This is a genomic window from Bacteroides sp. 11BF (assembly GCF_019633765.1).
In the GTDB taxonomy this organism is placed as follows: domain Bacteria; phylum Bacteroidota; class Bacteroidia; order Bacteroidales; family Bacteroidaceae; genus Bacteroides; species Bacteroides hominis.
Genome location: NZ_JAFKPJ010000006.1, coordinates 1 through 57,671, shown reverse-complemented (window position 1 = coordinate 57,671; position 57,671 = coordinate 1). Strand labels below are relative to the sequence as shown.

35 protein-coding genes, 4 tRNA genes and 1 pseudogene (1 of these 40 running past the window's edge) are annotated in these 57,671 nt (G+C 46.4%); 14 read left to right on the top strand and 26 right to left on the bottom strand.

Annotated features, from left to right (window positions below):
• Positions 1–455, top strand: partial view of a 4-hydroxy-3-methylbut-2-en-1-yl diphosphate synthase gene (locus JZY04_RS07910; RefSeq protein WP_122142252.1) — the 3' portion only. The gene continues 1,396 nt to the left of window position 1, outside the view; the window shows 455 of its 1,851 coding nt (coding positions 1,397–1,851); the start codon falls outside the window, past its left edge; it ends in the stop codon at positions 453–455.
• 196 nt (positions 456–651) lie between these two features.
• Here JZY04_RS07910 and JZY04_RS07905 read toward each other — a convergent pair whose 3' ends face one another.
• From JZY04_RS07905 to JZY04_RS07865, 9 genes are all read right to left on the bottom strand, one after another.
• The gene (locus tag JZY04_RS07905; RefSeq protein WP_122142253.1) at positions 652–1,425 is read right to left on the bottom strand and encodes a prolyl oligopeptidase family serine peptidase; all 774 of its coding nucleotides are present in this window, start codon (positions 1,423–1,425) and stop codon (positions 652–654) included.
• 12 nt (positions 1,426–1,437) lie between these two features.
• Positions 1,438–3,159: a family 43 glycosylhydrolase gene (locus JZY04_RS07900; protein WP_122142254.1), complete on the bottom strand. Its 1,722-nt coding sequence runs from the start codon at positions 3,157–3,159 to the stop codon at positions 1,438–1,440.
• Positions 3,160–3,294: 135 nt separating this feature from the next.
• Positions 3,295–4,590 carry a glucoamylase family protein gene (locus JZY04_RS07895; protein WP_122142256.1) on the bottom strand — a complete coding sequence of 432 codons (1,296 nt, stop codon included), beginning with the start codon at positions 4,588–4,590 and terminating at the stop codon, positions 3,295–3,297.
• A 554-nt stretch (positions 4,591–5,144) separates the two neighbouring features.
• Entirely contained in the window at positions 5,145–6,695 is a 1,551-nt protein-coding gene (locus JZY04_RS07890; protein WP_022012880.1) for a RagB/SusD family nutrient uptake outer membrane protein, read from the bottom strand.
• Between the two features lie 95 nt (positions 6,696–6,790).
• A complete protein-coding gene (locus JZY04_RS07885; protein ID WP_005781954.1) occupies positions 6,791–9,787 on the bottom strand; it encodes a TonB-dependent receptor in 2,997 nt (998 codons plus the stop codon).
• A gap of 1,124 nt (positions 9,788–10,911) precedes the next feature.
• Positions 10,912–13,203 (bottom strand): beta-glucosidase BglX, encoded by a 2,292-nt coding sequence (gene bglX / locus JZY04_RS07880; protein WP_122142257.1) that lies wholly within the window; start codon positions 13,201–13,203, stop codon positions 10,912–10,914.
• A 177-nt stretch (positions 13,204–13,380) separates the two neighbouring features.
• Entirely contained in the window at positions 13,381–16,218 is a 2,838-nt protein-coding gene (locus JZY04_RS07875) for a hypothetical protein (protein WP_032539161.1), read from the bottom strand.
• 193 nt (positions 16,219–16,411) lie between these two features.
• Positions 16,412–18,097: a S41 family peptidase gene (locus JZY04_RS07870; RefSeq protein ID WP_122142258.1), complete on the bottom strand. Its 1,686-nt coding sequence runs from the start codon at positions 18,095–18,097 to the stop codon at positions 16,412–16,414.
• A gap of 44 nt (positions 18,098–18,141) precedes the next feature.
• Positions 18,142–19,131: an adenosine kinase gene (locus tag JZY04_RS07865; RefSeq protein ID WP_005781950.1), complete on the bottom strand. Its 990-nt coding sequence runs from the start codon at positions 19,129–19,131 to the stop codon at positions 18,142–18,144.
• A gap of 82 nt (positions 19,132–19,213) precedes the next feature.
• Between JZY04_RS07865 and JZY04_RS07860 the strand changes: the two genes are divergently transcribed.
• The 4 genes from JZY04_RS07860 to JZY04_RS07845 all read left to right on the top strand — a co-directional run bounded on the left by JZY04_RS07860 (position 19,214) and on the right by JZY04_RS07845 (position 19,590).
• Positions 19,214–19,287 (top strand) — tRNA-Asn (locus JZY04_RS07860).
• Positions 19,288–19,314: 27 nt separating this feature from the next.
• A tRNA-Asn gene (locus JZY04_RS07855) sits at positions 19,315–19,388 on the top strand.
• A 27-nt stretch (positions 19,389–19,415) separates the two neighbouring features.
• A tRNA-Asn gene (locus JZY04_RS07850) sits at positions 19,416–19,489 on the top strand.
• A 27-nt stretch (positions 19,490–19,516) separates the two neighbouring features.
• Positions 19,517–19,590 (top strand) — tRNA-Asn (locus tag JZY04_RS07845).
• A gap of 132 nt (positions 19,591–19,722) precedes the next feature.
• Here JZY04_RS07845 and JZY04_RS07840 read toward each other — a convergent pair.
• Both JZY04_RS07840 and JZY04_RS07835 read right to left on the bottom strand, forming a co-directional pair.
• Complete coding sequence (locus JZY04_RS07840) at positions 19,723–22,185, bottom strand: beta-L-arabinofuranosidase domain-containing protein (RefSeq protein ID WP_122142259.1); 2,463 nt, start codon at positions 22,183–22,185, stop codon at positions 19,723–19,725.
• A 1-nt stretch (position 22,186) separates the two neighbouring features.
• Complete coding sequence (locus JZY04_RS07835; protein ID WP_122142260.1) at positions 22,187–24,937, bottom strand: DUF5695 domain-containing protein; 2,751 nt, start codon at positions 24,935–24,937, stop codon at positions 22,187–22,189.
• A gap of 75 nt (positions 24,938–25,012) precedes the next feature.
• Here JZY04_RS07835 and JZY04_RS07830 point away from each other — a divergent pair, with 75 nt between their 5' ends.
• Complete coding sequence (locus JZY04_RS07830) at positions 25,013–25,219, top strand: hypothetical protein (protein ID WP_147347876.1); 207 nt, start codon at positions 25,013–25,015, stop codon at positions 25,217–25,219.
• Here JZY04_RS07830 and JZY04_RS07825 read toward each other — a convergent pair.
• Genes JZY04_RS07825 through JZY04_RS07815 form a run of 3 tightly spaced genes read right to left on the bottom strand, consistent with a single transcriptional unit; the run spans position 25,205 to position 31,692 of the window.
• The gene (locus JZY04_RS07825) at positions 25,205–26,512 is read right to left on the bottom strand and encodes a hypothetical protein (RefSeq protein ID WP_122142348.1); all 1,308 of its coding nucleotides are present in this window, start codon (positions 26,510–26,512) and stop codon (positions 25,205–25,207) included. The genes JZY04_RS07830 and JZY04_RS07825 overlap by 15 nt on opposite strands.
• Positions 26,513–26,530: 18 nt before the next feature.
• Positions 26,531–28,510: a RagB/SusD family nutrient uptake outer membrane protein gene (locus tag JZY04_RS07820; RefSeq protein ID WP_005811641.1), complete on the bottom strand. Its 1,980-nt coding sequence runs from the start codon at positions 28,508–28,510 to the stop codon at positions 26,531–26,533.
• A gap of 11 nt (positions 28,511–28,521) precedes the next feature.
• A complete protein-coding gene (locus JZY04_RS07815; RefSeq protein ID WP_122142261.1) occupies positions 28,522–31,692 on the bottom strand; it encodes a TonB-dependent receptor in 3,171 nt (1,056 codons plus the stop codon).
• 320 nt (positions 31,693–32,012) lie between these two features.
• On the opposite strand from JZY04_RS07815, the gene JZY04_RS07810 reads away from it, so the two are divergent.
• From JZY04_RS07810 to JZY04_RS07780, 7 genes are all read left to right on the top strand, one after another.
• Positions 32,013–36,041, top strand: a complete 4,029-nt coding sequence (locus JZY04_RS07810) for a two-component regulator propeller domain-containing protein (protein WP_122142262.1) — start codon at positions 32,013–32,015, stop codon at positions 36,039–36,041.
• Between the two features lie 198 nt (positions 36,042–36,239).
• Positions 36,240–37,025 (top strand): glycyl-radical enzyme activating protein, encoded by a 786-nt coding sequence (locus JZY04_RS07805; protein ID WP_181996334.1) that lies wholly within the window; start codon positions 36,240–36,242, stop codon positions 37,023–37,025.
• Entirely contained in the window at positions 37,022–39,091 is a 2,070-nt protein-coding gene (locus JZY04_RS07800; protein WP_122142263.1) for a pyruvate formate lyase family protein, read from the top strand. Before JZY04_RS07805 ends, JZY04_RS07800 begins: the two co-directional genes overlap by 4 nt.
• Before the next feature lie 12 nt (positions 39,092–39,103).
• A complete protein-coding gene (locus JZY04_RS07795) occupies positions 39,104–40,423 on the top strand; it encodes a sugar porter family MFS transporter (protein WP_122142264.1) in 1,320 nt (439 codons plus the stop codon).
• Positions 40,424–40,458: 35 nt separating this feature from the next.
• Positions 40,459–41,589 carry an aldose epimerase family protein gene (locus JZY04_RS07790; RefSeq protein ID WP_181996336.1) on the top strand — a complete coding sequence of 377 codons (1,131 nt, stop codon included), beginning with the start codon at positions 40,459–40,461 and terminating at the stop codon, positions 41,587–41,589.
• Positions 41,586–43,661, top strand: a complete 2,076-nt coding sequence (locus JZY04_RS07785; protein ID WP_122142266.1) for a glycoside hydrolase family 127 protein — start codon at positions 41,586–41,588, stop codon at positions 43,659–43,661. The genes JZY04_RS07790 and JZY04_RS07785 overlap by 4 nt, the downstream gene beginning before the upstream one ends.
• Positions 43,662–43,764: 103 nt before the next feature.
• Positions 43,765–44,046: a putative quinol monooxygenase gene (locus JZY04_RS07780; RefSeq protein WP_005781928.1), complete on the top strand. Its 282-nt coding sequence runs from the start codon at positions 43,765–43,767 to the stop codon at positions 44,044–44,046.
• 49 nt (positions 44,047–44,095) lie between these two features.
• Here the strand turns inward: JZY04_RS07780 and JZY04_RS07775 are convergent, their stop codons facing one another.
• A complete protein-coding gene (locus tag JZY04_RS07775; protein WP_122142267.1) occupies positions 44,096–44,788 on the bottom strand; it encodes a ComF family protein in 693 nt (230 codons plus the stop codon).
• A gap of 32 nt (positions 44,789–44,820) precedes the next feature.
• Complete coding sequence (locus JZY04_RS07770; protein WP_032530295.1) at positions 44,821–45,627, bottom strand: inositol monophosphatase family protein; 807 nt, start codon at positions 45,625–45,627, stop codon at positions 44,821–44,823.
• A gap of 102 nt (positions 45,628–45,729) precedes the next feature.
• On the opposite strand from JZY04_RS07770, the gene JZY04_RS07765 reads away from it, so the two are divergent.
• Entirely contained in the window at positions 45,730–46,455 is a 726-nt protein-coding gene (locus tag JZY04_RS07765) for a hypothetical protein (protein ID WP_122142268.1), read from the top strand.
• Between the two features lie 77 nt (positions 46,456–46,532).
• Here the strand turns inward: JZY04_RS07765 and JZY04_RS07760 are convergent, their stop codons facing one another.
• The 10 genes and pseudogenes from JZY04_RS07760 to JZY04_RS07715 form a co-directional block, all read right to left on the bottom strand.
• Entirely contained in the window at positions 46,533–48,023 is a 1,491-nt protein-coding gene (locus tag JZY04_RS07760) for a putative Ig domain-containing protein (protein WP_220577424.1), read from the bottom strand.
• 25 nt (positions 48,024–48,048) lie between these two features.
• On the bottom strand, positions 48,049–49,179 hold the full coding sequence (locus JZY04_RS07755; RefSeq protein ID WP_122142270.1) for a 6-bladed beta-propeller: 1,131 nt from the start codon (positions 49,177–49,179) through the stop codon (positions 48,049–48,051).
• 8 nt (positions 49,180–49,187) lie between these two features.
• On the bottom strand, positions 49,188–50,381 hold the full coding sequence (locus JZY04_RS07750; protein ID WP_122142350.1) for a 6-bladed beta-propeller: 1,194 nt from the start codon (positions 50,379–50,381) through the stop codon (positions 49,188–49,190).
• 140 nt (positions 50,382–50,521) lie between these two features.
• Positions 50,522–51,283: a galactosyltransferase-related protein gene (locus tag JZY04_RS07745; RefSeq protein WP_122142271.1), complete on the bottom strand. Its 762-nt coding sequence runs from the start codon at positions 51,281–51,283 to the stop codon at positions 50,522–50,524.
• The gene (locus JZY04_RS07740) at positions 51,274–51,876 is read right to left on the bottom strand and encodes a hypothetical protein (protein ID WP_005811673.1); all 603 of its coding nucleotides are present in this window, start codon (positions 51,874–51,876) and stop codon (positions 51,274–51,276) included. The genes JZY04_RS07745 and JZY04_RS07740 overlap by 10 nt, the downstream gene beginning before the upstream one ends.
• Positions 51,877–51,907: 31 nt before the next feature.
• Positions 51,908–52,534, bottom strand: a complete 627-nt coding sequence (locus JZY04_RS07735) for a phosphorylcholine transferase LicD (RefSeq protein ID WP_122142272.1) — start codon at positions 52,532–52,534, stop codon at positions 51,908–51,910.
• A complete protein-coding gene (locus tag JZY04_RS07730) occupies positions 52,531–54,336 on the bottom strand; it encodes an aminotransferase class I/II-fold pyridoxal phosphate-dependent enzyme (protein WP_122142273.1) in 1,806 nt (601 codons plus the stop codon). Before JZY04_RS07730 ends, JZY04_RS07735 begins: the two co-directional genes overlap by 4 nt.
• A 107-nt stretch (positions 54,337–54,443) precedes the next feature.
• On the bottom strand, positions 54,444–55,679 hold the full coding sequence (locus JZY04_RS07725; protein WP_122142274.1) for a TIGR04150 pseudo-rSAM protein: 1,236 nt from the start codon (positions 55,677–55,679) through the stop codon (positions 54,444–54,446).
• Between the two features lie 15 nt (positions 55,680–55,694).
• A complete protein-coding gene (locus JZY04_RS07720; protein ID WP_032601441.1) occupies positions 55,695–57,140 on the bottom strand; it encodes a radical SAM peptide maturase in 1,446 nt (481 codons plus the stop codon).
• Positions 57,141–57,145: 5 nt separating this feature from the next.
• Positions 57,146–57,671: pseudogene (locus tag JZY04_RS07715) on the bottom strand (6-bladed beta-propeller); the annotation flags it as partial.

Genomic DNA, 57,671 nt, shown 5'->3' with positions numbered 1-57,671 from the left:
AAATCAAGGCCGGTGCGGACATGGGAGCACTGATATTCGACGGTCTGTGTGACGGCATTTATCTCTTTAACCAAGGGGAACTGAGCCATGCGGTGATCGACGCTACCGCCTTCGGCATCCTGCAAGCGGGACGCATCCGCACCAGCAAGACGGAGTATATCTCTTGCCCGGGATGCGGACGGACACTGTTCAACCTGCAAAGTACGATTGCCCGTGTCAAAGCAGCCACCTCACACCTGAAGGGACTGAAAATAGGCATCATGGGATGTATCGTCAACGGACCCGGCGAGATGGCGGATGCCGACTATGGCTACGTGGGTGCCGGCCGTGGCAAGGTAAGCCTTTACAAACGGAAGGAGTGCATCGAGAAGAATATTCCCGAAGAAGAAGCCGTAGAAAAACTGATCGAATTGATTAAGGCAAACGGTGACTACGAAGAGAAGGCTCAATCCTGATCTTCTCCCAAAGAAGACAGTTAGTCCCGCCGACGAATAAGTAATCAACAGAAAGAAAGCACCACGGATTAAGAAAGGGTGCCGGGAGTTCACCACAGATTACACAGATTCTCACAGATTAATAATCTATCTTGTTAATTAGCAAGACTGAATATTCTGTGAGAATCTGTGTAATCTGTGGTGAACTCCTGGCACCTTACTTCTTTCGGCTGGCAAAGAGCCACTCCATGAATCCGGGATAGTTGAAAGCCGGATTCCAGCTGCCGTGATTGCAACCGGGAAACTCGACGTATTCCACCTCTGCTCCAAGTTTCTTCAACGCTTTATAAGCCTCGCGAGAGCCTTCTACCGGCACTACGTTATCGGCATCCCCATGGAAAATGCGGAAACGGACACTCACGGCATCGGCCAGGCGTCCGGGATTCACCGTGCCGCAAATGGGGACGGCGGCGGCGAATGTATCCGGAAAGCGGATGGCAAGGTCGTACGTCGCCATGCCTCCCATAGAAAGACCCACTACGTAAACGCGGTCACGATCCACCGAAGGCAAATCGAGGTAAGTGTCCAGCAATTCCTTTACCGCACGTAAGACGGGAGTGATCTCCTGTCCCACCGGCATCTCCGAAGGAACGAACGAAGAAGGGCGGGAGGCGTATGCCCAGTAATCCTTCTCCGGACATTGAGGCACGAGGACAAATGCCGGATACTTCTCACGGTTCACGGGGTTGAGAAACATCTGTCCACCGTGTGTCAATTGTTTCTCGTTGTCGCTCCCCCGCTCGCCGGCACCGTGCAGAAAGAGCACCAAAGGATATTGCTGCCCCGGCTTTTCCGACTCCGGACGAAGCAAACGGTAGTTCAGCGAATCTCCCCGGGAGGAGATGAATACTTTTTTCTGATACGCCTCTTGCGAACGGGCACCCACGGTCAGCAGGAAGAGACTGAGGAAGAAAAGAACAAACTGTTTCATGGCTATTCGGGATTATTCTACATATTGGGGTTCGGAGGGTAAAGATACACCATTTTCATTAAAGGCCTCCACGGCGAAATAATAATCCTGGTCGGTAGTCAGAGATTTCATGAGCAACTCGGTGCCGTCGTATACCATCCACGAACTGTACAACTTATCGGGAGCGATGCCCCAGAGCACATTGTACCCCTGCGCACCTTTCACCGGTTCCCAACGGATGGTGATGTCCCGCCGGTCGGCATGCCGGTCAAGGGTCAGTTTGCCGGGACGGCGGGGAGCTTTGCCGAAGCCGAGGCCGAATACGCGCAACTCAGAGATAGCCAGATTCGGAGTGGGTACGTCGATGTTCCTATACCGGACGTAACGCACCGTGACCGGAGTCTCAAGCTCCACATAGTCATTCGGTGTGTCCTTATAACTGCTTTTGCGGTCGACCAGCGTATTCCAGGTCTCTCCGTCGGTAGAACCCTCGATGACGTAGCGATGGCGCAAGCCGGGAATCCGGCCGTACATATCGCTCCGATAGTCGTGATAGTTCACCTGCACGGCACAAACGCGGGCAGGGTTCTCCAGATCGATCATCACCCACTGACGTTCATCGTTCGCCTCAGCAAGCCAGAAGGTCTTGGTCAGCTCGTCCGTCAGCGCGGCAGGTCCGAATCCGCCTTTCACGGCAGACGCTGTCACCGGTTTGCGGTAAGACAGGAGCATCCATCCTCGGAACCGGCCCCTCTTGCCGGGCACAGCGGGGGCATAACGTGGATAATCTCCGAAACGGGTATCTACGTACATGATGCCGTCTTTATCGAATCCGGCAGGGAACATGCAGAGGCGGCGTTCCCAGTTGACATTGATGGAAAGGGCCATCGAAGCAAAATGCCAGTACGCTCCGCCGGGGCCCTGGACCGTGCTTCCGTGTCCGGCACCGTTCATGTATCCGCCCGGTTTATACGACACGGGGTTGTGTTTCTGATAGGTGTAAGGCCCCATCGGATGATCGGCTACATAAACGCCGTCGGCATAGACATTGAACTCAGTGCCGGGAGCACCGTACTGCATATAATATCTCCCGTTGTGCTTAGTCAGCCACGGGCCTTCGATATAACCTCCCAGAACCGTGTCGCTGTGGTTCTCGCCGAAACGTTCCCAACCGTGGCGGGGCATGTCGAGGCTGAAAAGCTCTTTCACCTCTCCTTTGGGAAGAAAGCGGTGATTCTTGTCCAACTCCACTCCCCGGATGGGATAGACATTGGACGATCCCCAGAACATATAGGCCCGGCCGTCATCGTCGATAAACAGGTCCGGGTCCTGCAGGTTATGCAAGATGGCGGGAGTGGCTTTCCATTCTCCCCGCTTCGGGTCGTCGGAGTAAAGGATACTCATCGAACCGGACGGATCGCCGGTGACGTAGAGCACAGAGTCTTTGTAGTTATGGGCGGCGGGGGCGTTGCTTCCCTGCGGATACCAGTTTTTGGGAGTGATAAAGTCCCAGTTCAGCAGATCCTTAGAATGCCAGTAGCCATTGGAGCGGGTGACGAACATATAGTATTCGCCACGGAACCTGACCACCGCCGGATCGGCACCGGAACGGTAAGAGATGTCCTTGTCGGAGTTATAGATCATATATGTATAATCTATGTTCAGCGGATTGCAGTAGGTATCCTGCCGCATGTCCTGTGCGGGAGCAAGAGCCGGGGACAGGAAGAGGAGTAAAAGAAGAAATAGCTGTTTCATGGTTGTAACGGTATGTTTTCACCACAGAGTAACACAGAGTCTCACAGAGAAGTTTTTTCTTTTTAGAAATCCCATTAATAAAAAATCAAAACTCTGTGAGACTCTGTGTTACTCTGTGGCGAACCTTTATCTTATTTATTTTGATTCTGAACTGAACCCCAGTCTTTTCAGCCCTCTCTGCACATCGGGATGGCTCATGAACAGTTTCCAGATCAGTCCCGTGCGGTAATTCTCAATCATCACCACAATAGGGCCCTGGTCGATGGCCAGATAAGAAGGTGCAAACCAGTTCTCGGTCAGGTTGAAGGCATCCTTGAAGCCGTATTCTCCCCAAAGGCGGTCGCCCAGCTCTTCGTAAAAGTAACGCATAGCTTCCAGAGAATGTTCCGGGGTATAAGGAATAGAAGAGATGGCCGCGGTCGGAGTGATCACTCCCAGATCGTTCTGCGGGCAATGCGCCGAGTAGCCCAGATGGTTGTCACTTGCCGTCAGTCCCCAGCATTTGCGGCTGTATCCTTTGTACTTCTTCGGGTTGTCGATGCAATAGGCACGGTTGATCAGGGTATGCGCCTTCATCTGCTCACCGTAGTCGGCATAGCGGTCTTTAAGCCCGCGCGGGTCGAGTCCGAGGTAAGAGTAATGGGTGAAGAAGAGCGGTCCGCCAAAGTCGGTGCCCAGCGGCAGACGGATGCCGTAGAACTCCTTCCCGTTCTTAAAGGTGATCGAGTTGGCCCATCCTTTATGATAGACCGATTCGCGGATGGGATAAGTAGGTGAAGAGGCAGCCAGCACATAGGCTATGTGGCACTCGTTCTGCCCTTTCAGCTGATGATTCATTGCCCAGCCGTTATTGGGTGACCAGTGCCAGTAGAGTACATCTTCACCTCCACGGGTGAACCAGTCCCACTCGGCCTGATGCCAGAGGGAGTTGATGAGTCCCCGCACCCGGTTTTCAGTGGGGGTATCCCGGTCGAAGTACTGATGGGCTGCCAGCAGTCCTTCGAACATGAAGGCGGATTCTACCAGGTCGGCACCATCATCCTTACGGCTGAAGGGGATTGTCTTTCCGGTTGCACCGTCCATCCAATGTGCCCAGATGCCGTGATAGCTATCGGCTTTGTTGAGGAACTCCACCATCTTGAGCAGACGTTCCGCTCCTTGCTCACGGGTGATGAAGCCGCGCTCCACTCCGACTATAATTGCCATCACGCCAAAGCCGGAACCGCCGATCGTCGCAACTTCCAGACGGTCGTTGCTGCGCTCACGCGCCAGGCCGGATTCGGGATGGGCAAAATCCCAGAAATAACGGAAGGTCTGTTTCTGGACAAGGGTCATCAACTCGTCGTCGGTCAGTTTCGGACGATTGCCTGCAACGGTGATCTGCAACGAGGAGGCACAGATCAGAAGAAGAAATAATAGGGTATGTTTCATAATGTTTCAAAATCTTATCCCCCGGCCCCTTCTCTTAACCTTTAAGAGAAGGGGAGGTGGCTGCGCGGTGGAGATACGGCGTTCCGCCGTCGAAAGGGAACTGTGTCCCCCTTGCCCTTGTGGGGATTCCGCAGTGCAGAGGGGATGGCGTCCTCCGCCGCCCCAAAGGACGGTGGGGAGGACGCCGGGTGTAATCATGGAATTGATAGTATTGGAATGATTCTATTTAAATGAACTGGTTATATATATACTTTTTAATTGAATGTGAACATAAAGTCAGGGTGAACATAAAGTTGAGATGGACGCAAACCCAAGAGTGGACGCAAAGCTAAACACAAGCACAAACTTAGAAGTAAGTACAAGACCGAAAGAAAAGAAAACCTACCTTTCCTCTCTCACCCAGCTCTGCCTGCTCCCCACTGCCCTTCGGGGCGGCGGAGGCCGCCATCTCTACCGCACTTCGGAATCCCCACAGGGGCAAGGGGGACGCAGTCCCCTTTCGACGGCGGAACGCCGTATTTCCATCGCGCAGCCTCCTCCCCTTCTCTTAAAGGTTAAGAGAAGGGGCCGGGGGATGAGATTTTGAGAACCCCTTGCGAAATATCCACCTGTTTCTGCGGAATGAAGAACGTAGCATGCTTTGCTATCGAGAAGTTTGTCTTCCCGTGTGCCTTCATCATCTTCTCCGCATAGCCCGGCACCACCTTATCCGCACGGATCAGGTCAAAGAAACGGTGTCCCTCCAAAGCCAGCTCGATGCGGCGCTCGTTCCAGATGATCTCGCGGAGCTTCTCTTTACCGGTTTCCGTAATCTCGGGCAGTCCCACTGTCATATCCGCCGGATGTACTGTTCTGCGGGCACGTGCGCGCACCATCTCCAGTTTGTCGAGGGCTTCCCGGGTTTCACCCAATTCGTTGCAGGCTTCGGCATACATCAGCAGCACATCAGCATAACGCAGAAAGATCAGGTGGCAATTCTGTTTGGCAAACGAATTCTCGTTCCAGTAACCGGTAGGCCAGATGGTCTTTTTGTTGGCACGGGGCGGCACTTCTTTCTTGAAATGGATCTCGCCCTTTCCCTCCAGTGTCTCTCCATCGTAGAAGATGGTTGCCGTACGTCGCGGATCTCCCGTTTCATAGGCTTGGTCGAGGGCTTCGGAAGGAGAAAACATCCCCCAGCCCATCACGCCGCGAATGCCCTGCCACTTCACATACTCCGATTCGAGGTTGCGTTCGGTCGATTCGCCCCAGAGGTACTGGTCGGCGAGCATCACTTCGTCCGAATAGTAAGAGTTAGGATTGAACAGGTCGCGATAATCCGGGTGCAGGCTGTACTCGCCGCGGGCAATCACCTGACCGGTGTATTTCTTCACGTTGGCATAGTCCCCGCGGAAGAGATATACTTTGGCCAGCAGTCCTTCGGCCGTTCCCTTGGTGGCACGTCCCGACTCTTTCGCACCCCACTCCTGACGGGTAGGCAGATGCTCGGCTGCATAGGTAAGGTCTTCGATGATCTGTTGATAGACGGCATCTTCGGTTGCCCGGGGCTGGTTGTATTCGCCGGGCTGCAACACCTTCGTCACCAAAGGCACCCCGCCGAAAGCACGTACGAGATTGAAGTAGAAGAATCCCCGGAAAAAGCGGGCCTGAGCAACGCACTTCACCCGGAGTTCTTCGTTCTTCACCGCGCCCAGATTGTCCAGAGCCACATTGCACGAAGCGATAGCTTTATAATTGCCTTCCCACCAGCCGTTGATCTCGGCGGTAGAGGCATCGTAAGTAAAATCGTTGAACAGGTTCAGCCGTGCCACACTGCCGTCGGCCAGCTCACTGCCCGTATCGGAGTTGTCGCCGGGCAGCTCGGTGATGGCAAACCATGAGAACCCGATGATGTCCCACGCCCGGAGTTGGGTATAGATGGCGTTAATACTCATCAACGCGCCTTCTTCTTCGCCGAAGAAGACGTCCTCGGTCAGTTTCCCCTGCGAATCCACATCGAGGAAATCGGCACAGGAAGAAAAGGTCAGTGCCGAAGCCAGTAATATTGAATATATCTTTTTCATTGTAATGGTTTTGGGTTCACCACAGATTACACAGATTTTCACCGATTAATAATTATTTCATTGGTAATAAGATTAAAGTATCCGTGTTAATCGGTGTAATCTGTGGTGAATCGTATTCATGTCTATATCATTTAATATTAGAAAGTAACGTTCAGCCCGAAGCGGCAGGTAGCTGTCACGGGATAGATCTGGCGGTCGATTCCGCCCAGTACTTCGGGTGTGAAGCCGTTATAGCCGGTGAAGTAGGCCAGGTTGTTGCCGGAGAAGTATACTCTCAGGTTCTGCACGGATACCTTCTGCATCCATGACTTCGGGAAGGTATATCCCAACTCGACTGTTTGCAGCTTCACGTACGAACCGCTCTCTACGTAGCGGCTCGACACCTGATAGTTGTTGCCTTCCAAGGTCATTCGCGGTGTCATGGTATTCGGGTTTTCGGGTGTCCAGCGGTCGAGGAAGGAGCGGTCCCAGTTGTCCGAACCGGAGAAGCGTTCTACCTGCTTGGCATTGAATATCTTGTTTCCGAAGTTGCCTTGGAAGTCGATAGAGAGGTCGAATCCTTTCCAGGAAGCACTGATGCCCAGACCGCCGATGAACTTGGGAGTGGGGCTGCCCAGATCCTTACGGTCGTTGGCGGTGATGTATCCGTCACCGTCCACGTCTTCGTATATCAGGTCGCCGGGACCTACGTTGTTCTGATACTGTTGTCCGGAATTTCCGGTGGCAGCGGCGGCACGCTCGTTGTACTCCTTGATCTGCCCTTCGTTCTGGAAGATGCCGATCACGTTGTAACCATAGAAATATTTAATCGGCTTTCCTTCTTCGGTCATCTGTACGGATTTTCCGGCACCAATGTCACCACTGGCAATGCGTTTACCTCCCAGGCTGATGACTTCGTTTTTGATCGTCGTTCCGGTCAGGCGTATGCCGTACTGGAAGTCCTTCAGCGAATCTTCCCATTTCACGGTAAAGTCCACACCGCTGTTGCGCACCGCCCCTACGTTTGTTTCTACCGGGGTGAGGCCTACGGAAGCCGGTACGTCTACCGTCACCAGCATGTCTTTCGTATCGCGGCGATAGTAGTCCAGTTCCAGTGAAAAGCGGTTGTTCAGCAGTCCGAGATCGAAACCGAGGTCCATCTGCTCTGAACGTTCCCAATGGATGCTCCGGTTGGAGAGTGACGTGATGGTTCCGCCGGGATAGAACACGCCACCAAACACGGCATCGTAAGACGGAGAGATATTGGCAAGCGCACGGTATTTGTCGTTACCTATTTTATCATTACCGATCTGTCCCCAGCTTCCTCTGAGCTTCAGGTTGCTCAGCCATTGCACGCGGTCTTTCAGGAATGCTTCTTCCGAGATCCTCCATCCGGCAGCCACTGAGGGGAAGTAGCCCCAACGGTTGTTGGGACCGAACTTAGACGAACCGTCGGCACGGACCGAAGCCGTCAGCAGATAACGGTCCATCAGCGCATAGTTGGCCCGGAAGAGGTAAGACATCATTGTTTCGTGGTATCCGTTGTTGGCTACTGACTTGGAGCTGGCCGAAGCCTGGTCGAGATACCAGTAGTTTTCGTTATCGGAGAAGAAGTCGCGTCCGGTGCCTTCCAGCAATTCATAAACACGCTTCTGCGCCGTGATACCTCCCAAGAGGTTGAGCCGGTTCTTGTCATTGATCTTCCAGTCATAAGTCAACAGGTTCTCCCACAGCCAAGTGAAGTCACGGTCCCAGGTTTTGGAGAGGCTGTTGGTTTCGTTCTTCTGTGTTTCCGAAACGTAGTATTTCGGCACGAAATTGCGGCGGCGTCCGTTGATGTAGTCGATGCCGAGGCTGGTTTTAAAGTCGAGCCCGTTCAGGATATTCCAGTTCAGGAAGGCGCTGCCCACGATGCGTTCTTTCCAGTCGTCATTGTTCGTATAATGGAGTGTAGCGACGGGATTGGCGGAAGAAGCGCTTTCGGAATCCATGAAACTTCCGTCCTCATTGTAGGGACGCTTCACGGGACTGATGGTGTAGGCGGCTTTCACCACCGCGCTGTTTTCGTTTTTCTTATGGCTGAAAGAGGCCGACAGGTTGTGCCCGATGGTCAGTCGTTTGCTGATCTTGTAGCTATTGTTGGCACGCAGGGTGAAGCGGTTGTAAGTGTTTCCGGTGATGATGCCGTCCTGCTGGTAATATCCCGCGCTGAGGTTGTAGCGCACCTTTTCCGACCCGCCACTGACGCTGAGCTGATAGTCGCGTACGGAAGCTACACGGAAGATTTCGTCGAACCAGTTGGTTCCTTTGCCCAGTGAAGCAGGGTCGTCAAACTTGGGTTTTCCGCCCGTGTTGACCAGTGCTTCGTTCAGCAGCGTAGCATATTCGGTGGCATTGGCCATCTCGAAGCTGCTGTTGTTGAACTGGAATCCTTCGCTGGCCGTAAAGTTCACCACCGCTTTTCCTTCCGTCCCCTGCTTGGTGGTAACGATGATTACACCGTTGGCACCGCGCGAACCGTACATGGCGGTTGCCGAAGCGTCTTTCAGCACCTCCATCGACTCGATGTCGTGTGTGCTCAGGAAAGAGATGTCATCCATAAACATTCCGTCCACTACATAAAGGGGGTTGCTGTTATTCGTTGTACCGATACCGCGGATACGCACTTCGGGCGAGCTTCCGGGAGCACCGTTGGCTGAGATATAAACACCGGAGACACGCCCCTGAAGGGCATTCGCCACATTAGGAGTGGCTACTTTCGTAAGGTCTTTACTCTTCACCGTGCCTACCGAACCGGTCAGATCGGATTTGCGTTGCACGCCGTAACCGACTACAACTACTTCGTCCAACAGCTGATTGTCCTCTTCAAGAGAGATATTCAGCTTTGAAGAGGCGGTTACCTTGACCTCCTGTGCTTTCATGCCGATGTAACTGAAAACAAGAGTGGCGCCCGACGGGACACCTGAAATAGAATAGTTGCCGTCAAAGTCCGTGATAGTTCCGGACGATTGCCCTTTCAGTAGGATACTGGCGCCAATGATAGGCTCTCCTGTTTTCTTCTCGGTGACAACACCCGAGATGGTCAGGCTGCCTTGCGCAAAAGAAAGCGTAGAAAGCAGCAACATCATACATAGGGTAAACAGATTTTTTTTCATCGTTTTGGTACTGATTTAAAATTCTACTGCAAACTTAGAAGGTAAATTGATGTAAGTCAAAAAAAGGGGTACTACAAGAGTACCATGAAGAAAAAAACGGGATTTCCGGAGTACTGCATCCCTACTACAAAGTGATATAATTAATTAATATTCAATAAAATAAAAAGAGGTTTCAGGAAAGGAAATGAAACGATTGGGAGGGGTCGAGGCTATTCAGTTTAGAATTCACCACAGAGTACACAGAGGACGCAGAGTTTTAATTTAGACAGAAGAACCAGAGGGCATATTATTCTGATCTGTTCTTTATCTGTTCTTATATCTGAAAACAGATAGAGCGCAGCTGATTAATCTCTGTGTCCTCTGTGTCCTCTGTGGTGAATCATATTTATTTCTATATCCGCTATGAAGTATTTACGCTATAGACTTTAATAGAAGAGAGAATCTTTCCGCTTACTATATTCTAAGATAAAAATAATAGACTTGTCTGGTTTAGGAACGGATTCTTTCCGGATGAAAGAGACGGGTAGTGAAAGAGAGGAAAGCAGCTCTTCATTTTGTATCAATTTAAGAGCAAATTTTTCCCTTATAGAATGTTATAACTAATTACCAATAGTCATTTGGAGTCATTTTATCCCTTAAAAATTGAGATCACGATCTCAATTTTTCGTCGTCGAGACGATGTCTTCGTGAGATCACGACGACGATATATAGGCATCTAAATGACATTTTTGCAATTTTCCTGTTTTGTACAAAAAAGAAACCGCTACTTGTAGCGGTTTCCTAAATAATAATGTAAATATGAATGAATTGATTTTAAGTCTTTTTTAAGTCTGGATTTTATTGTGACGGAGATTAAAGTTAGGTTTATCTTATAATTCTACAAAGATAAAACAATAAATTGAAAATGCAATCTTATTTTCTATATTATTCATGCGAATCAGTAATTGATAGCCAATTAACGTACTGGGAATATCTATAGAAGGAAAGAGTTGGATAGTCGCTTGATTCACCACAGAGTTGCACAGAGCCTCACCGAATTTTTATCTTTAGTTTATAGGATATTTGAAAGAAAAAGCTTTTCTATGAGACTCCGTGCCCTCTGCGGTAAACTCTTATTCACAGTTTCATTTCCTCAGCAAGAATCTTGCCTTTTTCACATCCCGGCTGTTTCCGCCGATCATTATATCGAAGTCGCCCGGTTCGCAAACAAATTGCAAATCATAATTATAGAACTTCAACAATTCCGGTGTGATGCTGAAACTGACTTTGCGGGACTCTCCGGCTTTAAGGAAAATCTTCTCGAAACCTTTCAGCTCCTTCACCGGACGGGTGACACTGCCCACCAGGTCACGGATGTAGAGCTGAACCACCTCTGCACCGTCGCGACTGCCGGTATTGGTGACGGTAACGGTTGCCGTCAGTTCTCCGTCGGCACTCATCTCTGTGCTGCTCAGGTGGATATCGCTGTAAGCAAACGTTGTGTAGGACAATCCGTAACCGAACGGGTAGAGCGGCTCGTTGCTCACATCGAGGTAATTGCTGCGGAACTTCTCGAACCAACGTCCTTCCTGCAACGGGCGGCCGGTATTCTTATGATTGTAGAACAATGGGATTTGCCCCACATTTTGCGGGAAAGTAGCGGTCAGCTTTCCACTGGGATTGACATCACCGAAAAGGACATCGCCGATGGCATAAGCGGCTTCACTCCCTCCGAACCACACGTTCAGGATGGCAGGCACGTGTTCCTCCTCCCAAGTAAGCACCAGCGGGCGGCCGGTGAAGAGTACGAGCACAACGGGTTTTCCTGTTTTGAGCAATTCCTGCAACAGCGCTCTCTGCACGTCCGGCATTTCCAGATTGGTGCGGGAGCTGCTCTCTCCACTCATCTCGGATGATTCGCCCAGCGCGGCGACAATGACATCGGCTTTGGCAGCCACTTTCAGTGCCTCGTCCAGGAGCTCGCGATCTGTACGGTTATCTCTGTGCAGTTCGCGTCCGAACATCGTGGCGCGCTTTTCATATTCGGCATCGCCTATCAGATTACTTCCTTTGGCGGTTACCACCTCCGCACGGTTACCGACTACTTCTTTGAGCCCTTCGACCAGTGAAGGAGCATTATCCAATACGGCAGCCACGCTCCAGGTGCCCGGCATGTTGGAACGGGTATCGGCAAGCGGACCGACTACGGCAATGGTACCCTTCTTGCTGAGTGGCAACACACCTTCGTTTTTCAGCAGTACAAAGCTCTCCGAAGCCGTCTTACGGGCAACGGCACGATGTTCCTTGGTGAAAATCTGTTTCTTGGGACGGCTTACGTCACAATACTTATAAGGATCGTCAAACAGTCCCAACTTATACTTTGCTTCCAGAATGCGGCGGCAGGCGGCGTCGATGGCAGCTGCCGATACTTTGCCTTCTTCCACCGATTTCTTCAGTGTACCGCTGAAGGCGTCGCTCACCATATCCATATCGACCCCAGCATTCAGAGCAAGGGCGGCAACTGTCTGCTGGTCACCCATACCGTGATCGATCATCTCGTTGATACCGGTATAGTCCGTCACCACAAATCCGCCGAAACCCCACTGCTTGCGCAGCACATCGGTCATCAGCCATTTGCTGCCGGTGGCGGGCACACCGTCCACTTCGTTGAACGAGGCCATCACGCTTCCGACACCTGCCTCGACCGCGGCTTGGTAGGGCAGCATGTATTCATTAAACATACGCTGGCGGCTCATGTCTACCGTATTATAATCACGTCCCGCCTCAGATGCGCCATAAAGGGCAAAGTGCTTCACACAAGCCATTATCTCGTCATTACGGCTCATGTCCTTTCCCTGATACCCGCGTATCATGGCACGGGCGATGGCAGCACCGAGGAACGGATCTTCGCCGTTCCCCTCGGACACACGTCCCCAGCGCGGGTCACGGCTGACGTCCACCATCGGACTGAATGTCCACGAGATACCGTCGGCACTGGCCTCAATGGCGGCTATACGGGCGGACTCCTCGATGGCTTTCATATCCCAGGTGCACGACAAGCCGAGAGGAATAGGGAAAATGGTTTCGTATCCGTGTATCACGTCCATACCGAACAACAGGGGAATACCGAGACGGCTCTCCTCCACCGCCTGCCGCTGGACCTCACGGATGCGTTCTACCCCTTTCAGGTTGAACAGTCCCCCTACTTCTCCGTTACGGATGCGTTTGGCCACATCACTGCTTTTTGCCTGTCCGGTAGTGATCTCTCCGGTCACGGGCAGGTTGAGCTGGCCGATCTTCTCCTCCAGCGTCATCTTTTTCATTAATTGGTCGATAAAGCGGTCCATATCCCGGGGAGCCTTTTGCGCCTGTACCCCGGCGGCCACTATGACCAAAGAAGCGGCGAACGCCTGCATTCTTCGTACAAAATGTTTCATGGTCTTTACAGTTTTAGTATCTATTTATGAATGTTCCGACTTTGCAGGTACAAATAAAGCGAATCTCCGGCAAATGCCTTCCATTTATCCATACGGCAAGAATACTACAAACCCGAAAAAACAAAAAAAGAAGTACTGCATTAGTACTTCTTTTCATATCAATCATTTAATTTCCAACTACTTGAAGGAGATCATAAAATCCGTCAGGCTGCTCTCCGGAGGAAGCCCCAACTTCTTGCGCAGACGATAGCGGGCAGCGTCGACACCCCTTACGGAAATGTTCATCAGCTTCGCAATCTCCTTCGTCGGCAGGTTGAGCCGGAGCAGCGCGCACAGGCGCAAATCGCCGGAAGTCAGGTCAGGGAACTTTTCTTTCAGGTTCCGGAAGAAATTCTCGTGTATCCGGTCGAAGTTGGACTGGAACATATTCCAGCTCTCTTCGTCGGAGACAATATTCTGATTGATCATCGAAAGCAGCTTATCCAGGTTCTTGCGGGTATATTGCCCGGAGAGTTTCTGCTGCTGCAATTCCTCTTTCAGCGAGCTCAGGAACTCCTGATGCGCGATGTTGGTCATCACCACGCCCGAAAGCTCTTTGCTCTTGAAGCGGAGGTCGGCCTCGAGTTGCTCCTTCTCCAGTGCCATGATCTTCTTTTCCTGCTGCTCTATCTCTGCTTTATGGTGCGCGCGCTGACGGTCGATGACGGCATCTTTCTTCTTCTTGGTATAGACGTAGACCCCGTAAAGGAGCCCCAACAGAAATGCCAGCCCGGAGAGAGCGTAAACGGCAATGGCTACGTACGAAAGATACCAGGGACGCAGGATACGGAAAGGCAGTTCGACAGCAGCAACCACCCCGCCGTCATCGTACACCTCGGCACGGAAGCGATAAGAACCGAATGGCAGCCGGGTAAAGTCTTTCTGCAAATCGGGAAGTCCCTCGATCCACTTGCCGGACAACCCCTCGAGGCGGTAACGCACATGAAACGCAAAATCATTGTAAACGGGATAGGCAAGAGAGATGCCTACATTGTTGAAAGCGGGGGCTATCTCATCATCTCCCGAAACCGGGAGTTGCAGCCGCTCGCCCGTCTGCTCGTTGAATGCCGAAAAGCCGGAGATCCATAAAGACGGTTGCTCACGGGACTTGTACAGCCCGGTGCTGTCGGCAGCGATACGGGCAAAGGAGTTATTGAGGCAGAGGTAAGAGCAATCATTCCGCTTGTCGTATACCATCCGGGCCAGCCCCTCGATGGGAAGGTTGCCAAACATGGAGAAGGGTATTCTCCGCTCCACCTTAAAGTCGTTCACGGTACATCTCACCAGACAGGCCTCGCGGTCGCTGAGAAACCAGTACAGATCGCCTTTCATGGCGGTGACAGTGTGGATATCCCGGAGTGCGGCCAACTGTTCGTTCATCGCTTTGTAGGGAATAATGGAATCCGCCATGTCGTCATAAGTGTAGAAGTTCCGCCCGTCCGAGAAGGCGACACGTCCGTTTACCTTGAAAAGGTAACAATGCCCGCCCGGATTCCCCGACAGAGAGTCGTACTGCTTCAGGTCCGTCACCTGCTTCAACGCTTCATCGAGACGCACCCGGTAAAGCCCCTTGCGCATGTGCTGCACCCAGATGTTGCCGTGAGGATCCACTTCGATGTTCTTTGCCATATGGCTGAAGTTGCGCACCGAATTGGAGAAGTACCACTCACCGGCAGCATTCTTCTTATAAATATTCAGATAAGTGTAGGTACCTTGTATCAGGAGCTCTTCCCCACCGATCTGCGCCTGCCGCATACACATGGCTCCCCGTACGTCGGAAAGAAGCCGGGCCTGCATGCCTTTAATCTGGAAAGTACCTTTATTGTGTCCGCAAAGCACCTGATCGCCCCATTCGCCGATGGTCCATGCCTGCTCTTCGAGTCCCGGAACCAGTTCCAGGAGGTTATCTTCAAGCCGGTACAACCCTTGGTTGGAAGCGATATAGGCATCCTTTTCGCGTACCAGCACGTCATACACCATTCCGACCTTGCGACGCACCGGCTCGAAATGATAAATCAGAGAATTGTTGCGCACGTAGGCAATGCCGTTGTCGAGGGCTGTCCAGATATTATTGTCTATATCGCAATACAGCCCCAGGACGGTGTTATTCTCCAACTGGTTGTCAGCGTTCTCTTTCCAGAGCAGGCGTCCTTCTTTACTGAAGGCATACAGCCCGTTGGAGATGGTTCCTATCACGTAGCAAGAGTCTTTCGTCATCACTGCCCGATTGACGGTATGGCGTTTCAACTCCTCATCACAATCTGTATGCCAGGGACGAATGCCGGAGGAGGTATAAAGATATCCACCGCTGTTACGGGTCAGCAACAACATTCCACCGGGATAGGGCAAACCTGCCAGTACGTCGCTGTTGCCCAACTCCTGTCGGGAGATCAACGGAGTAAACCTATCACCCGTAAAGACACAAACACCTGCATTGATCAGTTGGGAATAAACCGTATCCCCTACCCGGAACAGATTCAGGGGCAGTTCATGGCAGCGGACTCCTTTCGTCGTCGTGCCATCGTATATGAAGTATGAACCGAATGACTGAAAGACGATGTTCCCTCCCTGCTCCACGATAGTCCATATCTCGTCATTGTGAAAATTGAACCCTTTCACCTGATCTTTCAGGGAATGATATTCCAGTAAGTTCAGGTCGTTCTCTTCAAAATAACCGAACTCCTCGAACGATCCGACGTAGATACGCCCGTCGGAAGCCACGTAAACGGCACGCACAATGCCCGACGCCGGCAAAGGAAACAGCTTCCACCGGCTTCCGTCATACCGAAGCAGTCCGCTGTTGTTGCCAAAGTACATGACGCCCCGCCCGTCCTGCGCAACGGCCCAGTTTTCGTTACCGGCATTATAGTCGAGGACAGAATAATTGCGGACAATAGGTGAAAAAGGGACAGGGTTGCCCCAGCAAGGAAGAGAAAGAGTACAAACAAAAACAAGGAACAATAACAGATTCTTCATCAGTCAGTCGTCTTTAGAAAAATTCTTTGTGCGGAAAAAGCAGAGCTATCTTATCGGACGTTGATAGTTTGTTTTCACCACAGAGGACACAGAGTAACACAAAGTGAATTTTAAGTCATTGATTATCGATGTTGATAATCCGTGAAAGTCAGTGTAATCTGTGGTGAAAAGACTTTTGACACAGCCCCATTTATTATTTCTTTACCGGAGCACTCAAAGTTTCTTTGTATTTGACCGGATCGGCCAATATCTTGAGAGCGGCTTGCAGCCCATCGTCATCCTTCAATTGCTGGATGATCCCTCCACGTGTATAGTAGTAACGCTTGATGATCTCATCGGCAATCATCGACTTGATGTCTTTTGAGAAGTAATCGAGATCGCGGTCCAGATTATGAATCAGTTTCTTCTCCAGTGCCTTGATCTCCTCCGATGCTTCATCCAGATACCCTTCGAACTTGGCAGCCTCTTTCAGCGTCTTCATGATCTTCTCACTCTGCTGGTCATACTTGAAGTCGGCTTTCTTCACCATTGCCTTGAAGTCGTTATAGTCGGCATCGGTCACCTTGAACTCCTGCGGAGAAGGGATGGACGGATGCTTCAGGCAGTACTGCGTTACATAATCGAAGATCAGGTTATCGCGCACCAGATAGAAGAGGATATTAGGCAACTTTTCCTGTTTCACTTCGATATCCGGCATCACACCTCCACCATCGCGAACTTCACGTCCGGCTGCCGTATGGAATACGGTAGTCAGGCTGTCGGGGATGATACCTACACTGCCGTCCTCATTGCGGTGTTTATAGTCGATGGCCTGTACGCAACGTCCGCTGGGGATATAATACTTAGAAGTCGTGAGTTTCATCACACCTCCGTAAGGCAACGGACGGGTGGTCTGCACCAATCCCTTTCCAAACGTACGGCTTCCCACAATCACGGCGCGGTCGAAATCCTGGAAAGCTCCCGAAAGGATTTCGGACGCGGAAGCAGTGCCTCCGTTTACCAATACGGTAATAGGAATATCGAGATCCAGCGGTTCACGCAATGTCTTATACGTATTGCTGGCCTGTTTGGTCTTTCCCTTGGTAGTCACGATCACTTTGCCGCGGGGCAAAAAGAAATTGGCAATCTCTACCGCTTCTTCCAGACGTCCGCCACCGTTTCCGCGCAGGTCAATCACCAACGAGGTGATGCCCTCTTTCTTCAGTCTCAGGAATGTCTTCTTAAAATCTTTGGAAGGAGTACCGGAGAAGGTGCTCAGATTGATATAACCTACATTTTTATTAAAGATGGTATCGTAAGGAATCATCGGAGTCTGGATGGTTTGACGTACAATATTAAACTCCAACGGCCGGGTGCCACCCTTTTCGTCCGGACGCTCTACCTTCAGCTTAAAGCTCGTACCTACTGCACCCCGGAGCATCTGGCTCACCTCTTGGTTGTTTTTTCCCGCCAGATCTTTTCCGTCTATCTCCATCAGGATATCGCCTGCCTTCAGTCCGATTTTAGCAGCAGGGGTTCCTTCAAAAGGCTCGGCTATCATCGAACGTTTCAGTTTCTGGTTGTACGTGATCAAAGATCCGATACCCCCGAACGAAGCGTTCAACATCTGTTGCAGTTCAGCCTGGTCGTCCTCCGGATAATATTCCGTATACGGATCGAGTGACGAGAGCATATAGTCGATCCCCTCACGAACCGTCTTATTCGGATCGAGCGTATCTACGTAAAACATATCGAGTTCTTTGACGATAGAATTAAAGGTATCCAGATTCTTAGCAATCTGGAAATTGCGGTCGTCACCGCTCTTGAAACTAAAGAATGCTACGACAACCAATGCGGCTGCCAACAGGACACCATTTCGTCTATTCAGAAACTTTTTCATACACTTTTCGTTAAAATGAGACGTAAAAGTAACTCATTGCCTGCTTACTCTGACAGAACTTCGTTAATATTTAACTTTATTTCATCCCAACGCTCGCAAGGAATCGTGGTTCCAACTATCTGTATAACATTTCCGGAGAGAATTGAACCAATCTTTGCACATTTCTCTAAAGAATAGCCGCAAGTCAGCCCGTACAGAAATCCGGCAGCGAAATAATCACCTGCTCCCGTCGTATCGATCACTCTCTCTACAGGAATGGCCTCTACTTTGATCTCCTCCGTACCCTTACGGATGTAAGAACCATTTCCACCTACCTTTACAATGGCGATACTGCATTTCTTGCTGATCAGTTCAAGGGCTTCCTTCGGATCTTCTTTACCCGTAAACGCCTTTGCCTCTTCTTCATTGGCGAAAACAATATCTACATACTTATTTATTAATAAAGAGAAGAACTCAAGATCGCCTGCCACGATATTATAACTTGCCATATCGAGGCAAACCTGCAAACCGGCTTCCTTTGCCAACTCAATGGCATGAAGAATCATATCGTGATCCTGTACCAGATATCCCTCTATAAGCAGATAAGCATAACCTTTGAACATATCCAGTGTCAGATCTTCGGCTCTCAGCGTAGAAGCAGCACCGAGATAAGTACCAAAAGTACGTTCTCCGTCCGGAGAAATAAAAGTAGAAGCGACTCCCGACGGCAGATCAGACGTTAATAATTTATCTTCGATGCCATTTTTTTGCAGATTCTCCCGAAAAAAGTTTCCGTAAGCGTCATTTCCGACTTTTCCGATGAAACCGGTTCCGGCACCCAGACAGGCGAGTCCAAGTATGGAATTTGCCGCTGCTCCACCGGTCGCCAAGTGGGTTTTCATCTGACTGAATTGTTCGTTAATCTGCTGTAACTTAGCATCATCAATAAGTTGCATGCTTCCCTTGGGTAATCCCATTTCATCAAGGAGTGTATCATCTTTCAGGGTTGCAAGTACGTCTACCAGGGCGTTGCCCAATCCAATTATTTTATCCATTTCACTAATTTTTTTTGCAAAGATATTGCATATTTCAAAATATCCTATTACTTTTGCATCGCAATTGAGAAAAACAAATCATTCTTCCTTAGCTCAGTCGGTTAGAGCATCTGACTGTTAATCAGAGGGTCCTTGGTTCAAGTCCAAGAGGAAGAGCAAAGTTCAAATTCTCAGTTGCTAAATTCTTCCTTAGCTCAGTCGGTTAGAGCATCTGACTGTTAATCAGAGGGTCCTTGGTTCAAGTCCAAGAGGAAGAGCAAAGTTCAAATTCTCAGTTGCTAAATTCTTCCTTAGCTCAGTCGGTTAGAGCATCTGACTGTTAATCAGAGGGTCCTTGGTTCAAGTCCAAGAGGAAGAGCAAAGTTCAAATTCTCAGTTGCTAAATTCTTCCTTAGCTCAGTCGGTTAGAGCATCTGACTGTTAATCAGAGGGTCCTTGGTTCAAGTCCAAGAGGAAGAGCAAACAAAGGTTCGTCATTACGGCGGACCTTTTTTGTTTTTACATTGTGAGGATACGGCATATACATCCTGATAGAGAAAGAGGATGTTGCCTCTGCTGTACAACACCCTCTTTCCTGCTGAAAAAAAGAACCTACTCAAACCTTATCTCTGAAACACCTATTGATTTTCCTTTCTGAGGTTCTATAAGAATACGAACGGATTCCACTTCAACACTGCCTGAAGGATGTACTACGTTGAACCGATCGGTGCCCACCTGATATGAGTCCGTCACATAGAGTTCAAGGGGATTCCATCCGGCATCCGACTTATACTCTACCGACCAACCCGACGGAACGGCTATTTTTTCCTGATCGTCCAGCCAATACATGGAAAGGGAGTTCAGCAGGAAGGGTTCTTTGAAGTCTACCTGCACCCATTGTCTGCCCGAGCCGTCGGACATCCACCTTTCAGTCAGCTTGTCTGCGGAAGAATCGGATACTTTTCCGTCGCAAAGCGCATGTGTGGAAATATTCTTTCCGGCAGCCAGGGAGGATACGTTCACCGCTTTGATATTACGGAGATAAGCCATGGCTTGCTGGCCGATGCTGGCGGTGGAGGCCTCATCGTTCAACCAAACCAGCATCGTACGGTTGTCTCCCCGGTTGCACCAGGCGTAGTAAGGAACCATCGTGATCTCACGGGTGGTGATGCCTTCCACTTTTTTCTCCATACCCGGCAGGGTGATACTTTCCAATCCTTGCAGCACACCGGAGGATATATTGGCCACCTTTGCCTGTGATTCGTTAACATCGCCCAGATAGAGGCGTTGGACGGGGCCGGCATTATCCACTTCTTCGGCACAGTAGACTAATGGGCCGCGGGTTACGGCGGTCTTACCTATATTCTCACTGACTTCGGGGATGCAATCTACAAAACGCACCGGCATGGGGATGTTGAGTTCGACCACGTCACCCGGCTCCCAGTTACGCTTGACAACGGCAAATCCTTTCTCCATCCTGAAATCGGTTTTCTGTCCATTAACGCTTAGTTCAATTTCCGTGTGCCCCGGTTGTTTATAGGGGTAAAGTCCCCCCGGAACAAATTCTCCGGAGCGTGCCCACGTAGGGATACGCATACAAACCGAGAATTTACTTGCCTTTTCGGGCTGCACCGTCACGCGCACTTTTCCATCGAACGGATAGGCAGAGGACTGCTCCAGTTTCACACGGGTTTCTTCCAGGGGAATTTCCGTTTGGCTGCCGCCATACAAGGTCAGGTAAACCCTGTCTTTGCTATAAGCGTACATATAGCCCGGCACTTGCAGGATCAGACGTGAAATATTGGGAGGACAGCAGGCACACCCGAACCACTTGGCACGTCCGCCATTCCCATGATTAAAGCGTCTCACTCCGTCTGCCTCAAGAGGATTGACATAGAAAAAACGGTCGCCATGCAGGTTGATGCCCGCCAACGAGTTGTTAAAGAGTGAAAGCTCGGCTATATCGAGGAATTTAGCGTCTCCGCTGTCCAGGTACATACCATAATTGAAGAACACGTTGGCTACCGCCGCGCAGGTTTCATTATAGGCTGTCAGATTGGGGAGTTCATAAGGAGCCCCGAAGCCTTCCATCCCCTCTATGGCTCCAAGGCCGCCGGTGATATGCATACGGGTAGTGACCAGATTCGTCCAAATAGAATTGAGCGCACGGGTATAGTCATTCAGTCCGGTCAGGGCATCGACCTGTGCCATGGCTGTGTATAGATATGCCGCACGAACGGCATGCCCAACAGCTTCGGTCTGCTCTTTCACCGGCGCATGCTGCTGTGCGTAAGTCGGCGCCATTACTCCCTCACCTTCCGGACGGTAAGTGACTCCTCTGATCTCAAGGAACTTCTTTGCCATATTGAGGTACAACGTATCATTTGTCACCCGGTATAGCTTGCAGAGTGCCAGCTCGATCTCTTCGTGCCCCGGAGCCTGATTGACCGGTTTGCCGCCATTATAATTGGGATCACCTCCTTCAAAGAACACCTTATTCACATGCTTGGCACTCTTTATGGCGACATTCAGCAGTTTATCCTTACCCGTAGCCTGATAATAGGCTACCGCTGCTTCGTACAGATGCCCCACATTATAAAGCTCATGGCTATGAACGACCCACGAGTAAGGTTTCTCTCCCATCTCTCGGGGATCGGGATTACCACAAATATGCGAAATATATAAATATCCGTCCTCTTTCTGTGAAGCAGCAATCAGATCGGTCACTTCATCCATAAACTCTTCCAGCTCCTTGTCCGGGCGAATCATCAGTGAATAAGCCACTCCTTCCATCACTTTATAAAGATCGGAGCTTATAAAGCGGTGAGTCTCGGGAAGGGCTGTGGAGTCTCCTGCCAGAAAGGCGGCGCAACGCCGGAAACGCTCTACCGCCGGTGCGCTCTGCTCAACGGAGAAAGGTACCGTTACGTTGATTTCCGTCTGCATCCTTTCTTTCCAGAACCCATCGGTCAAAGTCACCTGATTAAAGGGAACGGGTGTTATTGTCTGCTGTCCCTCTTCCGAACAGGCTGTCGTAAGGAGAAGCAGAAATAGCCCTGTTAGTACATGTTTCATTCTAATTTGTTTTTAAAAGTTTCACTTGGGTATGTTTGTCCGTAACGGGCACCTCTATATAATAAGGATGATGTGTATTACCCGCCTCAATGTGGAATGTCGTTATCATTTTGTGATCGGTCATGACAGTATATTTACCTTCCGGCATTCCTTCGGTCCGGATGGTGGTGTTGTGACGTTTGCCGGAACGGTTTTCGATGAAGAAGCTCAGTTCTTCGGCTGCCCCTTTGAGGGTGACGGGATGATCTTTCCGGAATCCGTCCTGCATCAATTCGATGGAGAAACGGACAGGAGTCATGATACGTATCTGCCGGCGTACTCCGTCAAGGGGAGTGATACTCACGGTTCCGTTCTTATCCGTCCGGACATTCGCTCCGTAGCCGATCAGCCCGAAGTCGGGATCATCCACCAGATAGACTCCCGAACCGTGGATGCCTCCGGTAAGCCCGTGGTCTATTTCACCATCAAACCGCCAGGGAGAACGCCCCACTTTGATATAGTTCATGTAAGTGCGTGAGTTCTGGTAGGGTGAGAAGGCCCAGCCGACAGCACCATCGTTCCGCTCTCCCTTATACCAATAACCAAAGCCGGTCTCCTTCGTACCGGTATTCATCAGTGCCCATGAAGCCAGTAAAGAGTTATATCCGTAATTGATGTATCTGTCCGGCCGGTCGGAGAACCGATAGGCATAATCGAGCAATGCCACACCTCCCATTTGGGTCATATAGTCGAGGTTTACGTATTGTCCGCTCCACGCTGTGCCCAGATTGGCATATCCCGGCTCAAACAATCCGCGCAGCGCAAGGTTCCCATCCAGCTGGTTCTGCATGAAACGGTCGATCATCGCAGTATCGAACGAAGTATACGAATACCACTTCTTGAGGTTCTTGTCGTACCAGAACTGCTCTTCCGGCTCGATAGGATTCAACTTCGCATACTCTGCCACGTAATAGGAAGACTCAAAGGCTGTACGGTCGACAAACATCTCGGAGCCAAAAGGCCAGGGATCTTCGTAAACCATATAAGTCACTTTTTTCTCCCACTCACGACGCAGCTTGGCCGCATCCTTCTCTCTCCCTTTCTGCTCAAGGGCACGGATGATGTCGAGCAGATAGCGCTCGTGAAAGTTGCCTTGTTTATAAGCCCAGTCCGTCCAGCCATGAAATGTCCATTGCTTGCCCATCAAAATGTTATAGGGCACTTCAAAATAGGCCATTGCCGTCCGGTAGGCGCGTTCCAGATAACCATCGGCATCAAGGTAGGAAACCATCTCGGGATTATCCTCCGCTATCCGGTAAAGGTTATAATAAATGGCAAAGTGGGTGGTATAGTCGAAGGTCCGCCACATGCGTCCCTTGCCCGAACCGCCATCTTCGTATCCACCATATTTCCCGCTACGGTTCTGATACCAGTTTTCGCTGCCGTAAATGCCGTACGGATAAGGATATTCCCGGTCTGTGCGTTGCAGCTTGCCCCATACGAAGTTTTCTTCGTAGTATTCCAGAGAGGCGATTTCTTCCCGGTCGGGATAGATGACATTCTTTTCACTCACATAGACCGGCTTGCTGTTAGACGGGTCGTCCGAACCACCCACCATGAACTCTTCCCGCAAGTCTCCCAGGTGGTCGGGCGAAAGCAACTCGGCTTTCTCCATATCCCAAAGGCTATAAAGCCCATTGTACCACTTGGAAGGGTCGCGATGCTGCTGCCGTCCGACAATGAAACGTGCCCGCTTTTTAATCAGGATCTCCAGGGGTTCCGTCACAAAGAAGTCGAGGAAACAGACCCGATCTTCTCCGTAACGTACCGTTATCAGGTTCTCTCCCAAACGGGAGAAACGAAACTTATACAGATATGTATCTCCTGCCTTCTGTCCAAGGCTGGTGATCTGCATCTCCGCGGGATATTCCGCCGCCAATCCGGTAACGGGCAGCTTGGACCGCAAAGCGCAACAGACCTCCATCTCCGGAGTAACGACCATGCCGGGGGCAACCTTTACAACCACCCCTTGCTTATCATAAATTTTCGTCTGTATCTCCTCGTGATTTCCGGCAAGCGTGAAGTTGAAACCGGTAACGTAGTGTCCGTAAGGCTGTACAGTCTTTGAGGTAGACGGCAATCTCCAGGTATCATCTGTACGGTCCACAGCATGGGTGGAATGCAGATAATATTTGCCGTCCGCTGTGGCATATTCAATCGAAGTTCCCTTCCGCATGGTCATCAGCAGGATGTCACCCTGCCCTGTCAGCGAAGTCCAGTAGAAAAAAGAAGCATTCCCGTTCAGAGAGAAGTGCCGGTTCAGATTCTGATGTGCCTGGATCGATTCGTCCAAAGCACCGACAGGCAAAGAGAACCACAGGTCCGTCACCGTCGCCGGATGGTGGCTGCGGTTGAAAAACTCAATCTCCCAATCCACCTCTTCACCCTTGATGGTGAAAGTCTGATAGAGGCGTACATCCGAAGGAAGCTGCCAGAATATCTGTATCTTATCGGAAGTGGCGGACAGAATCTGTGGGGAAATATCGGCCAGAGAGACTGCATAGCTTTTCCCCCTGACTTCGTAAGCCAGATTCAAATCGCCCAGATACTTCCCGTGGTCTATATAGTTGCGGACATTGTCCGCCCCCTGAAAGACGAGCGAGCTTACTCCCCTTTCGTCCGGACTGACTTTCATTTGGGGAGTTATACCCCGGAGAGAAGAAATATTCAGACAGAGAAAGAGTAAGGATGAAATATAATACTTAAGTTTCATAGGCACCATTCTTTAATTAATAAAGTAATCTACAGTAGTTGAGCATTGCTGTGCCTCATCCGTCACAGGAGGGCTGTGTGGCACTTTTTACCCGCAGGTACTTCGTCCGAGTATACGGCAGTACTTCGTCCGGGTATACGGCGGTACTTCGTTCGAGTATACGGCGGTACTTCGTCCGGGTATACGGCGGTACTTCGTCCGGAGCCCTGGTGGATAAACGCTGCCATGCAGATACTCAACCACTGTTTTACATTCGGCAGAGAAGCATCACGGCTGCACTGAAATTTTCACACTGCTAAGTGCTCTCTTATGACTGTAGTCATCCAGCGAGTTACTCCGCTCTTCACTATAATCGATCCCCTTATAGTCTTTGTCACCCACATTGGTGGCAACGGCTGTAATGGTAAAATCGCCGGCTCCGGTGTAAATGTACTTATAAGTTTTCTGAATTCCTCCGGTAGTGTATACAGAACCCAGCGAAACACCCGTGTTCCAAGGTTCGTACTCGTCGGTCCCCATCTCTATGAAAGAGAGATAGACATCGCCCTGGAAACCCTTATACTTCGTATAGTCGGCTTCGTGAACCGGAAGTCCGGTAGCAGGATCGAGTTCACATTCATATGCTTCCAATACTCCATCCCCATCCAGATCGTACTTATAAGGCGAATCGTCGGCTGCCGCAAAGGTGGAACGGCCGTTGACGTACATGTCCACCTGGCGGAGAATGATCTTTTCACCATGATCCAGGAAGGGTTGCAGGTATGTATCCCGATTGTACATATCGCCCAGTTTATAAAATCCTTCGGTAGGACGACGTGAAAGCGGATCGTTGGTCTGGAATGCGCCGTACGAACGCTCATCCTGCATCGTATAGTACTTGTATCCGGCACTATATCCGCCAAAGTCCTCCAACTGCTCGGTGTGCAGGCCGAAGTAAGCAGCCACCCACGCATCATTAGAATACTTACGAATCGCACGGTCGGCATCACACGCCACAAAGCGGCTTTCGATAATCGTATTACCCGGCTGGTTGGCCAGTCCGCCAAAGATGTGGATATCCGGTTTCATCCGTATGCCCGAAGGGATACGCCGGTCGGTCACCGTAAACTTCAGCTGATTGGTTCCTATGTAGCTCATCTCCATCAAAGCCTCCGGAAAGTCCCCTTTCTTGTAGGGGACCAACTGGATATTGTCAATGGCACCGAAGAACTCAAAATCCTTCTTCACCTCTTCGATGGACTGATAGTCTTTAAAGTATTTATAAAACAGGGTCTTTTCCCCATTTTTGGCATAAGGAACCCGGTAACACTCTTCATAGAAGCTGTCCCAATCGTGCTCCATAATGGCTTTAACGCGCGAACGTTCGAACTTCTTGCCTTCATCACCTGTAAAAAGCGTCAGGTACTGGGCATCGGTATTGATGGTCACCGTCACCTCTTCGCCTACTTTCGGATTCTGGGGTGATACGGAGATGCTGACAGACGGTGTCTCTACGTCTGCACCAAATTTCTCGCAGGAAACCAGCGAAGTGGCTGCCACAGCAAGCAGCCCTATAATCAGTTTATTTGTTTTCATATCCATTCGTATTTAGTATTAGAAATATCCCGGATTCTGTTTCATCTCTGGGAAGAACGATAACTCGGTAAACGGTATCGGCATCAGCACCCGGTATACCTTCTCTTCGTTGAAAAGATGCCAGAGGTACTCTCCACGCGCCGGATCACCAAACGGATCAAAGAACTGCAGAGGATCACGATAACGGCAGATATCTGCCAAGTCGACCATCGACACATCCGGGAAACGGGCTACATCGAGCCACCCGCAATCATCCTCGGCTGCCAGTTCGCGCAGACGTTCATACATCAGCTCCTTCAATGCATTGGCCGGACTGATATTCGTAGGAATCATCATAACCGAACCCGGCTGGTAAGTATAAGGAGCATCTCCCTGAGAGACAAACATATCTTTGATGGAACCCTGATGGCAAGCACGGTCACGGATGATGTTCATCGTTTTCACTCCTTCCGAAGCATGACCCTGCATAATCTGGGCTTCTGCTTTCAGTAAGTAAACCTCAGCCAGACGTAAAACAGGATAGTCCACACCACCGTAATTGATATCAAAAGTAGAGCTCAGCTCACTCGGATTCAGGTTACGGAACTTACCCAACTGCCACCAGTTACAGTTCCAGAGGTTGGGCTTGTTCTGCCCGTTCGTCTCGTTCTTCCACCAAGCCCGTTCGTGACTCTCGAGAGCCACATCCATGACTTTAAGCTGCTCTTCGGTATAATCGTTTACTTTACCCGGTTCGATGTAGAACTCAGGGCCCAGTTCACGTCCGGCAGGTTCGAATACCCACAAGCCGACCGGAGCACCGCCACTGTTAGGACCGGTCACCCAGCCTTTCACCGAACTCCACATGCGACGGGTAACATCTCCCGTTATGGAGTATTTCCCGGTACGGTCATAAAGATTCTGCAAATCATAAGGAGTTGTTCCCGGTTTCGGACTCTCGGCATTGAAGCGGTCCACCTGTCCGTAATCCATACACACGTCCTTGAAACTGTAGTTATGTTCCCACATCGGTATGTCATATAGCAGCGTCAGCCACGAGGTCAGGTTTCTTCCGCCGGTAGCACCGTACTTGCCTTCACCGGCAAAGCCCATCGGTATCTTGTTTCCGGTGCCCACCCCTTCTTCTGCCAGCACGCTGAACATAATCTCATTGTTGCGTTTGGTAAATACAGCGGGGAAGTACTCTTCCAGCTCATAAGTTCCGTATATACCGGCAATAATATCGTCACACAACTTCACGGCATCGGCATATAACGTCGTTTTATCCACATCGCCAGCCGTCGTTTCATTGATCTTATCCCCATACATTTCCGCACGGCGGATATAAGAAGCATGGAATATCTTCATCTTTGCCAGCATACCTGCCACGGCTCCCTTCGTCACACGGCCGTAAGCAATGCCCGAACGGTTATCCAGACACTTATCCAATGCATAAGCCATCTCGTCATAAAGAAACTTGAACATCTCCTGCCGGGTTGCCCGTGGCACATAAGCCGGTTTCGGTCCGGTAGGCTCTGTGACCAGGGGTACACCACCGTAATAGCGGTACAAAGTAAAGTAAGCATAAGCCCGGAGGAAACGCACCTCGCCCATCAGCATCTCGGTTGCCGATCCGGTGATGGTGGCCTTGTCCAATGCAGAATGTCCGGCGTTCTCGTCAATCACTCCTTTGTTAGCTTCCAGTCTTTCAAGTATCAGGTTCGCCTGCGCGATATATGAATAATGCTTCGACCATAAGTTCAGCACACTACCCGAGGTAGATGTCAGGTCGAACGGACCTTCATTCATCAGCGAAGGCATCATAAACCGGTCACTGGTCATAATTCCATCGTTCACATGCCCGGCATTGGCATAGAGTATAGCAACATTACGCAAAGCAGCGTCATATGAGGTATAGAAAGTCTCAGACGGAAGTTCTGTTTTCGGTAACTGGTCGAAATACCCCTCACACGACACTAAGGCGCAAGAGGTTAAAAGGGCTAATAATATTTTCTTCATGGCAGTACCTGTTAATATTTGAAATTAAGTGAGAATATATGAGAGCGGGCGTACGGATAGGCCGAAATGTCGACTCCCGGAAGAATACGGTTGTTCACAGAGCTACCGCTACGTACCTCGGGGTCATATCCCGAATAGTTCGTAAGACAGAAAACGTTGTTAATCGTATACGTCAGAGCCAGGTCTTTAATCTTCCAAGCCTTCAATACGTTCTTCGGTAAACGGAAGGTGACAGCCAGGTTGTTCATCTTCAGGAACGAACCGTCTTCCACCATCTCCGAGTTGGAAGCAGCCCACATATATCCTGACCAGTCAATGGCACCGGGACCTGTAAAAGTACCGGTAGGATTGTTCGCGAACCAGGCATCTTTATAATACACAGCCGATTTATTGCGGATATCCCCGTTGTTCATCAGGTTGTATACATTACCATTGATAATATCATTTCCGTATGACCAACTGAAGTCCATAGCCAGTTCGATGAACTTCCAGCGCAGACGAGTGTTCAAACCACCGATAAACACCGGATTCACGTCTCCGATCACAACACGGTCACTCATATCCACTTTTCCGTCTCCATTGGTATCGGCAAAGGATGGGAAACCGTAAGGCATCTCTCTCTCGGTAGCATACCACCAAGGAGAATCGGCACTGCCTATACCGTTATAATCCGAATGCCAGTTGCTGCGGATGCCTTCCATCTGCAAACCATAGAAGAGTCCGAGAGGATATCCTTTTTTAATCAGAACATTCTCCGAACCGGAAGCCGAACCTACGGGGCGTCCTTCGAGCATCTGTGTTTCAGTACCTAAGCTAAGCACCTTGGACTGATTGGAGCTAAAGTTCACCGTAGCATTCCAGGTAAAGTCCTTTTTATCAATAAGCACACCGCCTACACTGATCTCAAATCCGCGGTTACGCACCGAACCAATGTTACGGGTCACCTTCCCGAAACCAGAAGTACGTGGCAGATTCTGTTCGAGCAGCATATCACGGGTAGTCTTTGTATAGAGGTCCAATGACACATTCAGGCGGTTATTGAACATATCCAGGTCGAGACCACCGTTAAACTCTTCCGTCACCTCCCAACTGATCTCCGGGTTCGCCATACGGCTGGTATACAAAGCCGGGATAGCTCCGTCGCCAAAGATGGCCTGACGCTGGCTGGAAGACAATGTCTGTGCATAAGCATAAGGAGCAATCTGGTCGTTACCCACCTGGCCATAGCTGAAACGTAGCTTCAGGTTGCTTACGTTCTTCTCCAGCCAAGGCACATTCTTGAAGAATTCTTCTTCTGAAACTCTCCAACCCAGCGCACCGGATGGAAAGAATCCCCAACGGTTATCGGGACTGAATTTAGAAGAACCGTCAGCACGCATGGAAGCTTTCAGCAAGTAACGGCCTTTATAAGAATAGTTGGCCATAAACACTCCCGAGAGCATGGCTATCTTTTCGTAAGATACACCGGGAGACTTCACATGATTACCACTTTTTGCATCATAAATACCTTCCCACCCCAAATCGGTATTGAACTGGGAATATTCCTGATTAAAGGTTTCATACTTATTGGTATTGGCCTCATACACGGCATTCACCGAAAGACTGTGTACCTTGTTGAATACTTTATTGAATCCGGCCTGTATCACTCCACGCATATTTAATCCGCTTTGTGTAGCATACGTAGCCAAGCCATTATTATCATAACCGCGCTGGATGGTCTTCGGAACAAATTCTTTGACTTCCCCTTTAGGGATACGAACGCCAATACCGCCTTTTACAAACCAGTTATCATTAATGTTGTATACCAATTCCGCCTGACCGAAGAAAGTATTATTTTTATTATTGTAATCAATGTCTTTCAGCTTCCGATAAGGATTATCCATTTTACCTGTATAGTACAGGTTGTCATCTATCTCCTGGAAAGTCCACTCTTTGGGAACAAGTGGAGAGAAAGTCTGTATTTCATTGAAAATATTTCCTTCTGTCCAGAAAGCACCGCTACGAATATTGTGCTCATATGAGATATTCGTGTTCAAAGTCAGTTGCGGAAGCAGTTTGATGCTGTTATTCGTCTGGAAATAGAATCGCTTAAACCCGGTATTGATTGCGATACCATCTTCGTTCATCAACGAGAAAATGGTAGAGTTCTGTATCCGTTCGGTTCCGCCTCTGTAAGACACTTCATAATTCTGCTTGGTACCATTCTGCAAACAGAGATCCGGATAGAACTGGAAACGGGAAGGATTGGTATTCCATACCTGATCTTTATACTCCTGGTAGAAATCGGCATTCTGCCAGCGTCCGCTCATAATCATATCACGCATATATGCACGCATGTAATCTTCGGCACCCAGCATCGGGATTGAATTTGCCAGTTTACTGATACCATAAGTAGCTTTTACGGAAATCTCACTCATACCGGCCGTACCTTTCTTGGTAGTAATCAGCACAACCCCATTGGCACCCTGCGCCCCATAAATGGCAGTAGACGATACGTCTTTCAAGATAGAGATACTCTCGATGGCATCGGGAGAGATAGTTGCTAAAGGACTTTCCAGCGGATCGTCCGAGATAGGAAGCGGGAAACCGTCGATGACATACAAAGGCGAGCTGCCTGCCGTAATAGAACTGGCTCCACGAATCTTAATCGTGATTCCGCCACCCGGCGCACCATCATTGTTCATTACCTGTACACCGGATATTTTGCCTTTCAAGGCTTGTTCCAGGCTTAACGGATTGGTTTGCATAAACTGGTCGGAGCTCAAACTGGATACAGATCCGGTTAAGTCTACTTTACGCTGAGTCTGATAACCGGTCACCACCACTTCATCAATCAGCACTCCCGAATCCATCAGTACATCTATCCGATTCTGACTGCCTACGGTTTTCTCAACCGTATTCATGCCGATCATCGAAAAAACAAGTACTTGTCCCGGAGATACGTTTTTAATCGTATACTCTCCGTTTTCATTAGTAATCACCCCGTTGTGTGTCCCTTTCACTTGTACAGTGGCTCCAATAACAGTTTCATTACTGCCTTTCTCTCTCACTGTACCCGAAATGCTCTTTGTGTTTTGAGCAAATCCACCTGCAGACACCAGCACAAACATGCATATTAAGAAGACGGCTTTTATCCTGCCTTCGGTATCTGCTCTAAGGTTGTTCAGATCTTTTAGATTCATAATATTAGTAATTTAGTCATTAAAAAGGATTCATACATTTTTAGTTTCTTTGTCAAGTCCCGAAACCGGATCAGGACGAGTCCATTTTGTGTGGTTCCATACTCAGTTGTTTTTGCATTCGTATTTTACTGTTTTGTTGTTTCAGCAAAAGTAGGCGAAAAGAGACCCGAACCATAGAACAATAAATTATTCACTGATACTCATATTCATATTTACACCAAACATCACCATAGTGAATATAAATATCAGTTTGTGACCATAAGTGCCTTTCTGATTCGTTTTTATTTCAGACTTTTGTGTTGTACGTAATTAAGAGACGAATGAAGAAGAGCTTTTTTACCCTGATTTTATTTATTTCTTCTGTTATACTAAATGCACAACAGAATGAACTTATGTTCCACTCTCTGGGCAGTCAACACGGACTTACATATAGTGCCGTACGCGATATTGTGCAGGATTCGAAAGGATATATTTGGATTGCAACCCTCAAAGGACTGAACAGGTATGACGGATACAACATTAAACAATACTACAAGTCGGATGACGGACTTTCTTCAAACTGCATCGAGAAACTGCTTCTGCTTGGGAAAGATACCCTATTGATGGGAACTAATGAAGGGTTGTGCTTATACGATATGATGAAAGAGAAGTTCACCACTATTGTTCCGCAAACCAAGACTCCACTATATGTACTGGACATGGTCTACGACGGACGTTCAGTCTTCATCGCATCAGATTCCGGACTCTATGCGTATAATAAAGTAGAGCAAAGCATGGCACTGCTCTACAAAGGATTGATTATAAAAGTAACACTGGATATTAACGGAAATGTATGGGCTGTCGGTCCGAATACGATTTATTGTTTCCGCCCCAACGGACAAATGACCCGGAAAATCACAGCGGCAGAAGTCTCTTCCGACTATCCTGTCGAATTCACTTCCATCTACAAAGATTCTCAGGGCACTCTATGGCTGGGAACTACCGAAAACGGGTTGTACCGATATAATAAGAATTATAATCAGTTCGTTTCAGTGGAGTTCTCTTCACAATACAGAAAAGACATGCGCTATATCCGCTGCATTCAGGAAGATATGCGGGGAAATCTATGGATCGGAACCGAAAACGGACTTTTCATCTACGACTACACGGACAACAGTTACGTACAATACCACCAGCATGCGAAAGATGTCCAGTCCGGACTGACCGATAATGCAATCTACACCATTTATAAAAGTCGTGGAGATATTATGTGGATCGGTACATTCTTTGGAGGTATCAACTATACCAGCCTGACTGAAAACAACTTCCACTACCTGATAGCAGATAATGGGAAACAATACCTGAAAGGAAAAGCGATCAGTAACATCATCAAAGATAAAAAGGGAGCGTTGTGGTTTGCTTCCGAAGATCACGGAATCTCCATTCTTTATCCGGACGGTCACATCAGGTACCTAAACAAATCGACCCACCCATCGCTAAATGGAGATAACGTACACGCATTAGCCGAAGATTACTCCGGCAATATATGGATTGGCAACTTTGTCGACGGCCTACAAAAGGTGGATTTGGAGAGGGGATATATCCGCTCATATAAGAATATGGCAGGAGGAGATACAGGGTTATCCAATAATTCAATCTATAAGCTCTATGTTCACAACCCCGATACTATGTTCATAGGCACAAGCCAGGGAGTCAATATCTATCATTTTCAGACAGATTCATTCACCCCCTTTCTTCCGGATGTATTCCGACTTATACGCATTGACGACATCATACGTGATAAAAAAGATAATATCTGGTTTTCTGCACACTTCAACGGCATCTTCCGGTATCATATTCCTACCCATAGCATCCACCGATACCAGAAAGGAGCGACAGGTTGTAAAACTATGACCAGCGATAACATCTATTGCAGCTTTATCGATTCGAAAGGAGATGTCTGGTTTGGCACCAGTAATGGAGGACTGATGAAATATGATGCAAATGCAGACAGTATACAGGTTTTCGGGAAAAAGAACGAACTCCGGCAGAGAGACATCTATTCCATACAGGAAGACAGTTTCGGCTATCTATGGATGAGTACGGACAACGGTATTTTCTCATTTAATCCGGAAAGTCAGAGTTTTGCCCACTACAAGGTATCCGACAATCTGATTTCGAATCAGTTTAATACCTGTCCGGGTTATAAAGATCCAAACGGTACTCTCTACTTCGGAAGTATCAATGGCGTATGCTTTTTCCGGCCGGAAGGATTGAACCATAACAACCCTACAAACGATATCCACCTGACTTTCTCAGACTTCAAGGTTTTCAATAAGCATGTACAGCCGTCACCGGATGGCATCCTGCAAAGCAATATCGACAGTACGTCCCTTATCCGCTTACCTCACGGTATGAATACCCTGACTTTTGACTTCCTGGTAATCAACTACAATGAAAACTGTCAGTCACAACTTTCTTGTGAGTATTATCTGGAGGGTATGGAGACCGAGTGGAACACAACACAGCAAATCCCACAATCAGTCACTTATACCAACCTCGATCCCGGAACTTATAAATTCCATGTACGGGTTATCGGGAAAAACGGAGTTGTATTCGACCGCCGTGAAATCACTGTAAACATCCTTCCTCACTTTCTATTGAGTGGCTTCATGATCACCATTTACTCTTTAATCGGGCTCCTGATCGGCTTTATAATTGTCCGCTTCTACCGCATTCGCATGCGTGATAAAATGGATATACGCATCGAACGCATGGAAAAGAACAACCTGCGCGAACTAAACAAGCATAAGCTAAATTTCTTCACTTATATCACCCACGAATTTAAGACTCCTTTATCTATACTGATGGCCGTATTCGAAGATATATCAATCAGCCGTAACAACACAATCACCGGAGAAGAAATGAAAATAATCAATCGCAACATCCAACGCCTTCAGTTTCTTATCAATCAGCTTCTGGAGTTTCGTTCCGTAGAAACCGATCACGCCCGTATAGAATATGTGAAAGGAGACATCATGACATACGGACGTAGTATCTTCGAATTGTTCATCCCTGTCTTCAGACAAAAACAGGTTGTCTTTCAATATACAACCTCAACAGATTCCTACTATACGGTCTTCGACAGAGACAAGATTGAAAAAATCATCAGCAATCTGCTCAGCAATGCCTTCAAACATTCTGATCCTCAGAGTGAAATAAACTTCAGGATCGATGTGGATAAGAATGCCGGACAACTGATTCTTTCTTGCCACAACAGCAGCTCTTATATTCATCCGGAACAACGGGAGGCTGTCATGCAGCCTTTTCACAAAACCGATTCGTCTGATCAGAAATATTCTAATACAGGTATCGGTCTGGCTTTGGTGAATGGATTAGTTCAACTACTTTCAGGCACGGTTGAGATAGAAAGCCATCAAAATAGTGGCACGACCTTCAAAGTAAGATTACCTCTGGTAGAAGACTCTAAAGATATGATCGTTCCCGATGAAACGCTGGATATCGTCAATTCCCCCGACGTAGTAGCAGACACTGTATACCTACTCAATAACTCCGGGTTAAAAGAAGATATGAATGCCGCAAATACAGAAAAGAAAATGACTGTACTACTGGTAGAAGATAATCCGGATATCAACAACATATTAAAAAGTAAATTACTACGTTTATATAAAGTGAAAACAGCTTATAACGGGCAGGAAGCAGTCGAATTGCTGAAAACACACATTATCGACATCATTATCAGTGACATCATGATGCCTTATATGGACGGATATGAATTGAGCAGGTATATTAAAACCTCTCGGGAGTATTCTCACATTCCGGTCATTCTTATCACTTCTCAACCTTCGAAAGAGAACGAGTTGCAGGGATTATCGGCAGGAGCAGATGCCTATATCGAAAAACCTTTCACTTTTGATGAACTGAACCTCAGAATCACCAATTTACTCAAAGCTAAAAGTAATATCCGCGAACATTATCACGATATGAAAATATTCGAACTCAACGAAGAACTTAACAACAAAGACGAAGAGTTTATCAAATCGTTGACCCAATTCGTCATCGAACATATCGAAGAACCGGAATTGAGTGTCGATCAACTGACTGCACACATGAACATCAGCCGAACCCAACTATACAATAAGCTGAAGAAACTGTTAAATCTGAGTGCCACCGAATTTATAAATAAAATCAAGATAGATGTTGCCAAAGTAAAGATTATAAAAACCAATCTGACTATCGCCGAAATCTCATGGCAGCTTGGATTCAATAATCCCAGCTACTTCAGCAAAACATTTAAGCGTTTCTGTGGAGTGACACCCAATGAATTCAAGAACGGCAAAGGTCAGTAAACAGACCGGTTCATCACCCATTCGGAAAAATACATTCTAAAAGTGGTCGGATACATTCGTTTTTTGTAAATGCCGGATAATAGCCTCTACTCCCATAAACATTACCCATATGAATAATAAGAGCTATTAATATTCTGTATTTTAACACGAATACATGCTCAACAACATACATACCAGTTCGTACCTGTTCAAAATATTATGTATATATTTGCCATTGTTAATCCAAACACAATGAAAACAGGAACAATATTCAGTATAGAGGAGTTTGCCATCCACGACGGACCGGGAATCCGAACAACGATATTCTTGAAAGGATGTCCTTTACACTGTGCATGGTGCCATAACCCCGAAGGCATCTCACCACAACCACAATACATGATTAAGAAAGGAGTCAAAAGCATTTGTGGATATCAGATAACTGTAGAAGAACTGATTGCCATAATTGAAAAGAACCAGGATATCTATAGGCTTAACCGGGGAGGAATAACACTAACAGGAGGAGAGCCTTTGTTTCAACCGGATTTCATCACCGAATTGCTCGAACAACTTCCGGATATACACACTGCTATTGAAACAAGCGGATATGCAAACACTCATACTTTCAGCAAAGTTATTTCCTTGGCAAATCTGATCCTGTTCGACATCAAACACACAGATCCGGAGATGCATCGAAAATATACAGGTGTAGATAATACGATCATACTAAAAAACCTTACCGTACTTTGCGATTCAGGGCAGGATTTCATCCTTCGGATACCACTGATTCCAGGAGTCAACGATACCCGGGAAAATATGACAGCCATTTTCGAAAGAATCAAAAATGCCCAAAACCTGATACGCGTCGAGATCCTCAGATATCACCGGACAGCAGGTGCCAAATACGCAATGATCGGAGAAAAGTATCACCCTCCGTTCGATACTGGAAAAACGCCACAAATCCATAATGTATTCGAAGAAAATAATATCAAAAATCTAATTGTATGAACGAAAGAATTAACTATCTAAAAACGTATATTTTAGATAAACAACACCACTCACAAAGAAGAACACTACAGAGCGTAGGACTTGATAAATTGAGTACGTCCTATGCTCTACAAGGTTTATCTCCTGTAGAACGCGCCACAGCTTGCTTTGCTGCCTCAATGGATGCCGAAACTCCGGTTATACTTCCGGGTGAAAGAATCGTTTTTACCCGCACCCTCACCCAAATACCGGATCCCTATACCCCGGAAGAATGGAATGAAATCAAAAGCAAACATTATATCCATGAAAAAGGTACGGTATGTAACATCTCTCCTAATTATGCTTACACAATCCGACATGGATTGGAAGCACGGAAACAAGAGATTCGGAAACGTCAGGAAACACCCTCATTAAATGAAAGAGAAAAAACATTCCTGCAAGCAATGTATCAAAGCATCATATCCATACAAAATTTAACTGAGAAATACGAGCAATATGCATTATCCATTAACGAGACAGAAACAGCATATACTTTGCACACCGTCAAAACAGAAGGAGCCCAAAACTTCAGACAGGCCCTACAACTTTTGAGGATTCTCCATTTCTCCATTTGGGAAGCAGGTAACTATCACAACACACTCGGTCGTTTCGACCAATATATGTATCCTTTCTATCAAAAAGACCTGGAAAATGGAACACTTACCAAAGAGGAAGCATTTGACTTACTTGAAGAATTTTTCCTGGTATGCAACAAAGACAGTGACCTGTATCCGGGTATGCAGCAAGGCGACAACGGTCAGAGCTTAGTATTGGGAGGACGCAACGCAAACGGTGAATACTTGTTCAACGACCTGTCACGCATGTGTTTGCAAGCAAGTTACGAATTGAAGCTGATTGATCCCAAAATCAACATTCGTGTAGACCAAGGTACTCCCAACGAGATATTCACTTTAGGTTCCCGCCTGACAAAAATAGGGCTGGGCTTTCCACAATACAGCAATGACGACGTCATCATTCCGGGACTTATCCGCAAAGGATATTCGAAAGAGGACGCATACAACTATGTCGTGGCTGCCTGCTGGGAGTTCATCATCCCCGGTAAAGCCATGGATATTCCCAATATAGACGCTGTTTCTTTAATAGGATGTGTAGACCGATGCATTGAAAAGCTCAACACTTGCCCGGATTATCCATCTTTTTATACACTGGTTGAACAGGAAATACAAAAAGAAGTTGATACAATCTGCGAAAAACACCGGAATCTCTACATTATCCCTTCTCCTATGATGTCTTTGCTTATGGATGGCACCATCGAAAGAGCCAAAGATATTTCAGAAGGATCTTACTATAATAACTATGGCATTCACGGAACCGGCATTGCAACTGCCACCGACGCCCTTGCTGCTCTGAAAAAATACTATTTTGAAGAACAGAACATAGATTATACCACTCTGCTTACTGCTATAAGAAACAACTTCCAAGGCTATGAAGAGTTACAGAAAAAGCTAAGAGAAGAAGCTCCCAAAATGGGACAGGATAATGATTATGCCGACCTGATAGCCGGAGCTCTACTCGACTCTTTCGATCAGTCATTAGCCGATAAACGAAATGAACGCGGAGGAGTTTATCGGGCAGGTACCGGAACAGCCATGTACTACATTTTTCATTCCAATCAATTGCGTGCTACTCCCGATGGGCGTAACGATGGTGAAATGATCCCGGCAAATTATTCCCCCAGCCTGTTTCTCAAGCAAAAAGGACCGATATCTGTTATTAAATCATTTACCAAGCAGCACCTGGATCGTGTTGTCAATGGCGGCCCCCTCACCCTGGAATTCGACCAGTCTGTATTCAGCAACGACGAAACCATTGAAAAATTGGGTATGCTTGTGAAAACCTATGTTGTCCTTGGTGGTCACCAGCTACAGTTAAATACAGTCAGCCGGGAGAAACTGCTACATGCCCGTAAACACCCCGAACAACACAAGAACCTGATTGTCCGGGTATGGGGATGGAGCGGATACTTTGTAGAGTTAGACGAATGTTACCAGAATCATGTTATTAACCGGATCGAATTCGGTCTATAAAACATCTGCATTATGAAAAATACAGTAAAGAATTTCATGTTTTACATTGCCTTCGTGGCATCCCTGGGAGGATTACTTTTTGGATTCGATACCGCAGTAATATCCGGAGCCGAAAAATCCATCCAAACAGTATATGACCTATCCGATTTCAGCCATGGTTTTACCATTGCCATCGCTTTAATCGGTACTATCATCGGAGCTTTCATCTGTAGTAAACCCGTAGAGAAATACGGACGCCTGAAAGCACTAAAAATAATTGCTTTCCTCTATTTTGTTTCTGCCGTAGGCAGTGCTGCCATCATCGACTGGTATTCCTTTTTATTCTTCCGCTTTGCCGGTGGACTGGCCGTAGGAGCCTCATCCGTAGTCGGTCCCATGTACATTGCCGAAATATCTCCTTCACGCTGGCGTGGACGTTTTGTCGCATTCTTCCAGTTCAATATTGTCCTGGGTATTGTACTTGCCTACTTCTCCAACTATTGGATACATGGCATTCCACACGACTGGCAATGGATGTTGGGAGTCGAGGCCATTCCCGCCATTGTGTTTGCACTCCTACTGTACACCGTACCGGAGAGCCCTCGTTGGCTGGTAAAGCAAAACAAGGAAACCGAAGCCCGTCGCATCATAAAAGAAGTCAGTAATGCGGATATTGAACAAGAAGTACATGAAATCAGAGAATCTCTGGTAGCGACAGGAAACTGTGGCGAAAAACTCTTCCAACGCAAATACCGTAAACCAATCCTCTATGCTTTCCTTATTGCCACCTTTAACCAGTTATCTGGAATCAACGCTATCCTTTACTACGCTCCCAGAATTTTTGAGATGTCAGGTGTCTTTACTAACTCTGCCATGATGCAATCTATAGTAATCGGGCTGACAAACCTCACATTTACCATGATCGGAATGATTCTGATAGATCAGGTAGGACGAAAAAAGTTACTCTACATCGGTTCTATCGGTATGGCTATTTCTTTGGCATTAGTAGCTAAAGGATTCTGTCAGGATACTTTCTCAGGTTACTATATGCTTGCCTGTCTGATGGGATTTATCGCGTTCTTTGCTATTTCACTGGGTGCGGTTATTTGGGTTTTAATCTCTGAAGTTTTCCCCAATAGTGTCCGGTCTAAGGGGCAAGTGCTGGGTAGCATGACACACTGGGTATGGTCCGCCCTGCTTTCTTGGATGTTTCCTGTCTTCATCCGTACAGGAGGTACTTTCATTTTCAGTTTCTTTGCCATTATGATGTTCTTAAGCTTTTTCTTTGCCCTCAGACTTCCGGAAACAAAGAACAAATCCCTGGAACAAATACAAAAAGAACTGACCAATTAACCATTTGCGAATAATAAACTAAAAACATGAATCGTATGAAAACTAAACTCATCATTTTATTAATACTCACTGCCATGATACACACAAACACAGTACAAGCTCAACATTCACAATTGAAAAGAGCCGACTTTCAGCAAGTAATCGACGGGAAACAAACCGATCTCTACTTTCTGAGAAACAAAAACGGAATCGAGATTGCCATTACCAATTTCGGAGGACGAGTCGTTGAGTTCTGGGCCCCGGATAAAAACGGTCATTTTGAGGATATTGTCCTCGGACACGACCATGTGGACAAATACCTCCACTACAGAGGTGAAAGGTTTCTGGGAGCCACTATCGGACGATATGGTAACCGAATCAGGAAAGGAAAATTCACTCTGAACGGAAAAGCCTACCAACTGCCAATCAATGATATTCCCAACAGTCTTCATGGTGGATTCAAAGGATTCGACATGGTAGTATGGGATGTTGAACAGCCGGATAGTCAAACTTTACAACTTACCTATCTGTCTAAAGACGGAGAAGAGGGATACCCGGGAAATTTACAAGTATCCATGAGTTACCAACTGACGGATAAGAACGAATTTATCATCACTCACCAAGCTCGCACAGACAAAGAAACGGTTATCAACCTCACCCACCACTCCTTTTTCAATCTACACGGAGCAGGCAACAAAGATATCAACGATCACATACTCATGATCAATGCAGATAAGTTTACTCCTGTCGACCATACACTAATCCCTACCGGTATTCTTCAGGAAGTAGGAGGAACTCCAATGGATTTTCGCCATCCTACAGCCATTGGAAAACGTGTCAACGACTTATTTGAGCAATTAAGCTTCGGTCATGGCTACGATCATAATTGGGTACTGAACCGCAAGACCTCCGATAAGCCCGAACTGGCAGCAACCGTTTATGAACCAACCTCAGGACGCTTTCTTGAGGTATGGACTACTGAACCCGGACTACAATTTTACGGTGGTAACTTTTTCGACGGCACAATGACCGGAAAGCATGGTAAAAGATACAACTACCGGGCTTCTTTGGCACTCGAAACGCAACACTATCCGGACAGTCCGAATCAACCTGCCTTCCCGTCAACAAACCTTCACCCCGGCGATACTTATAAACATATATGCATCTATAAAATCAATGTACAATGAAAACCACAACACATTTATCCGTTGCAGCGGTACTCACAGTACTGATGCAGATGGGGTGCCAGTCTCCTGCAACTGACACCCGGCAAATACTCCACCTACCGGAGTTAGACCAGGTCCGGATAGAAGATGCTTTCTGGAGTCCGAAACTTGAAACCTGGAGAAAAGTAACAGCTAATGATGTATTAGACAAATTCGAAGGAAAGTATACTCCTTTCCCCGGATGGGACGATACACGAGATGCCTTCCGGAATTTCGACCGTGTTGCCAAAGGACAGAGAGATATCAAACAACACGATGGTCCAGAATGGTATGACGGACTCGTTTACGAAAGTATCCGGGGCATTGCAGACTTCCTTGCCGGACATCCCAATAAAGAAATGGAAAAACGAATCGACGGATATATCGACCGTATTTATGCCGCTCAGCAAACAGAACCTACCGGCTATATCAACACCCATACCCAACTCATGGAAAATGACCATAGATGGGGAGATAATGGAGGGCTCCTGCGCGGACAACACGACGTATATAACGCCGGAATGCTGATCGAAGCCGGAGTACACTATTATCAGGCAACCGGAAAAACACGCTTACTTGAAATAGCAACCCGATTTGCCAACTATATGGCAGATTATATGGGGCCGGAACCACGTAAAAATGTCGTTCCTGCGCATTCCGGTCCCGAAGAAGCCGTAATGACCCTCTACTGGTTGTATAAAAATGAACCGGAATTGAAAGATAAACTCTCCATACCTGTCCGTGAGTCAGATTACTACGACCTGGCCACTTTCTGGATTGAGAACAGAGGACATCACTGCGGTTATCCGCTATGGGGAACATGGGGATATCGAAAATCTGAAAAATGGATTAAAGACGCTTGCTATCACCAAACGGAATTCGGTCCCCATTCCCGTCCCTGTTGGGGGGAATATTCACAAGATTCCATCCCGGTACTTGAACAAAAAACAATCGAAGGACATGCTGTACGAGCTACCTTGATGGCAACCGGTTTAGCCGCAGCCGCACTTGAAAACCAATCTCCTCAATACATTGAAACGGCTAAACGTCTTTGGGAAAACATGGCAGGCAAACGGATGTTCATCACAGGCGGAGTCGGTGCCATCCACGAAGATGAAAAGTTCGGTCCGGACTACTTCCTGCCTACCGACGCCTATTTGGAAACCTGTGCAGCCGTAGGAGCAGGTTTCTTTAGTCAACGCATGAATCAATTGACCTGTAATGCCCGCTACATGGACGAAGTGGAAAGAGTACTCTATAACAATGTACTGACAGGCGTTTCTTTGTCTGGTGATAAATACACTTATCAGAATCCCCTGAATACCGACAAACCTGACAGATGGGAATGGCATGTATGCCCCTGTTGCCCACCGATGTTTCTGAAAATCATGTCCGCCATGCCCAGTTACATCTATGCATATCAGGGAGATAATATCTATGTCAACTTATTCATAGGAAGTGAAGTACGCATACCGATCGATAAAAATAACAGTGTCCGCCTGAAACAGTTAACCTCTTATCCGTGGCACGGTGCCGTTTCCATTCAAGTCAATCCCGATAAAGCCAGTACCTTTTCTATAAAAGTGCGTATTCCCGGATGGGCACAAGGTACAGAAAACCCATATGGGCTTTACCAGTCGAACCTGAAAGCCCCCGTTAAATTGAAAGTCAACCAAAAGGATATTCTCCTGAGAATTGTCGATGGATATGCGGAAATCAGCCGGGAATGGAAAAAAGGCGATCACATCGAACTTGAATTACCGATGCAACCTCGCCTGATCACTGCGAACGAAGCAGTCAAAGACTTACGTGGACAAGTTGCGCTGGCATCAGGCCCCGTTATTTACTGCTTTGAGGATGCGGATAATCCGGAATTGCCTACACTGACACTTCAACCACAAACGCCACTGGAGCTTTCTCACGACAACGATCTGCTTCATGGAGTCAATATCATCAAATGCCAGAGTAAAATTCCGGCAAAAGCCATCCCATATTATGCTGTAGCCAACAGAAAAGAGAGTCATAGTTACAAAGTATGGATTCCCCAAGAGTAAAGAAACAGATGATTACTACAAATTTATCTCAAATGAAAAATAATGTATCGCCATTTATACGTAAATTTGCGGAGCAAGAATCATCTTAATTATAAAATATCATATGGAAAAGAAAACAATCGTGGCACGCGTAGAAGTGCTACCCGGCAAAGAACAAGCATTTTTACAGGCAGCCGATGCTTTGATTAAAGGTACAAGGGCAGAAGAAGGCAACATTAGCTATAACCTGTATCAAAACCCCTCTCAACCTGTAGCTTTCATCTTTTACGAAGAGTACAAAGACCAGCATGCTATGGATGTACATGCAGCATCACCCCATTTCCAGACTTTTGGAGAAGCGATCAAAGGAATGTTGGCATCCGACCTGATAATTGAAACTTTCTAAATGAATATGAGGGTGCTTTAATGCACCCTCTATTAACTCATCACTCCATTTACTCAGCTACTGCCAACGTCAACACACTGATACATATTCCGCTCACCCTTGCGAACGCAGATGCACAAGCCACAGTCGTGGCTCCGGTAGTTAACACGTCATCAACAAGCAAAACATGCTTCCCCTCAAAATGAACAGTATCACATAGCCTGAAGATTCCTTCTACATTCTCCCAACGTTCAAAAGTAGACTTACGGGTCTGAGTTTCCGTATTTTTTTCACGTATCATACACTCTGCACATAATGGAATACCCGTTACAGAAGCTATTCCACGGGCAATCCATTCACTTTGATTGTATCCTCTAAGTTTCTGTTTCTTTCTGTGCAAAGGTACAGGAATTATCATATCCACGCCATCAAAAAATCCTCCCGAAGATAGTTCTGCTGCCATATAGCGTCCCATCACCTCTCCCAATTCTTTATATCCGCCATATTTCAGCAGATGCAGGATGCGTCTGAAATCACTACCCTTACGATAAAAAAGAAAAGAAGAAGCTCTTTTTAGGCCAGGAATACGTCCCCAGAAAAGACACTCTACCGGATTATCTTTCCGCAAATGAAATCCGGTACGGGGTAAATTTATATTGCAACAGGTGCACAAACACTCCTCCCCTCTTGACAATGGCGAACCACAGACTACGCAACAACGCGGAAACAAAAGAGACCAGAAAGAATGGAACCAGGTATTCATGATGTGTTTTTCTATTTGATCAATGTCCGAAACTACATATCCAACGGAGGAACTTCTTCCAGCAACTGCTGAAAGACAGCATGCAAAGGACCGTTAGTAGCAATTATATGATGCCCTTCTATGAAATGTTCACTTCCATAAAAGTCAGTTACTTTTCCACCTGCTTCCAATACAATCAACGCCGCAGCCGAATAATCCCATTTCCCGATAAATGCTTCTGCCCAGGCATCAAAACGTCCGGCAGCCACATAACAAAGAGCCGATGCGGCCGAACCATTCATCCGAATGCCCCCTACCACCCCATACAATTGCTTCAGCAGATATTCTGCCGTCCGTTTATACTGTTGATGATTATAGGGAAGTTCGGTTATTACAAACGCCTCTTCAATGTTCCCCACTTTCGAGACATGCAACTCTTCTCCGTTCATCCAAGCCTTTCCACCCTTCCAGGCATAAAAACACTCATCCCTGCAAACTTCGTATACTACACCTAAAAGTAGCTCCGTACGACTCCGGAGGGCAATACTGACACAATATGGAGCATTGTCATGAATATAATTAGTTGTTCCGTCCAGCGGATCAATTACCCAGCAATATGCCTCATCTTTATAAACACCAGAACCTTCCTCGGCAATAAACCCGGCCTCGGGCAACAGAGCAGACAGTTGCCCCACTAACAGCCTCTCAGATTCCTTATCGACATATGATACATAATCATGCGCATGCTTCTCTACTACGCTCTCCCGGCTAAAGCTCTGCCGTTCTTTTCTCAGAAAATTCCCCGCTTCGGTTGCTATCCGGCGCACCTCAGTAGTAAGTTGTTGAAGTTCCAGTTCCATATTCGACTTTTAACGTATTTCGGCAAAGATAAATGATTCTTTTGAAAAAACATTGCAGCATTCAGCATATCTCTGCGTCTAAAAAACATAAAGAACTTAACTATGCAGAAATTCAGATTGACAATACTATTGATTATTTGTAGTAACGGACTTGCTTACGCACAAACGTTCAATGAAACGCCTATACTCCCCTTTATGCCACAAAAAGAAATGAAGTTCCCCAAAATCTCCGGACTTCCCGACATAAAGAGTACTCTGTCAGAAACGAATCCGGTTTTCAGCAACAGCCTGCCATTAGCCAAACAATATGAACTAAGAAAAAGATTCTCCTATCTGGATCCTGTCTTCACCAGTTATTTCAATCAAGAGCAACACCGGCTGCTCAATTCCCATTATTTCGGATATGAATTATACGGCTCCAGTTATTCACTCCGGGGAGTAGGAACTCAAAATATGGCAGGTGGCAGATTGGTATATCACCTCAACAAACAACTGACTATTCGGATAGGCGGTAATGCTTATCAATACCGTTCCAACGGGCGGATGTTCAATGACTTCACACTGAATGCGGACCTTACCTACCGCCTCAATAATTGGTTGACCGCTTATGTTTACGGACAATACAGGCTAAACTGCACTCCCAACTCCGGCGTACAAGGTTTCCCATTATCTCCACAATCTCATTACGGCGCTTTGTTCCGTATAAACCTTCTGGAAAAGAAAGAGTATGGCATCGACCTTAATCTCGGCACCGACAGAAGTTACAATGCTGCCACCCGACAATGGGAAAATACTTACAGGGTAGGCCCTGCCATACGGTTAAAATAATCGATCCAATATAAACCTGGCTATGAAGAGAGGGCTGTCCGGTACCGCCAATTTTACCGGATAGCCCATTTTATTACCTATCTGCATATAAACACCTTACATTCACCGGGAGCAAGCTTTACTATCCATCCGGTAGAAGTATCAGGAACAATTCCACCTTCCATGACATTATAAACCTTGTCCAACGACAATCCTTCCACCGTCTTTTCATTCAGCTCCACATCCACCGGGCCGGATATCCAGTTCAGGCAGGCTATCGCTTTACTTCCGTCACTCAACGGCTTTACCCAGATATCATAATGATCGGCACGAATGGCACGTTCCGCCTGAATACCCGACGGATCCTGGTTGATAGCAATCAAATCTTTATTCAGAAGAATCTGCAGCGTACTGTCATTCATCTGCCGTACATCATTGCCACAGAGTAGCGGAGAAGCCATCATGCACCACAAAGCAAAATGTGACTGATACTGCTCGTTCGTACAACCTTCCGATTCATAACCGATGCTCTTACTCTTTCCGTCAATCCCCACAACGAGCATATCCGGATCATTCCATCCGGCAGGCCCCGCATATTCATTAAGCGGAGCATTTATCTCTAAAATATTCAGAACTCCACGAAGGCCTCCTTTCTGATCTGTAGACCGATTCCATAAATCACCGATATCACCGGATACACGCCAAAGATGTCCGCCCACTTTCTTTGCCCATTTCCAGGGTTCACGCTGTCCCCATTCACAAACAGAGAATACCATAGAACGTCCGGTCGCCCGGAGTGCCTTCCCCATTTTTTCATATCTTTCCATCGCCTCTACCCGTCCGGCAGGCGCATTGCAGTAGTCATATTTCAAAAGATCGACACCCCAGGAAGCAAAATCCCGTGCATCCGTTTCTTCATACCCGTAACTGCCACAAACCCCACCACAGGTTTTGTCCGCAGCATCCGAATAAATTCCAAGCTTGAATCCCCGTTCATGCAAATAGTCAGCTACATATCTGATGCCCCTTGGAAACTTTGTTTTATCAACCTGGATATGTCCGTCTGCCCCTCTTTCAGGCAATTGCCAAAAGTCATCAATGTTTATATAGGCATATCCCAAGTCACGCATTCCATTCTCTACCATTGCATCCGCAGTTTGCAACACCAATTCCTCCGTCAGATGACGTCCGAATGTATTCCAGCTGTTCCATCCCATTGGGGGAGTCAACAGTAACTCATCACCTATCTTAATCAATAACTCCCGTGTATCAGATCCGAGAGCATTTTCTGCTTTCAGCACCACTTTATATGTTCCTTTCTCAGCTACTTCCCCTTTGATAATCCCTGTTTTTTTATCCAGCTTCAATCCTTCGGGAAGATTTTCGGCATGCCACTTCATCGGTCGTTCTCCGGAAGTGGGAATATAGAACAGGAAAGGGCTTGCAGGATAGTTTCCTACTACATGAGGAGGGTTAATGCATGGTTTCCCTTCAAAAACAGCAGTTCGTACCTTGCCCGCCTGTACAGTCAGACAAAACAATACCTGACATAAACAAAATAGAAAAATAGCAGAGTATCTGATTTTCATATGCTTAAAAAATATTATCTAAAATTCATTTGAATGTTACTACAACCATTACCGGATTATCCTCTTCATCCACCCGATTCATCAATTCATCCAGTTCTTTTTTTCTTGCCGGCAATAAAGCTTTTGAATAGCGTTTATTTTTGCTCAGATAGCCTATCATACGTGCATTTGCCAATTGATTTCCCAATCCGCTTCCAGGAGGAGTAAAATCAAAGCCTGCTGCCAAGTCATCTTTTATAATCACATTCGAAAAGCTCTTCTTTTGTTTATCATACAACCCCACGAATCCCTCATTTTTAAACACATATAATATAAAAAAATAATGGTCGGTTTCAAAAACCTGTTGTACTGCGATAGACTTAAAACGTTTTGCGGGATCTATCTCATTGGCCGAGACATCCACATCTTTACCCGAACAATCAAGCTTCCAAGCCAAAGTCTTCTTTCGATCGGCATCAATCTTGTAAACCAGATTCTCCAGTGCCGGTTTAAAATAAACACTGCCACCATGAAGATACATTACGTCACGGGTGGACAAGTTAATACCATACTTTTTGCCTGGTTCAATATACCCTTTCCAGCTTTTCAGCTTCTTACCATTCCCGTCAATAAGAAACAGTTGTTGAGGATTATCCTTCTTTATGAAATAGTTATTATCACAATATAAGATGGATTCTCCGCTACTTACAGCTCCGGTACCCATATTCAAATGAGGAGCCGGTATACGACGGATAAATTTGCCATTGAAGTCATAACAGATTAAATCCTGAAAATCCTGAACATACAGCTTTTGGTTATCAGGATCAGTAAAAAACAACAATCCTACCGCATATTCTTCAGGCCCTTGTCCATGCTGACCTATCTTATTCATAAACTTACCATTTTTATCAAATCGATAAAAACTTCTGGTCTGTGCATCACCTGCAATAATAGAATTTCCGGCATAAACAATACTGCACTCATTACCCAACAGACAATTATCAGTTGTCTCTAAAGGGAAATAACGCACATCAGATGCCAGTTCACTCAGCATTACCGTTTTAGGGCTCTGCGTAATGGCTTTCGCCAGATTCAGTGTTATGGCTGCATTTTTCTGGGCAAAAAGCGGAAATGCCAACACATGGGCCAATAAAATACAAAATGTAAACGATTTCATGGGACCTCCTATTTTTTAAATTTATAAAGAATCACTACCGGATTGGCATCATCCACTACATTCAGCGCAGCAGGAGCCTCTTTCAGGTATCCTTTCTCCCGTAAAGAAGAAAGTATATCTGCATTGACCACCTGTGCACGTTCCCCGTCAGCCAGTGCATACTCCGGCCAAAAAGGTATTCCCCCATCTATATCATTATCAATGCCAATTATATTACTACCCGGAATACTATTGCTGCATTCCAAATAATCTTTCGGAATGCGTTGTGATTTCAATTCACCGGTCTTTTTATCAAATCGTTGTATAAACAACACATCTCCTTTATACAAGCGTAAATAAAGATAATGAGAAGATTCAAACAGATCGTAAAGCCCAATGACCTGATCCGTTTCGACTGTCTTATCTCCAAACTTATTAATATTGGCAATGTCCATATAATATTCAACCGGATTTTCTCTCTTCAGCACATAAGCCGGTTCTATTCCATTATTAGAAATCGCAGATACCGTATCATTGCAGGCAGTAAATACCAATACCCTTTCGTCCGAAGGAGAGAAACAGATTTCTTTCATAAAGCAAACATCCCGGGAAAGCCCCGATGGGAAAAGGGCCTTACACTCTTGTAACGAACCATTGGGTTGTTGTAATGCTCCTGCCCATGGCGCCTGCTGAAAAGGTTTTATAACCAATCCTTTCAATGCTCTTTTTCCATCCGGAAAAACATACATCCCGCCTGCTTGTTTCACAGTTGTATCATTTCGTAGAAAAGTTCCGTCATACGAATAAACCAAAGCATCTCCTCCATACTGAAATAAAGACAGTTCCTTATTCCTGTCATCAACCGCCAGATCACTTATCATGCCATACTCTCCCGGACCGTTTCCCTGACAGCCGATCTTGCGTATAAATTTACCTTCCCGATTGAATTGCAGCACCTCTTCAGTCTTTCCATTATACATAAACATGTAATCTGCCGTCACCTGTAGATTCATCAGATTACTTATCAGACATGAATCAGTCGTTTCCAAAGGAACGTATTCTATACTCTCCACATCTTCCTTCATGGAGATCGGAGCCTCTTCTTGCAAAGCAGAGCGGATATTGACAACCGGACATTCGGATAAAGGAGCGACAGGTTTCGGCTGGCAAGCCACCAGCCCGAACAGCCACAAGCTGTTCAACAATAATATTGTGTTTTTCATAATGATTGTCTCTTTAATATTGTTTTTAGGGAAGTGTATATACAAAGATACTTCTTCAATTTGAAAAATCACTTAAAATCAATCTATTTTTATTCCCCATTATAAATCCGACAATCAAATATCATATAAACTTAGTATAGTCAGTCCGGAAAAATTAGTTTTTCAAGCCACCTCAACATCTCCGCCTTACTCCTTCTGCAAGTAGCTAACAATGCTTCTAAATTACGCTTATCCCGTTCACCCATATCAAAACCCGAATTGATGCCCCTCGGATGATGAAGATGATATAACGGTCCTTTTACACGCGCAATGGGCAACTCTAATATTTCCAGGCGTTTTACTCTTTCGGCATCTTCGGGACCCCAACCATAAAACGCTTCATTCTCTCCGCCTGCCCGCAGATAGGCAACCCTGTTCACAAGAAAAGCTCCTCCCACCGAAGGTCTCATCCCTATTGAAGTAGCATCCACCTTTTCCAACACTGATACGTCCTTGCGGATTCTATCACTCATAGCTTCATTCAGAAAGATAAAACGCCCGTCATACGGGAAACACATCACACAGCCCGAACAAATCCTACCGACCGCCTCTCTCAACTGAGCCGGCGGAATAATCACATCCGTATCCCAGATGCCTACAATGGGGTACTTAGCCGATCGCAACAATATATTTAAATAACGTGTCCGGTAGAACACCGGATCATCATCTTTCACAAACCGATAGCGTAACCTCTCACACGTTTCAGACAAATAAAAACGTTGCTCCGTATCCGCCTCAAGAATATCCACAGACACCTCTGTCTGCTGTAGCAGCAAAGAAAGGATAAACCGAAGATTCTCCGCCCTCTCCGGATTATCTACCCGCAAGGGGATGACAATGCTAACCTCTCTTGTCAGATCCATACCGCCTCCCTTCCAGATGTAATCATGCCCTTCTCACAGTACTCCATCAGTTTCTCGACTTTTGCATTGAATACATCCAACCGATGCAACAGGCAAAGAATAAAAAACACCTCTTCGAAAAGTGAACTTTCCCTGACTCCGGGCAATGAGTCTGCTATCCAGTCAATCAGGTAAATTAAATGCTCTTTCATTCGCAGCACCTTGATGTCTTCCTCACCTTTCCTCCGGGACAACCGGTAATACAGATAATAAGCGAGACCACAAATACCTTTCCCGATACCTAAAGTTCCGATCGCCCTACTATTAATCGTGTTAAATACCCTGCAATCGATCTGCCACAGAATCTCGTCGGCATCCCCTTCCACAAAGCCCTCCTGCAACAGATACTCAATTCCGACACCTATTCCACACAAACCGTCACCATAAGTCACCGGAAGTTCCAGAGAACAATTCTCCATCACCTCATCCAGCAACACTTCTGCTTTCTCTTCCCACTCTTCTTCAGCCGTCTGCCGATAAAGACGATAGAATCCGATGATTTTCCCCATTTCTCCCATCATCCCCGGATTTTCTATCCCTCTTACGCTTTCCATATTTTCTTTATTGACGTAATCAATCATTTTATTACACCGACCAGGCAACCACTTCCGGAATTTGCCTTTCCTCTTCCGGGGGAAACGTTCTATAATCTCCATAACAACGGGTCAGATAAGTATCGTATCCTGACGGAACCGGAAACTCCGCTCCTTCAAATCGTGCAGTATCCAGATATTCCACCTCATCCAGCCGCAAATGAATACGGCTCTCACTCAAATTCCGCTCAAAACTGTTCGACAAAGCATTCTCATACTTACCATCCCAATCATAAATGAAAAGATCCAACTGTAATCCACCGAACTGCATCGGCTCGGCCGGAGTCTTTTTATCCGGAACATACCGGCTGTACCGATCTCTCAACCGCGCCTCAACCAACCAGCTCCATGGAGCCATGGCCGGTTCTGTTTCCGGAGTCTGAAAGAAAATATCCTGAGGCAGTTCCGGCACACCTTTCTCCAGAAAGAGTGCATAATCACTCCTTAACATCCCCACATCCGTATCTGTATCCCAAGGAATAAACCCCTGATGCCGGATAGCTCCCAGCAGTGTACCATAATCGAGCCAATAATCAATATCGTGCTTCTTGCAGACAGTATCGAAAGACTGCAATAAATAAAGCATCCTCCGATGTGCCTCCTTTATATCTATATTCATAATTTATATTTTAATATTCCGGCCAAATACCGGTTTTCCTCTTTACTCCTGATAGCAATACGAATATACTGCTTTCCATACATTCCCCTCTTCAGGCTACAGTCTTTTACCAGAATATCATACTCTCTCAGCAAAACTTCCGCAAGCTCTCGGGCGCTGTACTTATGGGTCACTTCACATAAAAAGAAGTTTGCTTGTGAAGGAAATACCGCTAAATAGCCTACCTCCTGGAGTTCTTCAAAAAAGAGCGCTCTTTCCTCTCTAAAGCAGGCACATGCCTGCCGGTAGTCAATTGTATATTTGTCCAGAATCTGTAAATAGTACTCCGCCAAAGAGTTTATATTCCAGACCGGAAGTTTCTGCTGTAATTCATCCATTAATTTATGGTCACCGGAAACAGCAATTCCCAATCGTAATCCGGGAATTCCATGTGACTTAGACAGGCTCTTTATCACCACCAGGTGATTATACTCCTTCAGTATCTTGTCATCAATCAGAGAAGTTTCTTCTCCTCCCTCCGAGAAGTCGATAAAAGACTCATCCACAATCAGCCGTATCGAACGCTCCTGAGTCCATCCCGCTAATGAAATCAAATCCTCGTAAGGGATACTATTTCCGGAGGGGTTATCCGGATTCAGCAACAGTAATGAAGTCACTCCCTTATCCTCAAAAAATGTTTTCAGGTCGCTTACAGTATAGCGATAACCTGGCCCCAACGGCAAGAAAGTCTCTATCCGGTCATCACCTACCAGATATTCTTCAAATGTAGGAAGAATCACCCCCATTCTACCGGAAAGCAACTCCATCAGCTTTCTTATCAACTCTGCCGCCCCATTCCCCACCGCGACAGCCTCCGCAGGAATGCTCCAGTGCTTCGCCACCAATCGCCTGTTTACATAACTCCCCGAAGGGTATTGCCTGAGCAGTTTATCAAAATTAGCTTTCAGTTCTTCCAGCATCCTTTCTGTCGGGAAATGTGGATTCACCAGATAAGCAAAATCAAACAAGAAAGGGAAGCGCCAATACCCTCCATAACGTTTCTGGTAACCGGGCAAAAGCCCTTCTTTCTTACCAAATAGCGTTTCGGCAATATCTAAATCCTGCATGTCGTCTATCTCATACCACTTTTCACCCTCAAGCGGCAAAGCCTTCAGCCCGGCTTTATCCAACAAAGACAAAACGGCCAGTATTTGTTCGTAATATGCACTATTATCAAAACATTTGCAATAGGCTTCCAGAAAAGGTACGTACTTACCTACAGAAAACTCCTTACTAAAACGATAGATATTCACCGTCTTAAAATAAGTAGGAGTTTTTTCGTACGAAAAAGTATGTTTAGATACAAAGTCCACAATAAACTGCTTTTCATCCACAGTCACCATAGTCCCGTCCATCCAACTCTTATAACGGTCTACTACTGCTACATCCGGATACGGTTCTTCGAGCACTCTTTCAAGTATTCTCTTCTCAAAAACAATATCCGATTCTAACAATAAAGTATCATCAGACGCTAAGTGATGCCGTGCCAGAAACAGAGAATAAATATTATTGGTATATGCATAGTAAGGGTTTTCCAGATAATAAATAGGAATTCCGCAATATTCATTTCCCAGATACGCCCGTAGTTTGTCACCTTGAAAACCAATCACAAGCACAATCCTCGATAGTCTTGCGACTGCCAGGTTTGCCAGTAACCGATCTATGATCCGGATACCGTTCACCTCAATCATACATTTAGTGTCGTACCGGGTCAATTCTCCCAGACGCCTACCCATTCCTGCTGCCAATATAATAGCCTGCATATCTGCCCCCTTTTAGCTCCCTAATTCAATATTTATTAATTCAATAGCTGGGAAAACATAGATTATAAAATCAAACTTACGACTTACATAGATCTATTACTCTATGATTACTCAAATTTTACCTTACAAAGATTATATCTGCCAATAACCAACTCATAGTTCGAAATTGAGGGACATAGGCTCTTATTGATACATTGGTTACACGGCTTTTCATTACTACGCACCTTTAACCACGCATTTCCTTCTGTCAATTCTTTATAAACAAGTTCTTTTAGCGATGAATTCTGTATATTTCCAAGTGCCGGATAGTTTACATTCGCATACACCTCGCCCGACGGGAATATAGTCAATTTACCGAAAAAAATATCATTCAATGCCTTATGCCTGAATATTGTTTTCCTATCAATCGGAACGGCAAGTATATCCTGCAAATCAGTGAAAACAAAATCCTGAAAAAAAGATAAGTTATTTCCCGAATAAAAAGGACAGACCTGAATAAGTGCTTCTTCCGGGAAATTCCAGCTATCCAAACATTCCATATCCGAATATTCAGAAACAATTAAATTCCATTTGACAGTATCACATGAATAGCGTCGCATACTTTCAATTATCCGTTCATCTACTTCTGTCAAATGGACCTGTACTTCCAGAATTAAATTCGTTTGCTGCATAAACTCAATGTATTCATCAGACAGAAAACTAAAATCCAAGTAGAGATGCTTTTTAAAAACAGATTCTGCGAAATCCGATAGAAGTTGACGCACATAGCTGTTCTCAAGTGGATCTCCTCCCCCCGACAAATTCACACGCTGAATACCACAGGTATGAAACTGATGCAGCAAACGAGTATAATCAGTCTGATTCAATATCCCCTCACGACAAATTGTACAATGGTTGAACTGCTTACAATAAGAAGTACATGCTGTACAGTTACGGCCACAGGAAGCTGGCAAATAGACCGTTACCTCATGAAGGTTCTGCAAAATTCGCTCTCCTAATGAAGTTTTCTCTTTTTCCTGTTTTATACGGATATCCGTATTTAAAAACAAGTCGGGTTTGAACAAATAAGGCTTAGGCCGTTCCGAATCATATTCCACACAGTCACCTGCAAAAGATTCTCTGACAGTATTTACAAAGTCTTTTACCACCCCGTTTTCTAAGTCCTTTCCAGTAAGCACAGCTCCATAACCATTGCCCGCATTTTCCCATTGCTCTAAGATTTGTTCCACTACAGCATCGTTGGGACAGACCAAATATGCTGAATTAAGTGTGTTGTAAATCACTGTTTTGTGTTCATTGCGGAACATGAAGGTGTAAGGCTCCAAATAAAACCAATAGTTCATAATGTTTGAATAATGTTAGGCAACAATAATAGATGATAGTAGTCTCTCGTAATCACCCGGATTATTTTCTGCATAAGTTAAAAATGCAGAAAAGTTCTCTCGCAATTTAGCATCTGTTTCAATGCCCGGACATATCAACTGTCCATTCTTCTCTTTCAATAAAAAGAGGCACTGTCCGCAGCTTTTCTTCAGATTACAGTGAACGCAACTTTTTATTATCTTCTTATACAAAGAACTATAATACTTAGCAACTGCAGAACAATCTAAGTATAGTTTTCCATCCGACAATCGGGCTATAGCACATTCTTGCCCAATTCTTTCACAAGGCAAAATTTTTCCATTAACCGTCAGAAACAGTTTCCGCTCAAAAGGTCGGCAAGTTCCCGTTGGAACATACTTCCCGTTCCGATCCGAATCAAATAAATCCACATAATCGGAATATCGGTTTCCACCATAATTCATAATCATGAAATGATAAGCAAGCGAAGCATCATCTTCCATCTCAAAATCGTCTTTGATATCAGGGTCATGAGTCAGTGCAGTCTTAAAACTCTCTGTTTTATCATTAAACATCCGAACAAACTCTTCCACTCTTTCTGGTATAATGCCGCTCGTATTCAATTCCGAAACGCGAGGTTTTTTTCCAAATAGTCCGTAGATTGACTTATAACATTCCTCTACTGAATTTCGATCATGCAATACGGCATTGAAACGAACATTTTTCTCAAAAAACTCAGGATAGGTATCTTTCAGCTTCTGTATATTCCCCGCCACACGAGCAAAAGAAGATTTTCCATGTTTATCCACCCGATAGCCAGACTGATATTCATCTCCATCCAAACTGATTAAAAGAGTAAAATCCTTTTCGACCAAATAATCCATACATCGATCTAGCAGCATCGCATTCGTAGTCATATTGTAATCAAACTTCAAATTAGCTATATGCAAACCCTCCACATAAGTAATTGTCTCCCGTATCAATTTCATATTCAGTAGAGGTTCTCCACCATAAAACCCAATAGTAACTGTGTTGTTATGGGATATATTATAATCAGATCGCCATAAATTGGCCAGATAATCTATCAACACTTTGACATTATCAAAAGTCTGATTACGAGTTTCCCGCCGATCATAATTAGAATAAAACTCACCATAACCACAATATTTGCATTTGAGATTACATTTATCCGTAACCTCTATCAACAATTGCCGTAAACAAGCCATGTTTTGTTTGACTAAATCCTCTGTATACTCGATTTGAAAACAAACTTCATCCTTATCAAAAAAATGATGATCCTGAAGAAATTTGAGTTTACGCATATAATAGTCATCCACGTCCGCTACATCATAATCATTCTGGTTCATTACTATTCTCAACTTTTCAGGCACATACAAAAAATAACGCATGGCATCTGAATACATATACCAATGCTTATGTTCGGTTGTAATTGAAGTTTCCATTTTTTCTATTTTAAGGTTGCAATCAATAAAATTGGATTACTATCTTCTGTTACATTTTCCAAAACTTGGATTAGCTCCTTTTTCTTGGATTCATCTATTACAGTAGATGATTTTATTTGGTCTATATCAATCCAATTTTCATTATCACTAGAATCTAATACATCTATCCAGTATTTACCGGAAGAACGGCTGTCAACAGTAAAATCACCTCCACCTAAATCATTATCTAACACAAAATCACGTTTCATTTGGCGCAAAGGAAAGCTGAACCAGGGCACATCACGCTCGGTTATTGCGCTTTGTCGTTTCTGCAATCTAACACTTCCATCTTTTTTATTATAGCAATAGGTATATACCTCCTCGCCTTTACTACCAATCAGATAAACAAAATCCTTAGTCGGGTAATAAGAAAAAATGGAAAAATAATCGAAAGATTTTCTGTCTTTAAACCATAAATGAGTAGCTTCATAATCCCCTTTTTCTTCATCTGTAAAGATTGCATATTGAGGCAAAAGTTGGTTTGTCGCATCA

Coding starts and splice junctions, on each gene's coding strand:
- JZY04_RS07905 (WP_122142253.1), bottom strand. CDS start 1,425: ATGAAACAGTTTGTTCTTTTCTTCCTCAGTCTCTTCCTGCTGACCGTG.
- JZY04_RS07900 (WP_122142254.1), bottom strand. CDS start 3,159: ATGAAACAGCTATTTCTTCTTTTACTCCTCTTCCTGTCCCCGGCTCTT.
- JZY04_RS07895 (WP_122142256.1), bottom strand. CDS start 4,590: ATGAAACATACCCTATTATTTCTTCTTCTGATCTGTGCCTCCTCGTTG.
- JZY04_RS07885 (WP_005781954.1), bottom strand. CDS start 9,787: ATGAAAAAAAATCTGTTTACCCTATGTATGATGTTGCTGCTTTCTACG.
- bglX (WP_122142257.1), bottom strand. CDS start 13,203: ATGAAACATTTTGTACGAAGAATGCAGGCGTTCGCCGCTTCTTTGGTC.
- JZY04_RS07875 (WP_032539161.1), bottom strand. CDS start 16,218: ATGAAGAATCTGTTATTGTTCCTTGTTTTTGTTTGTACTCTTTCTCTT.
- JZY04_RS07870 (WP_122142258.1), bottom strand. CDS start 18,097: ATGAAAAAGTTTCTGAATAGACGAAATGGTGTCCTGTTGGCAGCCGCA.
- JZY04_RS07865 (WP_005781950.1), bottom strand. CDS start 19,131: ATGGATAAAATAATTGGATTGGGCAACGCCCTGGTAGACGTACTTGCA.
- JZY04_RS07840 (WP_122142259.1), bottom strand. CDS start 22,185: ATGAAACATGTACTAACAGGGCTATTTCTGCTTCTCCTTACGACAGCC.
- JZY04_RS07835 (WP_122142260.1), bottom strand. CDS start 24,937: ATGAAACTTAAGTATTATATTTCATCCTTACTCTTTCTCTGTCTGAAT.
- JZY04_RS07825 (WP_122142348.1), bottom strand. CDS start 26,512: ATGAAAACAAATAAACTGATTATAGGGCTGCTTGCTGTGGCAGCCACT.
- JZY04_RS07820 (WP_005811641.1), bottom strand. CDS start 28,510: ATGAAGAAAATATTATTAGCCCTTTTAACCTCTTGCGCCTTAGTGTCG.
- JZY04_RS07815 (WP_122142261.1), bottom strand. CDS start 31,692: ATGAATCTAAAAGATCTGAACAACCTTAGAGCAGATACCGAAGGCAGG.
- JZY04_RS07810 (WP_122142262.1), top strand. CDS start 32,013: ATGAAGAAGAGCTTTTTTACCCTGATTTTATTTATTTCTTCTGTTATA.
- JZY04_RS07805 (WP_181996334.1), top strand. CDS start 36,240: ATGTATATATTTGCCATTGTTAATCCAAACACAATGAAAACAGGAACA.
- JZY04_RS07800 (WP_122142263.1), top strand. CDS start 37,022: ATGAACGAAAGAATTAACTATCTAAAAACGTATATTTTAGATAAACAA.
- JZY04_RS07795 (WP_122142264.1), top strand. CDS start 39,104: ATGAAAAATACAGTAAAGAATTTCATGTTTTACATTGCCTTCGTGGCA.
- JZY04_RS07790 (WP_181996336.1), top strand. CDS start 40,459: ATGAAAACTAAACTCATCATTTTATTAATACTCACTGCCATGATACAC.
- JZY04_RS07785 (WP_122142266.1), top strand. CDS start 41,586: ATGAAAACCACAACACATTTATCCGTTGCAGCGGTACTCACAGTACTG.
- JZY04_RS07780 (WP_005781928.1), top strand. CDS start 43,765: ATGGAAAAGAAAACAATCGTGGCACGCGTAGAAGTGCTACCCGGCAAA.
- JZY04_RS07775 (WP_122142267.1), bottom strand. CDS start 44,788: ATGAATACCTGGTTCCATTCTTTCTGGTCTCTTTTGTTTCCGCGTTGT.
- JZY04_RS07770 (WP_032530295.1), bottom strand. CDS start 45,627: ATGGAACTGGAACTTCAACAACTTACTACTGAGGTGCGCCGGATAGCA.
- JZY04_RS07765 (WP_122142268.1), top strand. CDS start 45,730: ATGCAGAAATTCAGATTGACAATACTATTGATTATTTGTAGTAACGGA.
- JZY04_RS07760 (WP_220577424.1), bottom strand. CDS start 48,023: ATGAAAATCAGATACTCTGCTATTTTTCTATTTTGTTTATGTCAGGTA.
- JZY04_RS07755 (WP_122142270.1), bottom strand. CDS start 49,179: ATGAAATCGTTTACATTTTGTATTTTATTGGCCCATGTGTTGGCATTT.
- JZY04_RS07750 (WP_122142350.1), bottom strand. CDS start 50,381: ATGAAAAACACAATATTATTGTTGAACAGCTTGTGGCTGTTCGGGCTG.
- JZY04_RS07745 (WP_122142271.1), bottom strand. CDS start 51,283: ATGGATCTGACAAGAGAGGTTAGCATTGTCATCCCCTTGCGGGTAGAT.
- JZY04_RS07740 (WP_005811673.1), bottom strand. CDS start 51,876: ATGGAAAGCGTAAGAGGGATAGAAAATCCGGGGATGATGGGAGAAATG.
- JZY04_RS07735 (WP_122142272.1), bottom strand. CDS start 52,534: ATGAATATAGATATAAAGGAGGCACATCGGAGGATGCTTTATTTATTG.
- JZY04_RS07730 (WP_122142273.1), bottom strand. CDS start 54,336: ATGCAGGCTATTATATTGGCAGCAGGAATGGGTAGGCGTCTGGGAGAA.
- JZY04_RS07725 (WP_122142274.1), bottom strand. CDS start 55,679: ATGAACTATTGGTTTTATTTGGAGCCTTACACCTTCATGTTCCGCAAT.
- JZY04_RS07720 (WP_032601441.1), bottom strand. CDS start 57,140: ATGGAAACTTCAATTACAACCGAACATAAGCATTGGTATATGTATTCA.